General features: G+C 59.7%; 47 protein-coding genes and 1 pseudogene (1 of these 48 running past the window's edge). 28 read left to right on the top strand and 20 right to left on the bottom strand.

Annotated features, from left to right (window positions below; translation table 11 throughout):
• The 6 genes from MLD24_RS18465 to MLD24_RS18440 form a co-directional block, all read right to left on the bottom strand.
• Window positions 1–783 carry the 5' portion of a citrate synthase family protein gene (locus tag MLD24_RS18465; protein ID WP_248168589.1) on the bottom strand. 48 nt of this gene lie to the left of the window's left edge, so the window shows 783 of its 831 coding nt (coding positions 1–783); its start codon is at window positions 781–783; its stop codon lies beyond the left edge, outside the window.
• 44 nt (window positions 784–827) lie between these two features.
• The gene (locus MLD24_RS18460; RefSeq protein WP_248168588.1) at window positions 828–2,555 is read right to left on the bottom strand and encodes a thiamine pyrophosphate-binding protein; all 1,728 of its coding nucleotides are present in this window, start codon (window positions 2,553–2,555) and stop codon (window positions 828–830) included.
• 38 nt (window positions 2,556–2,593) lie between these two features.
• A complete protein-coding gene (locus tag MLD24_RS18455) occupies window positions 2,594–4,300 on the bottom strand; it encodes a two-component system response regulator (RefSeq protein WP_248168587.1) in 1,707 nt (568 codons plus the stop codon).
• Window positions 4,293–4,769 (bottom strand): response regulator, encoded by a 477-nt coding sequence (locus MLD24_RS18450; protein WP_248168586.1) that lies wholly within the window; start codon window positions 4,767–4,769, stop codon window positions 4,293–4,295. Before MLD24_RS18450 ends, MLD24_RS18455 begins: the two co-directional genes overlap by 8 nt.
• 62 nt (window positions 4,770–4,831) lie before the next feature.
• Complete coding sequence (locus MLD24_RS18445) at window positions 4,832–6,286, bottom strand: ATP-binding protein (RefSeq protein WP_248168585.1); 1,455 nt, start codon at window positions 6,284–6,286, stop codon at window positions 4,832–4,834.
• Complete coding sequence (locus MLD24_RS18440; protein ID WP_248168584.1) at window positions 6,283–6,834, bottom strand: YfiR family protein; 552 nt, start codon at window positions 6,832–6,834, stop codon at window positions 6,283–6,285. Before MLD24_RS18440 ends, MLD24_RS18445 begins: the two co-directional genes overlap by 4 nt.
• Window positions 6,835–7,050: 216 nt before the next feature.
• Between MLD24_RS18440 and MLD24_RS18435 the strand changes: the two genes are divergently transcribed.
• Together MLD24_RS18435 and MLD24_RS18430 are read left to right on the top strand one after the other, a co-directional pair.
• Window positions 7,051–7,974 (top strand): DUF2914 domain-containing protein, encoded by a 924-nt coding sequence (locus MLD24_RS18435; protein ID WP_248168583.1) that lies wholly within the window; start codon window positions 7,051–7,053, stop codon window positions 7,972–7,974.
• A 262-nt stretch (window positions 7,975–8,236) separates the two neighbouring features.
• Complete coding sequence (locus tag MLD24_RS18430) at window positions 8,237–10,042, top strand: diguanylate cyclase (protein ID WP_248168582.1); 1,806 nt, start codon at window positions 8,237–8,239, stop codon at window positions 10,040–10,042.
• Here the strand turns inward: MLD24_RS18430 and MLD24_RS18425 are convergent.
• Window positions 10,008–10,598, bottom strand: coding sequence for an acyl carrier protein phosphodiesterase (locus MLD24_RS18425; RefSeq protein ID WP_248168581.1), 591 nt, complete (start codon window positions 10,596–10,598; stop codon window positions 10,008–10,010). The two genes, MLD24_RS18430 and MLD24_RS18425, sit on opposite strands and share 35 nt — an antisense overlap.
• Before the next feature lie 147 nt (window positions 10,599–10,745).
• Here MLD24_RS18425 and MLD24_RS18420 point away from each other — a divergent pair, with 147 nt between their 5' ends.
• Window positions 10,746–12,161, top strand: coding sequence for a TrkH family potassium uptake protein (locus MLD24_RS18420; RefSeq protein ID WP_227176095.1), 1,416 nt, complete (start codon window positions 10,746–10,748; stop codon window positions 12,159–12,161).
• Between the two features lie 26 nt (window positions 12,162–12,187).
• Here the strand turns inward: MLD24_RS18420 and MLD24_RS18415 are convergent, their stop codons facing one another.
• The 3 genes from MLD24_RS18415 to MLD24_RS18405 form a co-directional block, all read right to left on the bottom strand.
• The gene (locus MLD24_RS18415) at window positions 12,188–12,553 is read right to left on the bottom strand and encodes a PilZ domain-containing protein (RefSeq protein ID WP_248168580.1); all 366 of its coding nucleotides are present in this window, start codon (window positions 12,551–12,553) and stop codon (window positions 12,188–12,190) included.
• A 195-nt stretch (window positions 12,554–12,748) separates the two neighbouring features.
• Window positions 12,749–13,411 (bottom strand): alpha/beta hydrolase, encoded by a 663-nt coding sequence (locus MLD24_RS18410; RefSeq protein WP_248168579.1) that lies wholly within the window; start codon window positions 13,409–13,411, stop codon window positions 12,749–12,751.
• Window positions 13,412–13,423: 12 nt separating this feature from the next.
• Entirely contained in the window at window positions 13,424–14,632 is a 1,209-nt protein-coding gene (locus MLD24_RS18405; RefSeq protein ID WP_248168578.1) for a 1-acyl-sn-glycerol-3-phosphate acyltransferase, read from the bottom strand.
• A 243-nt stretch (window positions 14,633–14,875) separates the two neighbouring features.
• Here MLD24_RS18405 and recQ point away from each other — a divergent pair, with 243 nt between their 5' ends.
• Window positions 14,876–16,726 (top strand): DNA helicase RecQ, encoded by a 1,851-nt coding sequence (gene recQ / locus MLD24_RS18400; protein WP_248168577.1) that lies wholly within the window; start codon window positions 14,876–14,878, stop codon window positions 16,724–16,726.
• Between the two features lies 1 nt (window position 16,727).
• Here recQ and MLD24_RS18395 read toward each other — a convergent pair whose 3' ends face one another.
• Window positions 16,728–17,273, bottom strand: a complete 546-nt coding sequence (locus tag MLD24_RS18395) for a YiiD C-terminal domain-containing protein (RefSeq protein WP_248168576.1) — start codon at window positions 17,271–17,273, stop codon at window positions 16,728–16,730.
• 117 nt (window positions 17,274–17,390) lie between these two features.
• On the opposite strand from MLD24_RS18395, the gene MLD24_RS18390 reads away from it, so the two are divergent.
• Window positions 17,391–18,377, top strand: coding sequence for a transporter substrate-binding domain-containing protein (locus MLD24_RS18390; RefSeq protein ID WP_248168575.1), 987 nt, complete (start codon window positions 17,391–17,393; stop codon window positions 18,375–18,377).
• Here MLD24_RS18390 and MLD24_RS18385 read toward each other — a convergent pair.
• Window positions 18,374–20,263 carry a methyl-accepting chemotaxis protein gene (locus MLD24_RS18385; RefSeq protein WP_248168574.1) on the bottom strand — a complete coding sequence of 630 codons (1,890 nt, stop codon included), beginning with the start codon at window positions 20,261–20,263 and terminating at the stop codon, window positions 18,374–18,376. The genes MLD24_RS18390 and MLD24_RS18385 overlap by 4 nt on opposite strands.
• 218 nt (window positions 20,264–20,481) lie before the next feature.
• Here MLD24_RS18385 and MLD24_RS18380 point away from each other — a divergent pair, with 218 nt between their 5' ends.
• The 8 genes from MLD24_RS18380 to MLD24_RS18345 all read left to right on the top strand — a co-directional run bounded on the left by MLD24_RS18380 (window position 20,482) and on the right by MLD24_RS18345 (window position 29,559).
• Complete coding sequence (locus MLD24_RS18380; RefSeq protein ID WP_248168573.1) at window positions 20,482–22,002, top strand: bifunctional GNAT family N-acetyltransferase/carbon-nitrogen hydrolase family protein; 1,521 nt, start codon at window positions 20,482–20,484, stop codon at window positions 22,000–22,002.
• Between the two features lie 168 nt (window positions 22,003–22,170).
• Window positions 22,171–22,569, top strand: a complete 399-nt coding sequence (locus MLD24_RS18375; protein WP_227175902.1) for a hypothetical protein — start codon at window positions 22,171–22,173, stop codon at window positions 22,567–22,569.
• 108 nt (window positions 22,570–22,677) lie between these two features.
• A complete protein-coding gene (locus tag MLD24_RS18370; protein ID WP_248168572.1) occupies window positions 22,678–23,370 on the top strand; it encodes a helix-hairpin-helix domain-containing protein in 693 nt (230 codons plus the stop codon).
• Entirely contained in the window at window positions 23,370–25,646 is a 2,277-nt protein-coding gene (gene selD / locus MLD24_RS18365) for a selenide, water dikinase SelD (RefSeq protein WP_248168571.1), read from the top strand. Before MLD24_RS18370 ends, selD begins: the two co-directional genes overlap by 1 nt.
• A 162-nt stretch (window positions 25,647–25,808) precedes the next feature.
• Window positions 25,809–26,636 (top strand): putative selenate ABC transporter substrate-binding protein, encoded by an 828-nt coding sequence (locus MLD24_RS18360; RefSeq protein WP_425562290.1) that lies wholly within the window; start codon window positions 25,809–25,811, stop codon window positions 26,634–26,636.
• Complete coding sequence (locus tag MLD24_RS18355) at window positions 26,636–27,286, top strand: ATP-binding cassette domain-containing protein (protein ID WP_248168569.1); 651 nt, start codon at window positions 26,636–26,638, stop codon at window positions 27,284–27,286. The genes MLD24_RS18360 and MLD24_RS18355 overlap by 1 nt, the downstream gene beginning before the upstream one ends.
• Before the next feature lie 3 nt (window positions 27,287–27,289).
• Entirely contained in the window at window positions 27,290–28,756 is a 1,467-nt protein-coding gene (locus MLD24_RS18350) for a PhnE/PtxC family ABC transporter permease (RefSeq protein WP_248168568.1), read from the top strand.
• Window positions 28,757–28,953: 197 nt separating this feature from the next.
• The gene (locus MLD24_RS18345; RefSeq protein ID WP_248168567.1) at window positions 28,954–29,559 is read left to right on the top strand and encodes a hypothetical protein; all 606 of its coding nucleotides are present in this window, start codon (window positions 28,954–28,956) and stop codon (window positions 29,557–29,559) included.
• A 105-nt stretch (window positions 29,560–29,664) separates the two neighbouring features.
• Here MLD24_RS18345 and MLD24_RS18340 read toward each other — a convergent pair whose 3' ends face one another.
• Window positions 29,665–29,961 (bottom strand): hypothetical protein, encoded by a 297-nt coding sequence (locus MLD24_RS18340; protein WP_248168565.1) that lies wholly within the window; start codon window positions 29,959–29,961, stop codon window positions 29,665–29,667.
• 62 nt (window positions 29,962–30,023) lie between these two features.
• Window positions 30,024–30,491, bottom strand: a complete 468-nt coding sequence (locus tag MLD24_RS18335; protein ID WP_248168563.1) for a hypothetical protein — start codon at window positions 30,489–30,491, stop codon at window positions 30,024–30,026.
• 178 nt (window positions 30,492–30,669) lie between these two features.
• On the opposite strand from MLD24_RS18335, the gene MLD24_RS18330 reads away from it, so the two are divergent.
• From MLD24_RS18330 to MLD24_RS18320, 3 genes are read left to right on the top strand one after another with little or no spacing between them, the layout of a single operon-like run.
• Window positions 30,670–31,590 carry an ABC transporter ATP-binding protein gene (locus MLD24_RS18330; RefSeq protein ID WP_248168561.1) on the top strand — a complete coding sequence of 307 codons (921 nt, stop codon included), beginning with the start codon at window positions 30,670–30,672 and terminating at the stop codon, window positions 31,588–31,590.
• A 26-nt stretch (window positions 31,591–31,616) separates the two neighbouring features.
• Window positions 31,617–32,378: an ABC transporter permease gene (locus MLD24_RS18325; protein ID WP_227175911.1), complete on the top strand. Its 762-nt coding sequence runs from the start codon at window positions 31,617–31,619 to the stop codon at window positions 32,376–32,378.
• A complete protein-coding gene (locus MLD24_RS18320) occupies window positions 32,342–32,959 on the top strand; it encodes a DUF192 domain-containing protein (protein WP_248168559.1) in 618 nt (205 codons plus the stop codon). Before MLD24_RS18325 ends, MLD24_RS18320 begins: the two co-directional genes overlap by 37 nt.
• 62 nt (window positions 32,960–33,021) lie before the next feature.
• Here the strand turns inward: MLD24_RS18320 and MLD24_RS18315 are convergent, their stop codons facing one another.
• Window positions 33,022–33,846 carry a DUF2059 domain-containing protein gene (locus MLD24_RS18315; RefSeq protein ID WP_248168557.1) on the bottom strand — a complete coding sequence of 275 codons (825 nt, stop codon included), beginning with the start codon at window positions 33,844–33,846 and terminating at the stop codon, window positions 33,022–33,024.
• Window positions 33,847–34,087: 241 nt separating this feature from the next.
• Between MLD24_RS18315 and MLD24_RS18310 the strand changes: the two genes are divergently transcribed.
• Together MLD24_RS18310 and MLD24_RS18305 are read left to right on the top strand one after the other, a co-directional pair.
• A complete protein-coding gene (locus MLD24_RS18310; protein ID WP_248168556.1) occupies window positions 34,088–36,058 on the top strand; it encodes a PA14 domain-containing protein in 1,971 nt (656 codons plus the stop codon).
• Window positions 36,059–36,518: 460 nt separating this feature from the next.
• The gene (locus tag MLD24_RS18305; RefSeq protein WP_248168554.1) at window positions 36,519–41,096 is read left to right on the top strand and encodes a Kelch repeat-containing protein; all 4,578 of its coding nucleotides are present in this window, start codon (window positions 36,519–36,521) and stop codon (window positions 41,094–41,096) included.
• Between the two features lie 159 nt (window positions 41,097–41,255).
• Here the strand turns inward: MLD24_RS18305 and MLD24_RS18300 are convergent, their stop codons facing one another.
• The 3 genes from MLD24_RS18300 to MLD24_RS21755 form a co-directional block, all read right to left on the bottom strand.
• The gene (locus MLD24_RS18300) at window positions 41,256–42,155 is read right to left on the bottom strand and encodes an alpha/beta fold hydrolase (RefSeq protein WP_248168552.1); all 900 of its coding nucleotides are present in this window, start codon (window positions 42,153–42,155) and stop codon (window positions 41,256–41,258) included.
• Between the two features lie 306 nt (window positions 42,156–42,461).
• Window positions 42,462–42,761, bottom strand: a complete 300-nt coding sequence (locus tag MLD24_RS18295; protein WP_248168550.1) for a hypothetical protein — start codon at window positions 42,759–42,761, stop codon at window positions 42,462–42,464.
• A gap of 41 nt (window positions 42,762–42,802) precedes the next feature.
• Window positions 42,803–43,063: a DUF2442 domain-containing protein gene (locus MLD24_RS21755; protein ID WP_227175918.1), complete on the bottom strand. Its 261-nt coding sequence runs from the start codon at window positions 43,061–43,063 to the stop codon at window positions 42,803–42,805.
• A gap of 263 nt (window positions 43,064–43,326) precedes the next feature.
• Between MLD24_RS21755 and MLD24_RS18290 the strand changes: the two genes are divergently transcribed.
• Window positions 43,327–44,295 carry a replication endonuclease gene (locus MLD24_RS18290; RefSeq protein WP_248168548.1) on the top strand — a complete coding sequence of 323 codons (969 nt, stop codon included), beginning with the start codon at window positions 43,327–43,329 and terminating at the stop codon, window positions 44,293–44,295.
• 265 nt (window positions 44,296–44,560) lie between these two features.
• Here the strand turns inward: MLD24_RS18290 and MLD24_RS18285 are convergent, their stop codons facing one another.
• Window positions 44,561–45,454: a LysR substrate-binding domain-containing protein gene (locus tag MLD24_RS18285; RefSeq protein WP_248168546.1), complete on the bottom strand. Its 894-nt coding sequence runs from the start codon at window positions 45,452–45,454 to the stop codon at window positions 44,561–44,563.
• Between the two features lie 230 nt (window positions 45,455–45,684).
• On the opposite strand from MLD24_RS18285, the gene MLD24_RS18280 reads away from it, so the two are divergent.
• The 9 genes from MLD24_RS18280 (at window position 45,685) to MLD24_RS18240 (ending at window position 56,977) form a co-directional block, all read left to right on the top strand.
• Complete coding sequence (locus MLD24_RS18280; RefSeq protein ID WP_248168544.1) at window positions 45,685–46,842, top strand: CaiB/BaiF CoA transferase family protein; 1,158 nt, start codon at window positions 45,685–45,687, stop codon at window positions 46,840–46,842.
• Window positions 46,835–47,680 (top strand): HTD2 family dehydratase, encoded by an 846-nt coding sequence (locus tag MLD24_RS18275; protein ID WP_248168542.1) that lies wholly within the window; start codon window positions 46,835–46,837, stop codon window positions 47,678–47,680. The genes MLD24_RS18280 and MLD24_RS18275 overlap by 8 nt, the downstream gene beginning before the upstream one ends.
• A gap of 9 nt (window positions 47,681–47,689) precedes the next feature.
• Entirely contained in the window at window positions 47,690–49,087 is a 1,398-nt protein-coding gene (locus tag MLD24_RS18270) for an MmgE/PrpD family protein (protein ID WP_248168540.1), read from the top strand.
• Window positions 49,084–49,947, top strand: coding sequence for an HpcH/HpaI aldolase/citrate lyase family protein (locus tag MLD24_RS18265; RefSeq protein WP_248168538.1), 864 nt, complete (start codon window positions 49,084–49,086; stop codon window positions 49,945–49,947). Before MLD24_RS18270 ends, MLD24_RS18265 begins: the two co-directional genes overlap by 4 nt.
• Before the next feature lie 135 nt (window positions 49,948–50,082).
• The gene (locus MLD24_RS18260) at window positions 50,083–51,030 is read left to right on the top strand and encodes a PDR/VanB family oxidoreductase (RefSeq protein ID WP_248168536.1); all 948 of its coding nucleotides are present in this window, start codon (window positions 50,083–50,085) and stop codon (window positions 51,028–51,030) included.
• A gap of 24 nt (window positions 51,031–51,054) precedes the next feature.
• Entirely contained in the window at window positions 51,055–52,161 is a 1,107-nt protein-coding gene (locus MLD24_RS18255; protein WP_248168534.1) for a mandelate racemase/muconate lactonizing enzyme family protein, read from the top strand.
• 102 nt (window positions 52,162–52,263) lie between these two features.
• The gene (locus MLD24_RS18250) at window positions 52,264–53,940 is read left to right on the top strand and encodes a BCCT family transporter (RefSeq protein ID WP_248168532.1); all 1,677 of its coding nucleotides are present in this window, start codon (window positions 52,264–52,266) and stop codon (window positions 53,938–53,940) included.
• Between the two features lie 483 nt (window positions 53,941–54,423).
• Window positions 54,424–55,518 (top strand): aromatic ring-hydroxylating oxygenase subunit alpha, encoded by a 1,095-nt coding sequence (locus MLD24_RS18245; RefSeq protein WP_248168531.1) that lies wholly within the window; start codon window positions 54,424–54,426, stop codon window positions 55,516–55,518.
• On the top strand, window positions 55,511–56,977 hold the full coding sequence (locus MLD24_RS18240) for an aldehyde dehydrogenase family protein (protein ID WP_248168529.1): 1,467 nt from the start codon (window positions 55,511–55,513) through the stop codon (window positions 56,975–56,977). Before MLD24_RS18245 ends, MLD24_RS18240 begins: the two co-directional genes overlap by 8 nt.
• A gap of 79 nt (window positions 56,978–57,056) precedes the next feature.
• On the opposite strand, the pseudogene MLD24_RS21705 reads toward MLD24_RS18240, so the two are convergent.
• Window positions 57,057–57,143: pseudogene (locus tag MLD24_RS21705) on the bottom strand (VOC family protein); the annotation flags it as partial.
• Window positions 57,144–57,671: the final 528 nt, after the last annotated feature.

The raw sequence follows: 57,671 nt of genomic DNA, 5'->3' as shown, positions 1-57,671 counted from the left end.
CAGTAGCTGGATGGCGGGGCCGTAGTACGGAAACAGCTTCCAGCCGAGTCGCTTCTGCTCCAGGGCATGGACCGCCGCCCCGGGCAGACGCAGGATCAGGTACAGCATGGTGGCCTGGTCCGGCTCTAGCCCAAGATCCGCCAGGGCGGCAGACGCTACACCGACCATCGCCAGGGGGTAACCGGTTGCCTGTTCAAGGGCCTGGTATTCATTAGAGAGCCACGTCACGGCACCCTGGGCGGGGGCCTGGGTGGCAAGCGCGTCCAGGGCCTGGCAGACCGGTGTCGGTGTGCTGTCGCCATTGGGGTCAAAGCCCGGGCAGTGCTCCATTGGCAACCAGATATCAGGAATCTCCTCCACCTCCGGGTTGGCGATGCGCGCCTGCCAGGCCGGCAGATCTGCACCCAGAGCCTGCCACCACTGTAGCCAGACGGTCACTTCCTGGCCCCCGCCATACTGGCCGGAACCCGCCGCCAGGGCTGCGATCAGGGCGGAACTCGGCGTAGTGCCGGATACGCCTGCGTTCATCGCTGCCCGCACGCTGGCGTCCCGGGGACCGGGGTTGGCAAGCACCTTGGCGAGGGTTTCCAGTAACCGGCACTGCTCAGGACTCGGTCGCTGGCCCTGAAACAGCAGCAGCAAGTATTCAAACCACCCCGCCCGGGTGATCACCTGGCCATAGACATCGTAGCCATGGCAGTAGCAGTGGCGGGCGGCAAAGGGGTTGTCCAGCTCGGGTTCTTCCAGCCAGAAATGGGAATGGTAGACAAACTCCGAGGTCATCGGTGGGCCTCCCTCTCGCAACGTTTGATTTCCGGGCGGATGGCTTACGGTGTTGCTCCAGTGAGCACTTTCATGCGGGAGCCCATCGGTGGCAACTCATCCCGGTCGATACGGATATCCAGCAGACAGGGTCCAGGGCGAGTGAAGATGGCCATCAGGTCGAGGGCCAGCAGTTGCTCTGTCGATTCCACCCGATAGGACTCAATGCCCATCGCCTCGGCGATCCGGGCGTAGTTGATGTCAGGCAGATCGTGGGCAATGGACTCCCCGCCGCTGAGGGACTGGCCATGGCGCACCATACCGAGTGACGAGTCGTTCAACACGATCATCAGCAGGTTCAGGTTTTCCTGCAGTGCGGTTGTGATCTCCTGCCCGGCCATCAGGTAGGAACCGTCTCCGGTGACGCACACCACAGGTTGCTCCGGATTGGCCGCGGCAATACCAACGGAGGCGCCAACGGCCCAGCCCATGGTGGCAAAGCCGATCCCCAGGTGGACCAGGCAGGCGGAGGCCGGGAGGTTGCGGGGGCGGGAGACGTTCCAGTAGTGGATGCCCCAGAGAAAACTGGTGCCGCTGTCCAGCGCAACCCGGGTGCCAGCCGGGCAACTGCGGGCAAGGTGTGTCACCAGGGCCTGGGGTTTGATGGCGCCGGGTTGCATGTCGCATTTGCCGCGGTCGTCGTAGCTGACATCCGCTGGCAAGCCGTCATCCTCTATATGGGCGACTGAGGGCGTACGCTGGGGATCGTTGGCCAGCATTTCGGCAAACGGCTTGAGCATAAGTTCCGGTGATCCCAGGATGACCAGCCGGGCCATGTTGGATCGGGTCAGGTGTTCGGGATTGGGAGACAGATGAATCAACCGGTCGGAGAGGATGGCCGTTGGGTCCCAGCCGGCGGTGGAGACCTCGTCCAGCCCGGTGCCAACGGCAATGACCCGCTCAGCCTGATTGACCTTGAGGGCCTCGGCGGCGCTTTCATGGCCAGCGAAGCCGAAGATGCCGCGAAACAGCGGATGGAAATGGTCCACCAGGCCTTTGGCACGAGGTGTGGCCACGAACTTCCAATGGCGCGCTTCTATCAGCGCCATCAACTCTGACAAAGCACTGGCGGCTCCCTCACCGATCACCACGGTGACCCGGTCGGTTTCCGCCACTTCCTTGAGCAGTGCCTGCAGGCAGGTTTGACTCGGCGCCACGCTGTGGTTGGTGAACGCGCGAAGATTACCGGTATCGAGGCTTTCCGGGACCGGCAGCCGCATCACGTCGATGGGAATGCTCAGGTGGACCGGCCCCGGAGTATTGCTGAAGCTCTGGCTGATGGCCTGCAGCAGTTTTGGCTCCAGCTGTGCCGAATGGGACACCAGGGTGTTGTAGCGGGTACAGCGGGCGAACATTTCAACGGTGTTGATGCCGGTGCAGGAGGTTTCCTGCAGCGAGCCCTGACCGAACTTTTCCAGCGATGTCTGGGCGGTAATGACCAGCATGGGGATGCCGTCAGCGTAGGCGGAGGCCACGCCGGTAATCAGATTGGTGGCACCGGGACCCGCGGTGGCGCAGCACACCCCGAGGGTTCCGGTCTCGCGGGCATAGCCCTCGGCCATCAGGGCGGCTCCGGTCTCGTGGCGGGCGGTGACAGCGTGGATGCCTCCGCGCCGCTGGCTCCTGGCCAGAGCGTTGTAGAACGGTTCAATACTGCCGCCGGGGACACCGAAAACGCAGCGTACTCCCAAACGTTCCAGGTAGCGGAGGATGAGGTCTCCGTTCTCGAACATGACGCACTCCTTGTGCCCCGACAGGCTTGCGCCTGGGGCTATTCCAGCATTTTAGGCTTGGCGATGCCGAATCCCTGGGCGTAGTCCAGCCCCAACTCCTTGAGGCGTTGTTTTATGTCGTCGTTCTCCACGAACTCGGCGATGGTTTTCAGGCCCGCCGCATGCCCTACCCGGTTACAGGCATCCACGATGCCAAGGTCGATGGGGTCTTCCAGCAGGTTGCGCACGAAACTGCCGTCCACCTTGAGATAGTCCACGGGCAGGGTTTTGAGGTAGGAAAATGAGCTCATGCCACAACCAAAATCGTCCAGCGCGAACTGGAACCCGTCCTGACGGGTCTGCTGGATGAAGCCCAACGTGAGGTTCAGGTGGGCAATGGCTGCGGTTTCTGTGATCTCGAAGCAGATCCTCGGTGGCAGAATGTTGTACTGGCGTACCAGGGCGCGAATGTAATCGAACAGGTCCGCCTCGCCGAGGGAGTTGCCGGACAGATTGATGAAATAGGTGCCGGTCGGTTCCCGACCCAGGCCGGTCTGGTCCAGGTAGCGGAACGCCATTTCAATAACTTGCCGGTCAATCTTCGGCATCAGGTTGAAGCGCTCGGCGGCCGGAATGAAGGCGCCGGGCGGGATGATGTCATTGCCCTGCCTCAGTCGAACCAGGAACTCGGTACGGAAACCGTCGGCGTTCTCCGGTTGCAGTGCCACCATTTCCTGGTGGCAGAGGCAGAAACTCCGGCTGTGCAGCGCCTGCTGGATGCGACTGGTCCACTGCATGTCGGTCTGGCGTTGCTGCATGTCCTTGTCGTTGGACTTGTAGACCTGCACGTTGTTGCGGCCACGATCCTTGGCGGCATAGCACGCCAGGTCGGCGTGGCTGAGCAGTTCGGCGGTGGTGTCGTAATCCCGGTTGATCACCACCATGCCGACGCTGAGGGAAACCGAGAAGGGTTTGTTCTGCCACACAAAGCGGTACTCGCGCACCTCCTCACACAGTGCCTCGGCCACTTTGGCGGCATGCACCGCATCGCAGCCCCGCAGCAGCACACCGAATTCATCGCCGCCCAACCGCGCCAGGGTATCGTCAGAGCGGATGTGTTGTGCCAGTCGCCCTGAGACCTGTTTGAGCAGTTCGTCGCCGGCAATGTGGCCGCAGGTGTCGTTGATGATCTTGAACTGGTCCAGGTCGAGATAGAGCAGCACGTGCTGGCGCCCGGTCTCGCGGGCATCTTCCAGCGCCGTGGCCAGCCGCCGCTCAAACTCCCGTCGGTTGGCCAGGTCGGTCAGGCTGTCATGGAAGGCCATGTGCTCCAGGGTGGATTCGGCCTTGCGCTTGGCTTTGCGGACATAGCTCTCACGGACCTCCCGGTCGATGGCCGGGATCAGCCGCGACAGGTTGTCCTTCATGATGTAGTCCTGCGCCCCGGCTTTCATGGCGCTGACCGCCACCCCTTCGCCGATGGTGCCGGAGACGATGATCACCGGCAGATCGTCGGAAAAGCGGCGAGTCACTTCCAATGCCTGGAAGGATGAAAATCCGGGCATGTTGTGATCGGTGATCACGATGTCCCAGGGTTGCTCCTTGAGGGCGTCGGCCAGATCGAGTTCGTTATCCACCAGCTTGTAGTCTGGCTTCAGCCCTCCCTTACGAAGTTCCCGCAACAACAGCAGAGCATCGTCTTCCGAATCATCGACCAGCAACAGTTTCAGATATTCCTGATTCCGGTGTTCTTGAATCTCAGCCACTGAAGATACCTTTCGTTTGTGGCGTTTTCGGCACCAGTTCCGGTGGTGGCAGGCGATTCACCTGCAGCCAGTAGCTGGCCAGAATCCGCATGTGGTTGGTGAACTCCGAAAAATCAACGGGTTTTCTGACGTAGCTGTTGGCGCCGAGACGGTAGGCCTCAATCTGCTCCCCGGGTTCGTCCGACGACGTCACCATAACCACGGGCAGCCAGTTGGTTGTGGGCTCGGCACGGATGGTGCGCAGGACTTCAAGGCCGTTGACCCGTGGCAGCTTGATGTCCATTAAAACCACGCCAAGCCTGAGCACAGCGTCTGGGTCGCTGTTGGGACCAAAAAGGAAGTCGATGGCCTGTTGGCCATCCTCAAGAACGATGATCTCGCTGCCGTTGCTGGCCTGTTTCAGGGCCCGTACGGTCAGAACCTGATCATCGGGATTGTCTTCTACCACCAGGATCGAGTATTCATCCATGCCCGAGAGTGTCCTTATCTGGCTAGAGAGACGACGTACTCACCTCTTCGAGCATAGTTCGCCTAAGCCGGGAGTGGCAAATTGACATGGAACGTGGCGCTCTCTCCCAGCACAGAATGCGCCGAAACGTTGCCATGATGGCGCCGGATGACCCGATACACCGTGGCCAGACCAATACCGGTGCCGGCAAACTCCGCCGGGCTATGTAGCCGGTTGAAGGCCGTGAAGAGTTTCTCGGCGTACTTCATGTCGAAGCCAGCGCCGTTATCACGGATGGAAATGGTAATGGCATGCTGGCCGGGTTCGGCGGTGATCTCGATGCGTCGCTCCGGCTTCTTGGCAGAGTACTTCCAGGCGTTCTCCAGCAGGTTCTGGAACGCAATCCTGAGCAGACGGCTGTCTCCCCCAACCCGGATGTCCGGCTGGATATCGATTCTGGTCGGCGGATCTCCATTCATTTCAACAAGTTCCCGGCAGATTTCGGACGTCATCGCACTGATGTCCACGGTCTCATAGTTCAGTGGTTGGCGGCTGACCCGGGAGAGGATCAGCAGGCCGTCGATCAGATGCCCCATTCTGACGGCGGCCGAGCGGACCCGGCTGAGGTAGTCCCGGGCGGTCTGGTCCAGTTGGCCCGCGCAGTCCTCCTGCATGGCCTGGGAGAAACCGTCGATTGCCCGCAGCGGCTGGCGCAGGTCGTGGGAAACGGAGTAGCTGAAGGCCTCCAGTTCACGGTTGGCCAGGCTCAGCTCGGCGGTCCGTTCTTCTACGGTGCGCTCCAGTTCCCGCTGGCTGTTGAGGATACGGCGGTTCTGGCTTTCAATGGTGCCAATCATCTCATTGAACACCTTGCCGAGCTGGCCCAGTTCGTCGTTGCCGGCGACCGGCGCCCGCAGCGAGTAGTCGTGGGCCTGGGTGATCTGGCCGGCCGTGTCCGACAGCGCGAGAATCGGCTGGGCAATCACCCGCTGCAGGCGAATGGCAACAATGGCAACGAACACCAGAATGACCAGACCGATGCCCAGTGCCGCCAGGGCGAAGGTGCGGATGTGGTGATCCAGAACCTCCAGGTGGCACTTCAGGAACAGCTGGCCGATGGTGTCATCGTCCACGGTGATGGGGGCCAGCAGCTGGTAGTGATCGTCAGTAAAGCCAAGGCGCTGCGGCATGGCGAGATCGGGACAGGAACCGGCGTTGCTGGTCTGCGCCAACTCGCTGAGCAGATTGCCCGCGGTGTCGTAGATACAGCCCAGCTGAATGGTGTCGATGCGCTGCAGACTCTTGAGAATGTTGTTGAGCTGTCCCCGGTCCTCGAACAGCACCGCAGCGGCGGATTGTTCGGCGAGAATGGAGGCGATGGTATCCAGCTCCGAGGCCATCTGGTTGCGATAGTTGCGGCTTTCCAGCGTTGCCAGGCTGAAACAGACAAGCGCAATGCCCAGGGCGCTGGTGGAGAGCGTCAGGAACAGCAGTTTTGCCTTCAATGGCCAGTCGCGCCAATGCCAGCTGAGACTCATTGGATTACTCTCACAGCCAGTTCCAGCAGTCGGGAATCGACGGTCAGATTCGATGCCTCGGCAGCCCGAAGGTTGATTTCGAAACGGATGACGTTGCCTTGCTGAACGTAGCCGATAACGCCACCCTGGCGCGCGAAATCCGGTATATCGCTCACCGTGAGCTGATCACTTTCGCCTGCTGCGGTTATCAACTGGGGCAGTCTTCGAGCCTCAGACTGGCTGACAAAAACAACGCTACAGTCATTCATATCAACAAGTTGGGATGGGTATTTGAGGTAAATTGTGCGACCCTGAGCGGAGCGTCCCTCGATCGGGGCGAGCAATTCCCCGAACGGATCGTCGCCAAACACACAGAGGTTCAGGTCCGTCTCCGCATCATCAGGGCTCAGTTGCCAGCTGACGAAGCGGGTGAAGTTGTAGAGGAACGCCGCCTTGAGCTCATATTCCGAGCGTACGGAAGCCTGCGCGTGGGTCTGAAAAACCACCGCTAACGCACTGACCAGCAGGAGCAGGCTGGCGGGTTGCCAAAGGGGGAGATGTTTAATCAATCGCTCTTCCCTGACCAAGCGCCTGTGCCAGACATGAAAAGCGCAGGCTCGACAAAAGATTAGCACTCAACCCCTTGCCGTCAATGTTCAGCCGTTACGGCCATTTCAGCGCGCCGGATTCCCAAAGCGTTAACGGCGGCACTGAGCCGCTGGTGGTACATATGTTCTAATCCTCACCCAATCATGATCCAACGAGACTCAGGACCCAATCCCCCAATGACACGGCAAGACGAAGCCCAGACTCAACCGCAACCTCGCCATTCTGGCAGCGCAACGATCCGTTCCAGCAAGTCCGGCTCCAACGCCCAGGACTATGTGGTCTATCACTGGGAGCGAATACTCGGAGCAATCGCTCTGCTGGTTGTGGTGGTTGCCCTTGTGACCTGGGGGATCATGCACCTGATCTATCCAGCACCGGCCCGGCCAGGCAAAAGCGAGAGCACCCCGGCCCCGGTGGCGCAGGCTGAACCAGAACCGGTTGCTGTGGCAGCGCCGCCGGAAACGCCGAAACCGGCGGCGGAACGGCCAGTTGCGGCCGCGGCACCCCCGTCCGAGCCGGACTCTGAAGAGGCAGTGACTGAAGAAGCAGTGGCTGAAGGTACAGCGACTGAAAAAACAGTGACGCCGCCACTGGTGGAACACGACTCCCTGGATGACAATGCGTCCGAAGCCGAAGCCGAAGCCGAAGCCGAAGCCGAAGCCGAAGCCGAAGCCGAAGCCGAAGCCGAAGCTCAGTCCGCCGTGGCGACGGCGCCGGAGATTGGCCGGAACGACCAGGCACCTTCCACGGTTACTCTGCTGTCGGACCATATTGTCCGGGCCCGCCTGACCTTGGCTCTGGACAACAAGGAGCCGACCGAGGCGATACCGGCGGTGCTGCCGATGAACGCCGACGGCCTGATGCGGGTTTATCTGTTCACCGAGACCCGCAACCTGAATGGTCAGCTGCATTTCCATGACTGGTATCGAGAGGGCGACCGGGTCGCCCGCGTGCGGATCATGCCTTTCTCCGATGCGATGCGTGCCTCCTCGGGCAAGTTCATCAACCGTGACATGACCGGGCAATGGCGAGTTGAAGTGGTCACGGAAGCCGGGGACGTCCTCGCCGAGGCGGAGTTCGAGGTGAAGAGCTCCAGGTGAAGAATTCAAGGTGAAGAATTCAAGGTGAAGGGCTCGAAGTGAGAAGATGGGCCTTCGGAGACGGTTCTGTTTGCTACAAAATACCTCCAAAGGTGGCTAGACTGATCCGTTTAGGGCACGCTCTGAGGGCTGCATCTGCGGCGTTACGGCCCTTGCCAGAGGCGATTCGGAGTCAATCAGAGGCTCCGTAAGTAACAACAATCAAAACTCGGGTGCGGCTTTCTGGCGGCATCGGTTCCAGAAGGGATACGGCAGAGACGAGATGGACGCGGATCAACGACACAACAACCGATCCGACCGCCAATGGCCGCTGAGTACGGCATTGACGATGCTATTGATGATGCTGGCTTCGATGGTGGTGGCGGATGACGTCACCACAGAGCCCCATACACCTGGGGCCCCGGTGGTTATCGAGGATCAGCAACGGATTGATCTGGCATCGGCCTTATCGCTACTGGAAGACCCGGAACGCCGGTACACCTTTGAGCAGGTGCGGCTGGGCCGGACGCTGGACAGCTTCTCGCCCCTGGGTGAGCGCTCGGCCAACTTCGGGTTTACGGAAGCTGCCTGGTGGGTCAAGTTCACCCTTGCCAATCCCAGTGATCAACCCAAGCGTCTGTTCATCCGCCAGGATTACCCACTGATTGACCATTTGGACTTCTGGGCGCCGGCCTCGGACAAACACTGGCAACTGGTGTCTACCGGCGATATGCGCCCGTTTCACCTGCGGCCGGTGGAACACCGTCTGTTCCTGTTTCCGGTCACCCTGCCCCCTCAAAGTGAGTCCACCTACTATCTGAGGTTCGAGTCTCAGGGCTCAATGAACATCGGCTTGTTCGCCCACAGCCAGGTTGATCTCATGAATCTGGTCACCAAGGAATATCTGGCCCTTGGGGTGTACTACGGTGGCTTCATCGTGTTGCTGTTCTACAACCTGTTCATGTTCCTGACGGTGCGGGAACGGGCGTTTGCCTATTATCTGGTGTACCTGACCAGCTACGGCCTCTACATGTCGCTGCACAACGGCCTCTCCTTTCAGTTGCTGCTGCCGGACCTGCCGCTGGTTGCCAACAAAAGTCTGCTGGTCTTGCTGTCGATCTCCCTGTTCGGCGGTGTGCTCTTTACCCGAACCATCCTCAATACCCGTGCCCAGTCGATCCGGGCGGACCAGTTCGCCGTGGTGCTCCAGTGGGCGTCGGCGCTGATGATGCTGATCTCACTGTTGCTGAGTTATCGCTGGGTGATTGTGCCGTTGGCGGTGCTGACCGTCATCGCGTGCGTGCATATGTTTGTGTTGGGGCTGATGGCGTTGGCCCGGGGCACAGGCACCGCCCGCTACTACATGATTGCGTTCTCTGCGTTATTGATCGGCGTCTACATCTACATGGCCAAGACATTTGGGCTGCTACCCCACAACGCGTTTACCCAGAACGCCTTCCAGATCGGTTCGCTGCTGGAGATGGTGCTGCTCAGTCTGGCCGTCGCCAGCCGGCTCAATGAGCTCAAGACCGAGTCGTTCACCGACGCCCTGACCCAGTTGAAGAACCGCCGCTTCTTCAACGAGCAGATTGCCCAGGAGTACGCCCGCGCTGGCCAGACCGATGCCCCCCTGACCCTGGCGGTGATCGACATTGACCACTTCAAGGCGTTCAACGACAGCCGTGGCCATTCCCGCGGTGATGCCGCCCTGAAGATGGTGGCCAGTCTGCTCAAGGACCGCGTACGCAAGCCCAACACTGTGTGCCGCTACGGTGGCGAGGAGTTTGTGCTGATTCTGCCGGATACTTCCGACCAGGAGGCGGCGGTGCTGACCGAGCGGGTTCGCGCCACGATTGAGAAAGAAACAGCGTTTGGATTCAGCCTGACCGTGAGTATTGGCTTTGCTACCATGCATCCCGGCGAGTTTGAAGACACTGACTGCCTGTTTGTGGCCGCGGACTACGCCCTCTATACCGCCAAGGCCAGTGGCCGGAACCGGGTGGTGAACTATCGCGAGTGCGATCTGAAGCGGGCGCTGGACAATGCCCACCGGCTTACCGGAAACCTGATGGCTCAGCCGTCTGACTGAACGCCAGCAGTTGGGGAAAGAATGCCAGGAAATGGGCTTCCAGAGTGGCGTCCAGGGGGCGTAGTTCCTCGATCATTCCCTCAAAACGGTTGCTGAAGCGAATACGCTGGGCAATCCGGTCCAGTGCCAGGCCCACCTGGTCAAGGTCCCGGTAGGCATTGAACCAGTCCTGCTGGACCATGCGGGCGGTGGTCCGGGCCATGGTGTCCGGCATCAGGTAGCGGCCCCGTTCCAGGTCCCGGTAGACCTCATGGATAAAAACTTCGGAGGGCGTGTCGCAGAACCTGTCCCAGTGCCGCAGCAGGTAATGATCGAACAGCACATCCAAGGCGATGCCGGCAAAGCGGCGGCGCTGGGCCGAGAAACAGCGCTTGCAGGCCAGCACCTCCGGGTGGCGATCGGTAAAGGCATCCACCGCCAGGTGGTGTTGCCAGCCAAGACGGACCTGTGCAGGCAGTGTGTCCGGGTCAACGCCACGGGCAAAATCGCCCAACAGGTTACCGATGCGGGCCTGCTGGTCGGGCGGAGACAGGAACAGGTGAGCTAGGTGGTTCAACTATGTCCTCCTGGAGCGCTGTGTTTCCGGGGCTCGCGAGTGATTGCAGAAGGGTAGCGCCAAGGGTATTCTGGCGCACGTCTTAAAGCTGGCCAATTAGGGCATCCCTTGAGAAACCTCTATCCCGTCATATTCATCATCAGCGTGATGTTTGTGCTGCTGAGCATTTTCATGACGTTGCCTCCCCTGCTGCTGTTCGGTAACGATGCCCCCAACGCCGTCGCCTTCGCGGAATCGGCTGGTTTGGTGTTTGCGCTCGGCGTGCTGGGTATTTTGCTTGCGTATGGCAAGCCAAGGGATCTCAAGCCCCGCTACATGTTTGTACTGACGGTCAGCAGTTGGCTCATTATCTCACTGATCTCCTCCTTGCCCTTCTATCTCAGTGACAATGCCGGTATTTCCCTGACCGATGCCATTTTCGAGTCGACGTCGGGTATCACCACCACTGGTGCCACGGTGCTCACCGGGCTGGATACCATGGATCAGGATCTGCTGCTCTGGCGCTCAATCCTGCAGTGGATTGGGGGGATCGGTATCATCGGCATGTTCGTGGCGGTGTTGCCGTTCCTGCGAGTGGGCGGCATGCGGCTGTTTGCCACCGAATCCTCCGAGTGGACCGACAAGGCGCTGCCGCGGATGAAAACCCTGAGCCGCGGGCTGTTGCTGGTGTACGTGGTGTTCTCCATCCTGGCGGTGCTGACGTATTGGGCCTCGGGGATGAGCCTGTTTGACGCCTTTAACCATGGCCTGACCAGCATTGCGACGGGGGGCTACTCCACCTCTGACCTGTCGATGGGCAAGTTCAATTCCGACCTGATTCTGCTGGAAGCGACCTTCTTCATGATGATTGGCGGCATGCCGTTCTTCCTGTTTGTACGTGAGATGCATGGCCAGCATGGCGTGTTATGGCGGGATCAGCAGGTACGTCTGTTTGTTGCCATCCTGCTGTTGGTGCCCCTGTTCCTTACCCTGTATCGCTGGTACATCAACGACGACTTTGATCTGGCGTCCGGCTACATTTCGACCCTGTTCAATGTGACTTCGGTGGTGACCACCACGGGCTATGCCTCGGAGGATTATGCGGCCTGGGGATCGTTCTCGTTCGTGCTGTTCTTCTTCCTGATGTTTATCGGCGGCTGCTCCGGCTCCACTTCCGGTGGCATGAAAATCTTCCGTTTCCAGCTGTCGCTGATTGTACTGCGGGAGCAGTTGATGCGGTTGCTGCACCCGCGGGCGGTGCTGACGCGCAACTTCAATGGTCGGGCCGTCAGTGATGAAATCATCGCCTCAATGATCGCCTACACCTTCATTTTCCTGCTTTGCTTCATGCTGATCACCCTGGCGCTGGCGAGTCTGCACCTGGACTTCACCACCAGTCTCTCCGGCGCGCTCACCTCGCTGACCAATGTGGGGCCGGGCCTGGGCAGTGTGATTGGACCGGCCGGGAACTTCGCGTCCATACCGGACGCGGCCAAGTGGATACTGTGCGGCGGGATGCTGCTGGGCCGGCTGGAGATTCTGAGTGTGGTGGTGGTGCTGTCACCCGCCTTCTGGCGAAGCTGAACCGAACCGGTAACCGTCAGCCGCCGTTACTTGAAGGCGGCGTGCCGGCTCAGGCCCGTCGGGATCAGGAAGTTGGTTTCCCGTACCCAGCGCAGCAGGGAGCGTAGCTCAGGGCCAGGGTTATCGCCCTGCTCCTTGAATTCGACACCCAGACCATTAGGGCTGCAGCGGACCAGCGTGGCGTCCACGCGCTGATAGCCCCGGACGTCCGGATCATGAAGGTGGAACTCGATCTCGACGTCCTGATTCAGGTCGAGATTGGGGTTCCGGGTCGAGATGAACAGGCCCTGTCTGCTGATGTTTCTCAGCATGCCTGAGGCGACGAGTCGGCCCTTGCGGTAGATGAGCAGTGTCAGCCTGCCGGGAAACCGTTTGCTCTGACGTAACTCCATCGAATCCCCCCTGCCCGTCTGCCTTTCTACTTTTTATAGTTCGATCAAATCTGCGGGCATATGATTCAGGTCAAATATTGTACAGTTGACTTGGGGGAAAGGAAAAGCACTTCGCCAGGTTGTTGAAGCGGCTGGGGAAAACCGGCCGCCGCGTAGGTGCGGCCAGTCGGGGGCAAGGGACGTCTTAGGCTGGCGCTATAGCGACAGGCGCTCACCAAAGAACCGGCCAATCTCGATGATCTCTTCCAGGCACACGCTGTGATCCATCGGGAAGGTGCCGTACTCGACGGCATAGCCAAGCTGGCTCAGCTGCTCGGCGCTGCGTCGACCAAGTTGCTCCGGCACCACTGGATCGAACTGGCCGTGGTAAATGCGGATGGGAGTTTGACGATTGGCTTCGGATGGTGTCAGGGTGCCGGCGGTAGCGAAATAGGTCGACAGTCCCAGCACACCGGCAAGCGGTTTGGCGTAGCTCAGGCCGAGCTGGTAGGCAACCGCCCCGCCCTGTGAGAAGCCAGCGACGATGATGCGCTCGCTGGCAATTCCGCATTCGATCTCCCGGTCAATCAGCCGGCCGACGGCATCTGACGACGCACAAAGTTGCTCGGTATCGACCACCCGGTCAATGTCCATTGCCTTGATGTCGTACCAGGCCGGCATGGCAACGCCGCCATTGATGGTCACCGGCATCACCGGAGCATGGGGGAAGATGAAGCGGATGGCCGCGTCGTCGGGCAGCCCCAGTTCCGGGATCACCGGCTCGAAGTCGTGGCCGCTGGCGCCCAGGCCGTGCAGCCAGATGACGGCGGCGTCGGGATTGGCTCGGGTTTCCCGTTCAATGACCTCAAGTTCCAACATCGATTTCTCCTGTTAATCCTGTGTCGCCGGACCAGTGGCTGATTCCGGTTCGCGAGTATTCAGCGCACTGGTGACCGGGTTGGCGTACATGTCCAGCAGATAGCTGTGGAAGGGTTCGTCACAGCTGTTCAGGCGGCGGCTCAGTTCCTGCTCAGCAGCGTCCAGCTCGGCGGGGCTCCAGGTTTCCGCCGTTACCAGCGCGTCGGTGGTCTCCCGCAGACTGTTGTGGGAATCCGGGTGCTGGCTGCGCAGCTCATAAGCGGCAAGATTGGAGGCATGCAGGTGATAGTTGGCGTGCATGTCGGTGTCGATACGGGCAGCCAGCTCCCTGGGGGTTTCCGGGGCGTCCTTGATGGGATCGCTGAAATGCACATGAACGTGGCCCTTGAAACCGGTGAGCCCCTTGATGATCTGGTCAGTATCTTCGCCGGGCTGCTTGGTGTAATCGCCCGTGCGGGCACGGGTTTCCAGTTCCCGGGCCTTGTCAGTATCGCAGGGGTCATATTCATAGGCGATGGACACCGGCACGATGCGCAGCCGGTCCATGGCGTCATTGAACGCCAGGCCCTGCTTCTTCAGGCTCATATAGAACATCTTGATGATGGCCGGATCGGTCAGGTCCAAGCCGTCTTTGGCGCGCCCTTCCCGCTGGGCAATCCAGACGCTGTGGCCAGTTTCAATGCTGTGACTGATGAACGACGACAGCGTCAGAAAGGTGTCCCGCATTTCCCGGGGGCTTGAGACATTGCGGCGCACTACAAAGCTCTTGTTCATCCGCATCAACTCGGCGAACACCCGGTTCTGCAGCAGATTGTCGCCGATGGCAATGCGGGTGGTGGCAAAGCCGTGGCGGAACAGCAGGTAGTTGACCACCAGCGGGTCGAAAACAATGTCCCGATGGTTGGACAGGAACAGGTATGGGGTGTTCGGGTCCAGCTTGTCCAGCCCGGTGTGGGTCACCCGTGTGGTGGTGTGGTCAACCAGTTGCTCTACGTGCTCGTAGAGCCGGGCCTGGATGTCATCAATACGGGTCAGCCCGCCAAAGGTGTCGCGCAGCCAGTTGCGCACCCGGCCGCGGATCAGGCCGGGCAGCCAGCGACTCAGGGTGGGCGATTTGAATCGGGCGATCAGGTCGAGAAACTCGGCGTCCCCCAGCAGACGTTGAATGGCTTCCTCGGTTTCCTCATCCGAGTAGGGGCGTATCGCGTCAAATTCCTGCATGGATATCCTGTAGTTGGGTTGTGCTCTTTATCGCGCTGATCCGTAACTGGTTGTGGTGTGGATCAGCGGCTGGCGGCAAGCCGTTGCGGCCAGCAAAATGCCGCTATTGTAGCCGGTTACCTATCGCAATACCTCAATTGCCTCACCCTTTTCTGATATGATAACGCCGCTTCTGGCCGGTCGCTTTCCGGTTGCCTGGAAGCCGCGCCTTTCCACCCATCGTTCAACGAAGCACAGCGCCGCATGGATTTTCAGCAACTCTCCCCCAGCCGGCCCGACTCGGCCCAGCAGTCTCCGGAACAGGTTCTTCACCAGGTCTTCGGTTACGAGCAGTTCCGTCCCTTGCAGGGGGATGTGGTGGCCGAAGTCGTGGCGGGGCGCAACGCCCTGGTGCTGATGCCCACCGGTGGCGGCAAGTCGCTGTGTTACCAGGTGCCGGCGTTGGTTCGGCCAGGCACCGCGGTGGTGATATCGCCGCTGATCGCGTTGATGCAGGACCAGGTCGCAGCCCTGCAACAGCTTGGCGTGCGGGCGGCGTTTCTCAATTCCACCATGGATTTCCACGAGGCCCGGGCCACCGAAAATGCCCTGATGACCGGTGAACTGGACCTGCTTTACTGTGCGCCGGAGCGGCTATTGCAGCCCCGCACCCTGGAGTTGTTGCACCAGGCTTCCCTGGCATTGTTCGCAATTGACGAGGCGCACTGCGTGTCCCAGTGGGGCCATGATTTCCGGGCCGATTACCTGGGCCTGACGATGCTGGCCGAGCAGTTTCCGAACGTTCCCCGCATTGCCCTGACGGCCACCGCCGATGAGCGTACCCGCCAGGAGATCGCCGAGCGCCTGTCGCTCACCGAGGCCCGGCATTTCATCAGCGGCTTTGATCGCCCCAACATCCAGTACCGCATCACTCCAAAAGTTAACGCAAACAAGCAACTAGTGGATTTTATTAAATCAGAACATCAGGGTGATGCCGGCATCGTCTACTGCCTGTCACGGAACAAGGTGGAAGCCACCGCGAAGATGCTGGCGGACAAAGGCTACACGGCCCTGCCCTATCATGCGGGTCTGCCGGCGGAAGACCGGGCCCGACACCAGGAACGTTTCCTGCGGGAAGATGGCGTTATTGTAGTGGCCACCATCGCTTTCGGCATGGGGATCGACAAGCCGGATGTCCGCTTTGTCGCGCACCTCGACCTGCCGAAAAGCCTGGAGGCGTATTACCAGGAAACCGGTCGTGCCGGCCGGGATGGCAACCCGTCAACGGCGTGGATGGTGTACGGCCTGCAGGATGTCATCAAACTGCGCCAGATGCTGGAGGGCTCCCAGGGCAGCGACCAGTTCAAGCGCATCGAGCGCCAGAAAATGGATGCGATGCTGGGGCTTTGCGAAGTCACCGGCTGTCGCCGTCAGGTTTTGCTGCGCTATTTCGGAGACGAACTGGAGCAGCCGTGCAACAACTGCGATACCTGCCTGACCCCTCCGGAAACCTGGGATGGCGCCCTGGCGGTGCAGAAGGCCCTGTCCTGCGTCTATCGGACCGGACAGCGGTTTGGCGTAACCTACCTGATTGACGTGCTGAGGGGCAGCGAGAACGACCGTATCCGGCAGTCCGGCCACCACAAGGTGTCAACGTTCGGCATCGGCGAGGAGCTCAGCGCCAACGAATGGAAGTCGGTGTTCCGGCAACTGGTGGCCAACGGCTACCTGCGGGCGGACCCGGAGGGCTATGGCGCACTCCAGCTCACCGAGGCCTGCCGCCCACTGCTGCGCGGGGAACAGCCCATCCGGCTGCGCAAGGACCCGGTGGCCAAGCGCACCCGCGGTGCCGGTGGCTCAGGCTCCAACAAAACCACCCACCACGTTACCGACCCGGAAGGCTGGGAGGCGTTACGGGCCTGTCGCAAGACCCTGGCCGAACAGCAGGGTGTGCCTCCCTACGTCATTTTTCATGACACCACATTGCTGGAGATCCTCGAGCGACGACCGGCAACCATGGCAGAACTGGCCGAGGTTAACGGCGTCGGCGCCGCCAAGCTGGAAAAATACGGCGAGACCTTCCTGGCCGAATTGGCAAGACTTGGCGCCGCCTGAATCAGCGGTGCCCTTTCTTGCGGACCCGATAGTGGGCGATGGAGGTGGCAACTTCCTCTCCCCTGTCGTCCCGCATTACCCCCTCCAGAGTGAAGGCGGTCTTGCCGTCACGATCGGCCTCGGCCTGCAGACGTTCAATCTGTTCCCTCGATAGCTCAAATTCTACCGTCACATCGGAGTTTGCCGGTTGCTTGAAGCTCAGGGTCATCTCCTTGAGGATTGGCACATACGCAGGCCCCAGGTCGAACAGGGTCAGTACCCCGCCGGGGATCTCAGCAACCAGAAAATAAGCGCCGGCGTACAGACTGCCAAAATGGTTTCGATTGCCCTTCAGGGTGATGCGGGCCCGTACATAGCCTGGGCGCAGCTCCTCCACCCGAAACCCGTTGCGGCGGGTGAACGGGATTGCACTGGCAATGATCCGATTGATGGCGGCGTAGCCGGAAGTTTTCCGTAACCAGGCTGTCGGGCGGGTGATGGGCGCTTTCGGATCGCTGCCGGCAACCCAGTGGCCGGCAGCGTCGATCAGTTGGTCAATCAGAGCCATACGATGTCCTTTTTAGCTGATTTGTCATTGTTTTATGGTTTTTTTACACAACTGCACTGACTTTGTCACCGAAAGCTCTAGACTGGTCTTTGCACGTGGAGACAGGATGACGGTGGAATGAGGGCAAGACGCCAGGAGCGACGACGGGGTTGGCAGAGCTGGCAGGGTTGGCACGCTTACCTGGGTGGCTTCCTTGCGCTGCTGATCACCTGCACTCCCATCCAGGCCCGCCCTCTCACGCCGCAGGGATTGTCGCCCGCCGATGAACGCACCATCACCCTCTGGTACCGCAATTACGACAGCCCGGCCATTCGCGCCCTGGTGGCGCTGGCGTTGTCGAAGACTCCCGAATACGGCCGTTTCCGGCTGACCCGCAGTATTGAAATGGTTCAGGGTCGGGCCCTGCTTGAGTTGACCCGGGACCACCCCCGGGTTCTGGATCTCGCTGCGGTGGCAACATCCGTGGAACGGGAAAAGGATCTGTTGGCCATTCCGGTGCCAATCGACGGCGGGCTGCTGGGATTCCGGGTCTGCGTGGTGATGGAAGATGCGCTGAGCCGGTTCGAGGGTGTCGCCTCCCTCGACGATCTTCGTGACCGCGGGCTGCGCATTGGCCAGGGCCTGCACTGGCCGGATGCCACTATCCTGCAGGTGAACGGTGTTCAGGTGGTGACCCATTCCCGTTACGAAACCCTGTTCAAGATGCTGCGGAACGACCGGTTTGACTGTTTTGCCCGGGGCGTCAGCGAAGTGCTGTTTGATCTGGAGCTGGAACAGGACCCGGAGCTGGTGATTGAACCGTCCCTACTGATTGCCTACCCCATGCTGTCCTATTTCTTTGTCGGCCCAGAAGACCATGTTCTGGCTCAGCGACTGCAGCTGGGAATGGATCGAGCGATCCAGGATGGCAGCTTCTCCCGTTATCTCAATCGATACTACGGCGAAGCCCTTGAGGTGCTGGCGCTGGACCGTCGCCAGGTTCTTCTGCTGAACAACCCCTATCTGGGGCGGGAGTCCAGTGAGATCGGGCGCAGGGCACTGGAAACGCTGCGGGTCCGGATGGGCCAGCAGCGCTCCAGCGTAACGCCGGTTAAGACGCGCTAAACCTTAAAACGCTCCACATTGTGATGCAGGGTCTGGCCAACCGTTTCGATCTGGCCGCTGTAGACATCGTTCTCGCTGGCCGCAGCTGCCGCTTCCTGGCCCTGGTCGGCAATGCGGGTGATGGAAGCATTGAGCTCTTCGGTCACCGATGTCTGTTCCTCGGACGCGGTGGCGATCTGCGTGGTCATCTGGCTGATGGAGGTAATCGCCTCGGCAATGCGGTTGAGGGTTTCCATTGCATCCTGGGCTTTCTCCATGCTGACGTTGGATACAGCCGTGGAGGCCTGCATCACGTCGACCGCGTCATTGGCCCCTTTCTGCAGCCGTTCGATCATATTGTTGATCTCCTCGGTGCTGTCCTGGGTGCGCTTCGCCAGGTTACGGACCTCATCCGCCACCACCGCAAAGCCACGACCGGCGTCCCCGGCCCGGGCCGCCTCAATGGCGGCGTTGAGCGCCAGCAGGTTGGTCTGTTCGGCAATGCCCTGAATCACCTCCAGCACGGTGGTGATTTCAGACACGTCCTTACCCAGGGTATCGATGACATTCGCCGCCGAGGTGATCTCCTCGGACAGTCGCTGCACCGCATCCCGTGAGGCGGCCACCGTCTCCAGTGAAGCCCGGGAGTCTTCGTCGGCGTTGTTGGCGGCATCGGCGGTCTGCTGGGCGTTCTGGGCAATCTCGCCGGCGGCGGCAGACATCTCGTTGATCGCGGTGGCGATCATGTCGATCTCGGCCTGCTGGCTTTCCACGCTGTGGCGGCTGGCGCTGGCGGTCTGACGCAGCGAGCCGACGCTGCCTCCCAGTTCCTGGGTTCCCTTCTGGACGTCCCGCACCACTTCCTGAATGTTGGAGACAAAGCTGTTGAAGTTGTCGGCAAGCTTGCCGATTTCATCGTTGCTGCTGACTTCCAGACGCTTGGTGAGGTCGGCATCGCCGCTGGCAATGTCCGCCATGGCATCGCCCAGGTTGCGGACCGGCTTCATCAGCACCCGAATGCCGATGTTGAGAAGAATCAGCGTCACCACCAGGGACACGATTGCCACGATAATGCCGGTAACCCGGGCATCGTAAAGCGGACCGTTGATCAGGTCCTCATTGGCGAAGGTGCCGAGATACCATTCCACGGCCCGGGCGTCCTTGATGCGATGGAAGCTGGCCAACCAACTGGTGCCATCAATATCATAGGCCACCTGGTCACCGCTGAGGTCCGGGTCCTCGCCCAGCAGCTCGCGGATGTGCTTGCCCACCAGTTCCCGCTGCGGGTGGTACAGCACCGTACCGTCTTTGGCGATCAGGGTGGCGTAACCGGTGTCGGCAAGGGTAACGGTGGACAGCATGGCATCAATGCTCTCCAGGGTGACGTCGCCGCCGACCACGCCAGCGAAGTCGCCGCGGGGGGCCGGCGCCAGGGACGAAATGATCACCTGGCTGGTACCGGCGTCAATGTAGGGTGCGGTGAACGACGCCCGGCCCAGGCTCTTGGCGAGCTTGTACCAGGGGCGCTGGCGTGGATCGTAGTCATCCGGCAGGTCTGCGGAGACTTCGTCGTTGCGCATCAGCATCACGCCGTTATCCTGGCCGATGTAAACGTCCTTGAATCCGACCCCTGCCGTGGCAGACTGCAGGATCGCTCTCACCTGTTGCTGGTTCCTGGCCGTGGCCAGGGCATCCGCAACCGCTTCCGTGGTGCTCAGGCGAGTGTTGAGCCAGTCGGCAATGCTTGCCGTACTCTGGGCAACGGTATCTTCAATCAGCGCGTTGACATAGGTATCTGTCGTGTCCTCGAGGCGCGAGTCGCTGATCAGGGCGTAGGCGCCGATGACCAGCACCAGCAGGACGCCGAAAGACGTTAACAGTTTTTGGCCAAAGGAAAGGCGATTCATGGAGGTTCTCTCTTGTTCAGGAACGGACTTCTTTATGAACGCTGCGTTCATATTTCCAAGCTAGACTATTTTTTTACGTCCGGTTTGAATTACGACGTCTGGCGGGAAATCTTTACCGGATTCCTGGAAAAAAGTTGTAAAACCTACACAAAGTGACAGTTCGTCACTTTTCTCGACCGTTTTAGCCCGATATTTGAACAATCACGGAGTTTGCATCGATGGCTCATGAAGAACTGCACCTCAACCTGCGCAACCTGACTGTGGGGGACTACGGCCAGTTGCAGACGCTGATGGATCAGATTTACGACGACATCGGCGGGGCCTGGCCTGAGGAGACCATCGAAACCCTGGTGAAACAGTTCCCCGAGGGCCAGATCTGTATTGAGGACAACGGCCAGCTGGTTGCCGTGGCGCTCACGGTGTGCGTGAAGTACGACCGTTTCAGTAACCCCCACACCTACGACGATCTGATCCTCCGCAACGAGAAAATCCTCCACAACGCCAAGGGGGATTCGCTGTACGGGCTGGATGTGTTTATTCATCCGGATTACCGGGGCTATCGACTGGGACGGCGGTTGTACGAGGCCCGCAAGGAACTGTGCCGGTCGATGAACCTGCGGGCGATCCTCGCCGGCGGTCGCATTCCCGCCTATTACCGGTACGCGGACCAGTACACCCCGGAGGAGTACATTCAGCGGGTGGACCGGCGTGAGATCTACGACCCGATTCTGACGTTTCAGTTGGCCAACGACTTCCAGGTCACCCGGCTGATGCACAAGTACCTCCCCGAGGACGAAAAGTCCCAGGGCTATGCCACCCTGCTGGAGTGGCGGAACATTCTGTACACGCCGCCGTCAACGGTGATCAACACCCGCAAAACCCAGGTGCGGATGGGGGCGGTCCAGTGGCAGATGCGGGAGTTCACCTCGGTGGAGGAAGTGCTGCGGCAGGTGGAGTACTTTGTGGACGCTTTGTCGGACTACAAAAGTGACTTTGCCCTGTTCCCGGAGTTCTTCAATGCCCCTCTGATGGGGTTGACCGATCAGGTGGACCAGACCCGCGCGATCCGCTTTCTGGCCGGTTTTACCGAACAGTTCCGGGATGAGATGTCGGAAATGGCGGTCAGCTACAACATCAACATCATCACTGGCTCCATGCCGTTGCTGGAAGATGACCGAGTCTACAACGTGTCCTACCTCTGCCACCGGGATGGTCGGGTGGATGAACAGCGCAAGATCCACATCACGCCCCACGAACGTCGAGACTGGGTCATCGAGGGCGGTAACCAGTTCGAGGTTTTCGACACCGACGCCGGGCGCGTTGCCATCATGATCTGTTATGATATCGAGTTTCCCGAGTTGGGGCGGATGGCCGCTGCGGCCGACGTCGATATCATCTGTGTGCCGTTCTGGACCGATACCAAGAACGGCTACCTGAGGGTCAGGCACTGTGCTCAGGCCAGAGCCATCGAGAACGAATGCTATGTGGTCATCACCGGCAGTGTCGGTAACCTGCCCAAGGTGGAAAACCTGGATGTGCAGTACGCCCAGTCCTCGGTATTCTCGCCCTCGGATTTCGCCTTCCCCCACGATGCCGTCATGGCGGAGACGACACCCAACACCGAGATGATCATGTTCTCCGACATGGACCTGGAGAAGCTCAAGCTGGTCAGGAACGAGGGCTCGGTCACCAACCTGAAGGACCGCCGCCCCGACCTGTACCGCTTCGAAACCTCCTGATGGAGGCCGGTGCTGGCACAAGATGAGTTCCCGCTTGAAGCGCGAACGCTATAGGATTGACCGCGTTGCAAAATGTGGACGTGCTGTTTATTGTTTACACAGCTGTGGCAGGGCTGACAGAACGGTTTACCGTCTGACCTGCCTTCAAGGACTTTGGATGTTGATTCGATGAAAGAAGCCATACCTGACCTGATTGCCCGATTCCGAATCAAGCACGGGCTCTTCCGCAAGGAGCTGGTGGAAGCGCAGGTCTTTGATCTTGATCAGTTCGGATGTGTCCTCAAAACCGATAAAATCTTCAATCCGGGCGATACGCTGCCGTTGGATCTGGTGATGACCATGCCGTTCGACAACATCCGCGCCAAAGGGGTCAGCGGTCTGGTGACCGAACGCAGAAAGCATTGCAGCAATTTCTTCTACTCCGTTGATTTCAATATCAGTGAGTCTCCCCAGCCAGCCCTGCTGGCGGAGCAGTTGGAACGAATTCGCGAGGTGGTGGGCAAGAAGCAGTCGCTGCGCTCCCGTCGGTCCGGCGGACCGGGCCGGCGCTCAAGTCCCGCGACCTGAAGACCGCGATGGGCGGCTGGCGGGATCTGGCATTCAGTTCCGCAAATCACGAAGAAAGCCGATGCACAACGGCTCAAAAACACGGATAGACCAAGGGGAACCCTAGTTATGGCGAAAAAAGAGTCAAAGAAGGACAAGGCAGGCGTCGACAAGGTCGTCAAAAAGGTGAACAAGGAGATCGAGAAAACCTCCTCACAAATCGAGAAGCTGATCAACGACGCCCTCAAGCAGTTCGACACCCTGCAGAACCAGATCCAGGAACCGGTGCGGAAACTGCTGCGGGAAGTGGACGACCTGCGTGAGCGGGAAATGCGCCGATTCCACGAAGAAATGGACCGTCGCCTGGGTGAGCTGCATGATCTGCAAAACACCGTGATGGAGCGACTTGGCCTGGCCACCAACGAAGGCGAGAGCGCTGCCAAAAAGGTCTCCAAAGACGCTGCCAAGGCCGCCAAGACCATCGAGAAAGCCGCTGAAAAGACCGCTGAGAAGACGGCCGCGCCGGCCAAGAAAAAGCCGGCTGCTGCCAAGGCCAAGCCGAAAGCCAAGCCTGCCTCCAAGGGCAATGGCAAAGCGGCACCCAAGGCCGCTGCAACCAAGGCGCCGAAAGCCGTGAACAAGAACGACCTGACTCTGGTCAAGGGCATTGGGCCGGCGACCGCCAAGAAAATGCAGGATGCCGGCATTACCAGCATTGAACAGATTGCCAACCCTTCCGCCGCCGAGCAGGAGAAACTGCAGGCCTTCGCCAAAATGAAAGGCTTCAGTGACTGGTCAAGTGAGGCCAAGAAACTGCTCTGATGCGAACGACCGAACAACCTGTTTTACAGGATATAGTCCTGGTTGGTGGCGGTCACAGCCATGTCGGGGTTCTTCGGCGATTCGCCATGAACCCCGTTCCCGGAGTGCGTCTGACACTGATCTGCCGGGATACCCACACCCCCTACTCTGGCATGCTGCCCGGCTACGTTGCCGGGCATTATTCGTTTGATGACGTCCATATTGATCTGAGTCGCCTGGCGGAGTTCGCCGGTGCCCGCTTCTACCGGGACGAGGTGACCCTCATCGATCGGGCGAACAGTCAGGTCCAGTGTCGGAGTCGGCCGCCGGTCCGCTACGATCTGCTGTCCATCAACATCGGCTCCACCCCCAGTGTCGCCCATATCCCTGGTGCCCTGGACCGCGCCGTTCCCGTTAAGCCGATCCACCGGTTTGATCGCCACTGGCAGGCACTGCTGAACCGCGTGCAACAGAATCAGGCACCGCAAGCGATTGCCGTGGTAGGCGCCGGCGCCGGCGGTGTCGAGCTGGTGCTGGCCATGCAGTACCGGTTGCAGCGGGCGCTGGCGAAGCTGGGACGGGGCCCCGATGCGCTCCGCTTTCTGCTGCTGGATGCGGCTGACAGCGTGCTGCCAACCCACAACGACAAGGTCCGGCAGCGATTCACCTCGGTACTGGCGGAGCGGGGAATCGAGGTTCACCTCAACACCCGTGTGGTGGCCGTGGACGCCGGAGCGCTGGTGACCGAGGCCGGTCAGCGCATTGCCACGGACGAAGTGTTGTGGGTGACCAGTGCCGGCGGACCGGCCTGGCTGGCCGACAGTGGTCTTGCCGTGGACGAGCGGGGCTTTGTCCGGGTTCGGGATACCCTGCAGACCGAAACCGATGAGCGCATTTTTGCCGCTGGTGACATCGCTCACATGATCAATCATCCCCGGGAGAAGGCCGGGGTGTTTGCCGTGCGCCAGGGACCGCCGCTGGCGGACAACCTCCGGCGCCTGGCGTTGGCACAGGCACCCCGGCCGTATCGCCCCCAGCGCAGCTGGCTGGCGCTGATCAGCACCGGGGATCGCTATGCAGTCGCGTCCAGGGGCGGCTGGTCGGCCAGCGGCCGATGGCTTTGGCGCTGGAAGGATTGGATTGACCGTCGCTTCATGGCGCGTTTCAACGAACTGGAACCGATGGCGATGGATTCGGCAGCGGCGGATACCCGTGCAGCCCGCTCCGAAGCCGATGCCCAGCAGGCAATCTCGGCGCTCGCCATGCGCTGCGGTGGTTGTGGCGCCAAGGTAGGTGGCACCGTGCTTTCCCGGGCCCTGGCGCAACTGCAACCGGTGGAACGGGACGATGTGCTAATCGGCCTCCATGCACCGGATGATGCCGCCGTACTGACGGTGCCGCCGGGCAAGGCAACGGTGCACACCGTTGATTTCTTCCGGGCATTTATCGATGACCCCTATCTGCTTGGTCGCATCGCCGCCAACCACAGCCTGGGAGACATCTTTGCCATGGGGGCCGAGGCCCAGAGTGCCACCGCCATTGCCACGATTCCCCAGGGTATCGAATCGAAAGTCGAAGACGTGGTGTTCCAGATGATGTCCGGCGCAGTTGAGGTGCTCAATGAGGCCAACTGCGCCTTGGTGGGTGGCCATACCGGCGAGGGCCAGGAGCTCGCTCTGGGGTTTGCCATCAATGGCCTGATTGACCCGCAGCAAGTGATGAGCAAGGCCGGTCTGGCCGTGGGCGACAGCCTCATCCTGACCAAGCCCCTGGGCACCGGAACACTGTTTGCCGCCCATGCCCAGTTGGCCGCCCGTGGTCGCTGGATCGATGGTGCCCTGGCGTCCATGGACCAGTCCTCCCAGGCGGCAGCCCAGTGCCTCCGGGCCCACGGTGCCCGGGCCTGCACCGACATCACCGGTTTTGGCCTGCTGGGCCACCTGGTGGAAATGGTGAAACCGTCAGACGTGGATGTTGAGCTTGAGATTGATCGCCTTCCCCTGCTTGAAGGTGCCGAGGAAACTGTTGCCGCAGGCATCCTCAGCTCGCTGCAGCCCGCCAATACCCGGTTGCGCCGGGCCATTCGCGATCAGCAGGTCTGGCTTGCCCATCCCCGTTACCCACTGTTGTTTGATCCCCAGACTGCAGGCGGCCTGCTTGCCGGGGTACCGTCTGAACACGCCGAGGCCTGTGTGACGGAACTCCGCCGGCTGGGCTATCAGCAGGCCACCGTTGTTGGTCAGGTTGTCGCCCGGTCTGGCGAACCGGAGCCGGTGACGCTGCTCTCTCGTACCTGACGGCCGGGCCGGCTGTACCTGTCATCGGCGATTCCGTGTATCCTTTGCGCACTTGAGCCCATCCCCGGAAGCGGACCCGAGGACCCTGTCCCGGGCCCAAAAAGAACAAGGAATCTTTCCATGCTGATTCGACATCTCCGCCGGTTCGCCTGCGCGCTGGCCATGACCGCCCTGCCCCTGAGCGCCGCCCAGGCTGACACCTTCGTCTTCACCGCCATCCCGGACGAAGATGAAACCAAGCTGATTGAGCGTTTTCAGGGAGTTGCCGACTACCTGGCGGAGGAACTTGATGTCGAGGTCCGCTACGTACCGGTAAAGTCCTACGCCGCTGCGGTCACCGCCTTCCGTAACAACCAGGTGCAACTGGCCTGGTTTGGTGGCCTGTCCGGGGTTCAGGCCCGCCGTCTGGTATCGGGCTCCGAAGCGCTGGCCCAGGGCGCTGAGGACGAGAGCTTCCAGACCTATTTCATCGCCCACAGCAGCACCGGTCTGGAAGCGTCCGACGAACTGCCGGCAGCGATCAGGGATCGTACCTTCACCTTTGGTTCCAAGGGCTCCACCTCCGGCCGACTGATGCCCGAATTCTTCCTGCGGGAAAGCTTTGGTGAGGCACCTGAAGACATCTTTGCCCGCGTTGGCTACAGCGGTAACCACACTCGCACCCTGCGACTGGTGGAAGCGGGCACCTACGAAGTGGGTGCGCTCAACTTCGCGGTGTGGGAGAAGGAACTGGCCGATGGCAACATCGATACCAATGCCGTCAAGGTCATCTGGCGTACCCCCGGCTACCCGGATTACCAGTGGACCGTGCGTGGTGATGTCGATGAACGGTTTGGCGAGGGCTTCAAGGACCGGGTCCGCACCGCCCTGCTGGAACTGGATGATCCGGAACTGCTGGCAAGCTTCCCCCGCGAGGCCTTTATTCCCGCCGACAATGACGACTATGAACCGATCCGCAAGGTAGCTGAAGAGATCGGTATCCTGCAGTAATGTCTGGCCTGGAACTGTCCAATCTCACGGCCGTCTTTGACGGCCGTGCTGTCTTGGGGCCGATCTCCCTGAAGGTAGCCGAGGGTGACCGTGTCGCCCTGGTTGGCAAGAGCGGTGCAGGCAAGTCCACGCTGCTGAAGCTGGCGTTCCAGCACGGTGCCCGGCATGCCGCCCTGGTGCCCCAGGATCTGGGGTTGGTCCAGCCGTTGCCGGTGTTCCATAACGTGTTCATGGGGCGCCTGGATGAACGCTCGCTGTGGTACAACACCGCAACCCTGTTCCGGCCTTTCCGCAGGGACCGGCAGGAGATTGGCGATCTCCTCGATCAGGTGGCGATGGGCGACAAGCTGTGGCAGCCCGTTGCGGCGCTGTCTGGCGGCCAACGTCAGCGCACCGCCCTTGCCCGGGCACTCTACCACCGGTCCCGTACTCTGCTGGCGGATGAGCCGGTATCGGCTCTGGACGGCCCCATGGCTGCGCGAGTGATGGAGCTGCTGCGTGCCCGCTTTCCCACCAGCCTGATCGCCCTTCACGACATCGATCTGGCGCTGGCTTATTGCAACCGCATTGTCGGTATCCAGGATGGTCACATCGCGCTCGATCGGCGGGCCGATGAACTGTCCGAGTCTGACCTGCTGGCGCTGTACTGACCCATGACCCTGGCGCCCACGCTTCGTACCAGCCTGATCTTCCTGGCCATTGCCCTGGCCGGCCTGATGGTGGCCGACATATCGATCACTGCCGTAAACCCCTGGCGGGATCTGGGGCGCTTCTTCCTGGGCATGGTGACCCCGGATTTCTTCTCCTACCAGGGGCTGGCAACCGCATTGCTGCGAACCGTGGCCTTTGCCTTTGTCGGCGTCAGCCTGGGGGCGACCTTTGGTTTTCTGCTGGCGTTGGCGTTCCGCTGGCGTGCCGTGCGAATGGGCTGTGCGTTTGTGCGGGCCATCCATGAGCTGTTCTGGGCGCTGATCTTCCTGCAGTTCTTCGGTTTTCACCCGTTGACCGGGGTATTGGCCATTGCCATTCCCTACACCGGCATCTTCGCCAAGGTGTATTCCGAGATGCTGGACGAGACCGACCCTGAGCCAGGCCGGACCCTGCCGCCAGCCATCGGCGCCTGGCTGACCTTCCTCTACACCCGGGTGCCCCAGTGCTGGCAGCAGCTGTGCAGTTACACTGCCTATCGGCTGGAGTGCGGTCTGCGGTCCAGCGCTATCCTCGGCTTTGTCGGCCTGCCGACCCTGGGGTTCTATCTGGAAGCCTCGTTTTCTCAGGGACTGTACTCAGAAGCCGGCGCAATGCTGATCCTGTTCTACGTGCTGATCGCCACCATACCGCTGTGGTTACGGCGACCGCTGTTGCCCGCCTACATCGTGGCGGCGCCGTTCTTCCTGGGAGACGGTTTTCCGATTGTCTGGGGCAACGTCACCCGGTTCTTTACCTCCGACATCGTGCCGGCACCGTTGCGTCATGGTGAGGGAATGGATGGACTGCTGGTCTGGCTGGCGGATGTGGCAGTCAGCGATGCCCTGCCCGGGCTCTGGCACACCCTGGTGCTGACTCAGGTGGCGCTGGTGCTGTCCGGCATCATCGCGCTGGTCTGTTTTCCGCTGATATCAAAACACTTCACCGGGCCGGTGCGACGGACCGGGGGGCATGTGATGCTGGTTATCCTGCGCTCCACACCGGAATACGTGCTGGCCTACATTCTGTTGCAGCTGTGGGGGCCGTCGATGCTGCCGGCCATTGTCGCTCTGGCGCTGCACAACGGCGGTATCATCGCCCACCTGGTCGGTCGCCAGTCCAGTACCCTGCAGTTGCGGCCCGATGCGCCCCGGGGCTTTGGCCGCTACAGCTACGAACTGGTACCGCGACTGTACCGCTCGTTCCTGGCACTGCTGTTCTATCGCTGGGAGATCATCATGCGGGAGACCGCCATTCTCGGCATACTGGGAATCTACACCCTCGGCTTCTACGTCGACAGTGCCATCCAGAACATCCAGTTCGATCGGGCGCTGTTGCTGATTGTCTTTACCGCCCTGCTGAACCTGGTGATCGACAAACTCTCCCGAACCATTCGGGCACGGCTGGCGCTGCAGACCCTGCCAACGTGCTAGCGCCTGTTGGTTGATACGTTGACTTAGCTGCGCCACTCGCCGGCTCAGCAGTGGCGTCACGTTCTATCTGCTACCTGGTTCACAGTTCCGCGCATGAGGGCGAATTCCTGCCCCAAATGGCCCCTTCGTTCGCTTGGCTGAAGGTTACGCATTGTTACAATGCAGGCAACTAATGTTACGCGGTGGGTTTAAGAGCAATGGTCGATTATCTGGCAGTGGCCATGGAACTGGGACTGGCGACCCTGCTGGGGGTACTGGCATTCAGGATGACAACCCTGGCCAGAACCGAGGGGCCGGCTTTTGGCCGTGCGGTGGCATTGGACAACGCCGGCGTCATGTCGATGCCTTCCGCGCCCTCCTATCCGACCGCTCCCGCCAGCCAGCCCCCGACGCGCACCGCGCGCCGCCTCGGCGTGGACCGCACGGACCTGCTGACCCAGCTGCACATCCTTCTTGGCCTCCAGGATCGGGTCTGTCGTGAACAGGGAGTGGATCTGGGCGATGCCCCCGAGGCCTTGCAGGGCTATGCCCTGGCCTGGCTGTACGGCGCGGCCGTGGCGTTGTGTGCGCCCCAGGATCGTCACAGCGAGGCCATCGCCGGCCTTACGGTCCAGTTGATCCATCGCAAGACTGGCCTGGCGCCGGTGAGCGCCCACCAGGCTCTGGCCACCCTCACCGATTCCTCAGTCATGTTGGCCTGCTTCCGACATGGCCTGGACGGCGCCAGCCACTGGCGTGACCACCATTTTGTCCCTTCCGATGACGCCCTGATGACCGCCATCACCAGCTACGCCTTTGTCTGAGGGCGTGACCGGTTACGTTGCGGTTTGAACGGCGGTTAAGGTGATCTGCGTACGCGGGCCAGACGGGCTCTGGCGGTATTGGCGGTTGCCGGGCCGGGCTGAAGGCTATTCGGCGGCAACCAGGGTCCACTGATCGCCCAGTGGTTGCGGCGGGGTCTGGGCCGGCTCGCCCCTGGGGATGCCTGACAGAGTGGGCCGGGTGTAGCTGCCGTCGGGCTGGTGCTTCATGCTGTCAACGTCGACCGTGGTGACCTGAAAGACCTGATCGCCAATCCGTACTTCCGAACGATGGGTCAGACCAAACACGAATCGGCAGTAGTCGAGCTTCAGTTGCAGCAGGTCCTGTTCCGCTTTCTGGATCTTGCGCAGCAGGACGCCTTGGAGGCTGGATGCATATTCCATTCGGGTCTTCCATGAGCCATAGGTCGTAGGATGGGCCGATTCTACACCGATTTGGCCGCCTGTCACTGCCCACTGGCTTCAAAAATCAGCCGAAAAGGGACGTTCTTGAGGGGGCCGTTGCGGTTTTCCAGGTCTATCCGCCAAACCATGGTGTCCTGTACCGTGCACAGCGGCGCGGTGAAACGGGTTTCCCAGCGGCCAGCCTCGCCCGTGGCGCTCAGGGGGACCGGGTACTCGCCCAGGTACATGGATTCGCCTCTCAGCACACCGTGCAGCCGCTCCGGGTTGGCAGTGGTGGTCAGCTCAATGTGGTAGTGGTGCTGACCGTTCACGAAAGCCAGCTCCTTCAGAGCAAGCTGCCACTGGTCGCCGTCACTCTGCCACTGACAGTCTTCGGTGATCAGATTGCAACTGGACTCGGGCCCTTGACCGGTATCTTCCGGTGTCTGCCGCATGAGCCAGCGGGGGCCCAGTACAGCCGCAGCCAGAATGGCGATGATCAGCGCAGCGATTGCGATACCTCTGAGCAACGTGTGTCTCCTCTACCCCGACCAACAGTGGAAAGCGGGGCATTATGGAGGTTTTGGGGCGAACTTCCTAGGGAGCCTGCCCTTGCCGCGGCCCTGTAACGCCTGGCGCCTCTTCCGCAACCACACGAAACCATGAGAAACTTTCGCCTTTTGATCGACCCAATACAGGGGTGTAACCGTGCAGCCGGATATTTCCGTCAAGAATCTGAACAAGGTCTACGCCGGAGGGTTTCAGGCCCTAAAAAACGTCAACCTGGACATTGAGCGCGGTGAGATCTTTGCCCTGCTCGGCCCCAACGGCGCGGGCAAGACCACGCTGATCAGCATCATCTGTGGCATCGTCAACCTGTCCAGCGGCACCGTCGAAGCTGCCGGCCATGACATCGTCCGCGATTACCGCGCCGCCCGCAGCAGCATTGGCCTGGTCCCCCAGGAACTGAATACCGACGCCTTCGAAACGGTCTGGGACGCGGTCTCCTTCTCCCGCGGGCTGTTCGGCAAGGCGCCGAACCCGGCCCACATCGAGAAGGTGCTCAAGGACCTGTCGCTGTGGGACAAACGTGATAACCGCATCATGGCGCTGTCCGGTGGCATGAAGCGCCGGGTAATGATCGCCAAGGCGCTGTCCCACGAACCCCGCATCCTGTTCCTGGACGAACCCACCGCCGGCGTGGACGTGGAACTGCGACGGGACATGTGGGAGATGGTGCGGGGCCTGCGAAACAATGGCGTGACCATCATCCTCACCACGCACTACATCGAAGAGGCCGAAGAAATGGCGGATCGCATTGGGGTGATTCGCCAGGGCGAGATCATCCTGGTGGAAGACAAGGACCAGTTGATGGCCAAGCTCGGCAAGAAAGAGCTGCGGTTGCTGCTGCAACAGCCCCTGGAGAGCCTGCCGGGCGAACTGGCGCTGGAGCCGCTGGCGCTGTCGGAGGATGGCTACGAGCTGATCTACACCTTCGATGCCCAGCAGGAGCAGGCCGGCGTGGCACGTCTGCTGCGGCAGCTGGGGGATCTGGGCATCGAATACCGGGATCTGCAGACCCGGGAAAGCTCGCTGGAAGACATTTTTGTGGGACTGGTGCACGAGTAGCGTGCGCGTACGGGCAGGAGACTGACATGAATCTACACGGCGTTCGCGCAATCTACCGATTTGAAATGGCCCGCATGTGGCGCACCCTGATGCAGAGTGTGGCCTCGCCGGTGATTTCCACCTCACTCTATTTCGTGGTGTTTGGCTCCGCCATCGGTTCACGGATGGGGGATATCGATGGTATCAGTTATGGCGCCTTCATCATTCCCGGCCTGGTGATGCTGTCGCTGCTGATGCAGAGCATTTCCAACGCCTCGTTCGGCATCTACATGCCGAAGTTCTCCGGCACCATCTACGAGGTGCTGTCGGCGCCGGTGTCCTACGTTGAGGTGGTGCTGGGCTATGTGGGGGCGGCAGCCACCAAGTCCGTCATCCTCGGTGCCATCATTCTGCTTACCGCCCGGCTGTTCGTGGACTACCACGTACTCCACCCGGTATGGATGGTGGCCTTCCTGGTGCTTACCTCGATCACTTTCAGCCTGTTCGGGTTCATCATCGGCATCTGGGCCGACGGCTTCGAGAAGCTCCAGATCGTGCCGTTGATGATTGTGACGCCACTGGTGTTCCTGGGCGGCACTTTCTACTCCATCGACATGCTGCCGGAGATCTGGCAGACCGTGACCCTGTTCAATCCGGTGGTCTACCTGATCAGTGGTTTCCGCTGGGCCTTCTACGGTGTTTCAGACATCCATGTGGGCATCAGCGTGGGCATGACTCTGGTGTTCATGATGGCCTGTCTCACCGCGATCTGGTGGATCTTCAAGACCGGCTACCGTCTGCGCACCTGACCATGGGTCAGCGGCGGCATTGGCAGTGGCAATACCTCAAGGCAAGCCTGGCCCTTTCGGTCAGCGGATTGCTTTTTGCAACGCTGGCCGGCTGCCGGCCGCCCCAGGCCGATTCGGTCGAAGAGCCCCACCAGACCCGGCCGCTTGAACGGACTCAGCTCGAACTGGTGTCCCGGGATGGCCAGCGCGCGACGCTCTCGGTTGAAATTGCGGCATCCCCCGCCCAGCGCCAGAAGGGGCTGATGGGACGAGAGACTCTGGCGGCGGATGCCGGCATGCTGTTTCTCTACCCGGCCCCGAGAGCGGCTGACTTCGGCTTCTGGATGTATCACACCCTGATTCCCCTGGATATCGCGTATCTCAAGGCCAGCGGTGAGATCGTGGCCATCCGCGCCATGGCACCCTGCCCCAGTGGCGACGATTGCCCCACCTACCCGGCGGGCGCCTCGTTCTCGGTAGCCCTGGAGGTAAACCAGGGTTACTTCAAGCGGCACGGTTTAGCGGTGGGTGATCGGGTGATCCTGCCGCCTGGGCTTCTCGACCGGCCATCAGCAGGTGCGCCTTCTGGCGCGTCTGATTGACTCTGGTTTAACTCTGGTTCAACTCTGACTTAGCGTTTGATCAACCCTTGATCAACCGTTGATCAACTACGTCGCAGATCCCCGGACAGCAGCTTCGCCAGGTGACGGGCGAAGTCGGTAATGCCGGCCTGAAGAGCCTGGTTCAGGCTGTCGGCCACGGTGTCGTTGAAGCGGCGAGTGGCCGGCCGTTCCAGAAACGACTGGTACTTCTCCAGTTTGGCCATGTCCAGGTTCTGGTAGGCGTACAGGAACGACAGCACAATGCCCTGTTCCACCAGCGGCCGGGAGGCCTCAATCTCTTTCAGGATCTGCTGCTGCACCGCCTGGATGTCCACCTCGTGGTTCGGCGTTTCGCCCAGCGTCAGTGCCGAGAACACCGCCGTGCCGGTGTAGGCCTGCAGCCCGATCACCATATCCGAAGCCTGGAACAGGTTGTCCAGCTGCCTGGCAAAGGCGACCCGTTGCTGGTCCCGGTACAGGCTGGGCGCGGTGGCGAACATCTCGGCCTGGGCCTGCTCCGAAGCCACCCGCTTTTCCGCCGCAATGATTTCCCGTCCCAGATCCGACTGGTACCAGGCCAGCAGCGTCTCGATCTCCGATTCGCTCAGCGCCTGGGCCAGGGACTGTTCAACCGCCGCCAGAATGTCGTGGGCGACGATGGTGCGACGGGCGCTGCTGATCATGGCATCAAACGTGGCTTCCGGCAGCGGATCACCCAGGCGCTGGGCGTGAACCAGGCCGGCCCGGACGGAGGCCGGTATCCGCTGTACCTGCTCCGCCAGACCTGAACGCTCCATCAGGGCAGTCACCGATGCGGTGCCGCCGTAACTGCACGGACTGAAGGCCAGCAGCAGCCAGAAACAGGCGGTGAACCTCAAAGCGGTCATGGCGGAACCTCCCGACGGTTGGGCTTGGAGTGAGTGGCCAGCGCTTCTCCAAGCATAGGCAGGAATATCGACGTTCGCCGTCAATTGGCCGCATCAGCACGCCTGATCCGTGCCTGACTGAGAATTTTCCGATCTAAGGCTCAACTCCAAATACCAAAAAAATCCTACTTTCGACTGGCAGCGATTACAGCCTGAAACAATACTTAACAGGCGGTTCACAATACCAATCAGCGGGTGGATTATGTCTATTGCAAAGATTTCTCTACTGAGTGGCGCGGTGATACTGATCAGCGGGTGCCAGAGCTGGCATACCCGCAATATCGAAGATCTGCCACCAACCGCCGCGATTCCCGAGACCAGCGAACCTGGCAAGGTTCAGGTCTACTTTTTTAACACCATCGACGGCGGTGACGTCATTGACATGACCAGCCAGCCCCAGTACCCCGATAACCCGGACGAAATCGGCGAACTCACCCAGCTGGATCTGCCCAAGGACCGTGGGGGACGCTACGGCGCCCTCGTTCGAGGCTATATCCAGCCACCCGTTTCCGGGGACTACACCTTTTACGTATCCGGTGACGATGAAACCCAGCTGTACCTGAGCAGCTCGAACTCGCCGGGCGGCGCGGCGGAAATTGCGTCGGTGCCCAGCTACAGCGGCCAGTACGAGTTCGATAAGTTCAGCTCACAAACGTCGGGCCCCCAGAGGCTGGATGCCAACAGCAAGTACTACTTTGAGGTTCGCTTCAAGGAAGGCGGTGGCTCTGACCACTTTACCGTTGCCTGGGAAGGACCCGGCTTTACCCGCCAGATCATCGATGGCTCTTACCTGCACACTTACGCCAAAACCACCACGGTTGATGACTCCCCGGTATCGGATGAAGGAGCTTACTCGCTAGGCTACCGCGTTGGTTTCCTGGATGGTCGTGAAGGCCTGGCCTTCAGGCAGGAGTTCCCTCCCCTGGATCAGGATCAGGACGGGCTCTATGACAACTGGGAGGTGGTCAACGGCCTCAATCCCAACGACGCCAGTGACGCAACGTCAGATCCGGACGGTGATTTCCTGGCGGCAGCGGATGAGTTTCTCATCGGCACCTCCGAAGGCAATCCGGACAGCGATAACGACGGCATCCCCGACGGTGCCGAGTTCGCCTTTGAGATGAACCCTCTCGATGCCACCGATGCCGCCCTCGATGCCGATAGCGATGGCTACTCAAATCTGGATGAATACCTCGCTGGCACCTCCCCCAACAGCGCCGAGGAAGTCCCGGTGGTTGAGGATGTGATGGTGGCCGGATTTACCGGGCAGTACTACAACGGTCGCGAGTTCGACCAGTTCTTCGCAACCCGCGAAGACGGCGTTATCGATTTCGACTGGGATAAAGGCTCCCCGATGAACGGCATGCCTTCGGATGAGTTCAGCGTCCGCTGGAGCGGTTCGTTCACACCGCCCCATACCAGTGGTGCGGTTCGCTACAAGTTCATTGTCCGGACCAACGACGGTGCCCGCCTTTACGTTAATGGCGAGCGCGTAGTGGACGACTGGCGAGATGCCCGTGAGCGGGAGAACCACTACTACACCGATCTCAATGCCGGCGAGCCGGTTACCGTGGTCATGGAGAACTACGAAGGTTCGGGGAGCGCCTTTGCCCGGCTGACCATTGAAGATACCACCACTGATCAGCAGGTGGATCTGATGAACACCGTGCAGTCCCCCGATCCGGCATCGACAAGTACCCAGGATACCGATTCCGACGGTATTCCCGACAGCTGGGAGCTGCGTTATGGCCTGAGTGCCTATGTCGCCGATGCCAGTCTGGTCAACAACACCAGCGGTATCTCCAATCTGGAGGCTTACCAGTCCGGGCTTGATCCCTACACCCTTGAGGACGTGGGAGGTGGTTCGATCATCGTTGATCCGGATCCGGACCCGGTTCCGCCACCCGATGCCAAAACCGTTACCGTCAGCTGGACAGCACCAGGCACCAGAACCGATGGTCAGGGCCTCTCCCTCAGTGAGATCAAGTCCTACAAGATCTACTACGGTCAGTCCGCCGGCAACTTGACCAGTTCGGTGCCCGCTTCCAGCGATCTCACGGAGAAAACCATTGAGGTCTCTGAAACCGGTACCTGGTATTTTGCGGTCTCGGTGGTTGATACCGAAAACAATGAGAGTGATAAATCAGATGTGGTGTCTGCAGACGTGAAATAATCCTGCAGCACCCGCCTGACACTGAAAGCCGCCCACATCAGGGCGGCTTTTTTATTATCTGTTTTTATGAAGCCTCTGATTAACACGCTTAACCGGAATTTCGATTATCCCTTTCAAGAATAAGCAGATCGCCATAATTACGTTTCATTGCTTTTCCCTCCCCCTTCGGGTGACTGATATTCGGTTATGTTTACGAATTGTTTTCTGTCTTGTCAGAGAATCTTACATATTCGACGAGCAGGTTTTTAAATGCCCTCCATATTTGTTGGTATTTCCATAATTAAGCAGTCTCTGGCACCAAATATGCGTAGGCATCAGTGAACGAATACGTACTGCGGTTATTTATATTATTACCTGTTTTTTATTATAAGCGGGTACGAGCTTGACGCTGTCGGGGAAGTGAAGGCTAGGCTCGGCTCCTTTTGCCACGGTGCTGCTGCGCCGGTGAGGAGATGTTCCGATGAATTACAACAAACACAACGATCTCAACGGCAGGCATTTGCGGATGTCGACCGTATTTCGGATGCTTTGGCTCGGCATGATTCAACCAGGGCCCGGGTTGTTCGCCCGGGCCCGATACGGGGTGGCACTGGCCCTGATGCTTCTGGCGACGCTGCCTGCACTTGCCCTGGCGGCGCCCACCCTGCAGGTCAGCTACCTGCCTGACCGCTCTGCCTCGTTTGCGTTGAACGGCAGTGAAGTGGCGGGCGACCTGTACATTCACGCCAGTCCAGCGTCTGGCGTCAAGCGGGTGCGCTTCTATCTGGATGCCCCGCCCCCGGCAGGTGCCTGGAAAACCGAGAACCTGGCGCCGTACGACTTCAACGGCACGGTAGGCAATGGCAACGGCAATGCCTTCGATTCAACCCAGTTGGCGGACGGCCAGCATGCGGTGTACGCCGAGGTGACCTACACCGACAACAGCCTCGAAACCCTGTCTGCAGCGTTCACCGTCAATAACGCCAATCCGTCCCTGACCTTCAGCAACAGCAGTGCCTCTTTCACGACGCTGGAAAGCGACAACAGTACCCAGACCACGTCGGTCACGGTGGATGCGACCTCGGCCTTTGCGGACACGGTGTTCCTGTCAGACGACGCCAGTTGGCTGACCGTTGACCCCACCTCCGGTACGGTTCCCCTATCGGTCACCCTGACCATGGACCCGGCTGGCCTCGCCCCGGGCAACTACACCGCCACCGTGACAGCCACCGGCAGCGGAGCAAATAGCGGCTCCATGCAGGTTCAGCTGGAGGTGATTCCGGATCAACCCAGCCAGTTTGAGCTGATGCTCAGTCCGTCTCCGGACCGCAGCAATCCGATGGCACTCAACGGCGCAACGGTCGTGGGCGACATCTATGTGTTTGTACCGGACCTGGGCAACGTCTCCCAGGTGCGTTTCTACCTGGACAATCCCCAGGCAACCGGCACACCCACCCAGACCGAGAACCTGGCGCCCTACGATCTTGCCGGTGGCTCCAGTACCCAGGCCCAGCCGTTTGATACCACCACACTGGCTGATGGCAGCCATACCCTGACCGCGGAGGTGGTCACCACGGACAACGGCACCCACGTGCTGTCGGATTTCTTCAGCGTCGCCAATGACACCCCAACGCTGTCGTTCAGTCAGGGCAGTCTCGCCGACTCCCGCCACGTGGACAACGCCACGGTGGCGGAGCACACCGTGCAGCTGACCAGTTCCGATGGCAGCAGCCCCACCTTCACCCTGAGCTCGGACGCACCCTGGTTGAGTGCCACCGGCGACTCCGGCACCACCCCGGCCACCATCACCGTGATCGCCGATCCCGCCGGCCTGACCGCCGGCACCTACAATGGCACGGTGACTGCCGAGGCAGCCGGACTGAATCCGGCCTCGCTGGCCTTCACCTTTACCATCACCGAAGGCAACCACGGCATTCTGGTGGCGCCCACCAGCCTCACCTTCACCGGCGCGCCGGATGCCGCCATCGCCAGCCAGACTCTTGACGTCAGCCATTCCCAGAGCAGCAACGAGCCGTTCACCATGAGCACCAATATGCCATGGCTCTCGGCCACGCCCACGTCCGGTACCACGCCGGAGCTGGTGGAGGTCAGCGTGGACAGCACCGGCCAGGCCTCAGGCAGCTACAGCGCAATCCTGACCATCACCCCGGCATCGGGCCCTTCGGTTGATGTGCCGGTCACCATGTCGCTGTCCAGCAGCGGCAAGTGCGCCCCGGTTCAGTGTTCAGACGTGCGGGTGGATCTGCCCTACCAGCTCACCTTCACCGAGGGCCAGGGCTACTTTGCCGACAAGAATGGCTGGGGCACCGGCTTTACCTGGCTGGACAAGCCCTCCAACGGCAGCGGCTACCTACCCGGCAACCTGGAGATGAAGTTCCTTGAGGGGGTACTGGAATTCACCACCACCGAGGGCATTCAGTACCGCACCGAGAACGATCTGGATAATGCGCTCGGGGTGGGGTTTGCCGCTCCCAACCAGATCACCCTGATCACCGCCCAGATGCTGGATGTGCCGGTCGGTACCGGCAACTACGAGCAGGCCGGGCTGTGGTTTGGCAACGACGAGGATCACTACATCAAGCTGGTGGTGATGTCGACGCCCCGGGGGCTGATCCTGCACTATCTGATGGAGCTGGGCGGTGTCACCGAGGCCACCAAGAACATTCGCGTTGACGGCCTCACCGACGCCGACATCACCCTGTTCATGGAGGTGAACCCCTACCAGCGCAACGTCGATCTGGGGTACAAGATCGAGGACGGCAGCGCCATCCAGGTGGGCACACTGTCGCCCCCGGATGAGTTCTTCAGCTTCGACGCCGCCGGTATCGATCCGGAAATCGGCACCCGCAGCTTCACCGGCATCTTTGCCACCCATCGCAAGGCGCCACAGCCTGCGGTGTACCGGTTCGACGAGTTCACCCTGCAGGTGGGCGGTACCACGCTGTCGCCCAACTCGGTGGTGGACTTCATCCGCCGCAACTACAACGTCAGCTTCCCCACCTCGATGGTGTGGGGCCCGGACGACCGGCTGTACGTGACCGAACTGTTTGGCACCATCCACGCGCTCACGTTTGATACCAACATGAACGTGGTGGACGACGAAGTTATCGATACCCTGGTCAACAGTGTCGGTAACCGCCTTACCCTCGGCATCACCGTCTCGCCCTTCTCCACCGCCTCGAACGTGGAACTCTGGGTGGCCCACTCCAGCCCCTCCGTCAACAACGGCGAGGCCAACTCGGGCATGGTCACCACCCTGGGCGGAGCCGGGTTTGCCGATGTGAACCATGTCATCACCGGCCTGCCCCGGGCGATTGCCAACCATTCCATCAACTCCATTCACTTCGGCCCGGACGACAACCAGCTATACATCGCCATGGGCGGCAACACCGGCGCCGGGGCGCCCAACAACTCCAACTCGGAGTTTGGCGATCGCGCCGAGCAGCCGCTGAGCGCGGCGATCCTGGTGGCCAACGTGTTCTCGCCTTCGTTCGATGGCAGCTGTGCCAACACGTCCGACATCTATGGGCCGCCGCCGTGTGATGTGGTGACCTACGCCACCGGCCTGCGCAACAGCTATGACTTCGTGTTCCACACCAACGGCAACATGTACGCCACCGACAACGGCCTGGGTGTGACCGGTACCTATCCGCCCACCCCGCAGCCTCAGTGCCTCGGGTTTGGCGATACCGCAAGCTACCTGGATGGCGGCCACAACCCCGGTACCCAGCCCGATCTGCTGCTACTGATCGAGCAGGACCAATACTACGGCCACCCCAACCCCTACCGAGATGAGTGCGTGTTCAAAGACGGCTCCTACCAGCAGGTAGCGCCACTGCCCAACTACGTGCCGCCGCTGTTCAACCTGGGAGATCACAAGTCGTCCAACGCCATTGTCGAGTTCCAGGGTGGCACCGGCTGCGTGGGCGAGTATCTCAACGGCCAGTTGCTGATCACCAACTATTCGGTGGGTGACGATGTGTTCCGCGTCGAGTTGGGACAGGCCGGTACGGTGGCCGTGGACGGCAGCCCCCTGATCACCGGCTTCAACGATCCACTGCCAATGACGGTGGGCCCGGGTGGCACCCTGTTTGTGGGTGAATTCGGCGGCAACAAGCTCACCACCCTGGTGCCCGTGAGCCTGGGTTGCTGGAGCACCGTGGCCAATACGCCAGTGCCGCTGCTGGACGCCTCAGGCGCCGCCATTGGCGACCGGGTCTACGCGGTGGGCGGCAAGAACAACACCGGCCATCTCAACAGCCTGTGGATCTACGACACCGGCACTGACAGTTGGAGCCAGGGTGCGGACCTGCCCGGCGTTGGCGTTGAGAACCCGGCGGTGGTCGCCCATAACGGCCAGTTGTACGTCTTTGGCGGCTCCACCGGCCCGTTCTCCGGTGCAGTGACCAACGCCGCAGTATACAACCCCGGCAGCAACAGCTGGACCTCATTGCCGCCGATGGCGGTGGGTCGCTCCGGCCCCACCGCCCAAGTGCTCAATGGCGAGATCTACGTGGTTGGTGGCATGGACGACAACGGCGCGTCCCTGGCCTCGGTGGAGGTCTATGACCCCGGCAGCCAGAGCTGGAGCAGCGTTGCGCCCATGCAGACCCGTCGCGACAATCCGGGCTCTGCGGCCGTGGATGGCAAGCTGTACGTCTTCGGTGGCCGTACCCGTGATGCCGGTGGCGCCACCGCTGATCCCACGCTGACCTCGGTGGAGATATTTAACCCCGGTACCGGCAACTGGAGCGCGGGCGCACCCATGCCCACCGGTCGCCGGGCGATGAGCGTCGGCACCCTGGACAACAAGGTGCAGGTAATCGGTGGTGAGCAGGACCCGAACACCGCCTCCGGCGTGTTTGAGGAAGCCGAGGAATACGATCCGGCCACCAACAGCTGGCGCAGCCTGACCAAATCGCCGGCACCCAAGCACGGTGCCGCCACCGCCACCCTGGGGGATCGGCTCTACATTGTTGGCGGTGGCATCTCCTCGGGCACTTCCTTCTCCCAGACCGTAGAGGTGATGCAGTACTGATCAGGCGTGGAGATAAAACGTGATGCACGGAGCGCATCACAACAAGCAGGGGCAAGCGAGTGGCGTCCCCGACCCGGTGGGCCAATGGTCCGGATGGCCGGGTCGGGAAAGACATTCAGTGCCCCGTCTGGTTGGAGCACCTCGGATCAGTTCGCTGAGCTACTGACAAAACGGCTGCAGTGACCGGAACATGCGGCGCTGCACCTCCGGCGCCATGGGCATCAGATGGCCGTACTCGTCAGCCAGTGTGAGCTGCGCCCGCGGCAGGGCGCCCACCATGTGTTCGGCAAACGGCCAGGGAACAAAGGTGTCGGCCCGACCCTGAAACAGCTGCACCGGTACCTCCACCTCACGCAGGCTGAACGGCCATGGCTGCCACTGCATCTCCAGATCCAGCATGGCGCCTTCCACACCCTGGTGCAGCGCTTCCTGCTGAATGCGGATGAACAGGTCGGCGCGGGCATCGTCCTCCAGCTGCTGACGGTCGCTGGGGGCCATCTCTCTCCTGGCCAGCTTGAGGTAGAAGTTAGGCAGTTCCAGATCCGTCCAGCGCACCACAGACAGCACTCGGTTTGCCAACGTTGGGCGATCTTCAAGCCACACCAGACCACGCAGCTGGAAGTCGTCCAGCAACTCCTTGCCTTCCGGCCAGTCGCCAAAATTGGTGTAGCTGGCGACCACTGCGACTGCCCGCACCCGTTCCGGCAGAGCGTGAGCGGCTGCCAGTACCATTGGCCCACCACTGGACCAGCCCATCAACGCAAAACCGGCGAGCCCAAGCTCGTCAGCCAGTCGCTCGGTGTCGGCGGCAAAGCGGGTGAGATCGTAGGGCTGAACCAGCGAAGAGCCGCCAAGACCGGGCCGGTCCATGGTGATCAGCCGAAAGCCATGGGCCTTGGCTGACAGGTGCAAAAACTCAATCTCCAGCCGACAGCCGGGATTGCCGTGGGCGTAAATCAGCGGAAAACCACCGGGGTCCCCTGCCTCCATCCAGGTGACGGTGCGCCTCGCGCCCGCAGGTGTCTGCCAGTGCAGGGTCTTCGTTGGTATCGGGTCCATCCGTACTCCTTGTATCGGCGCCAGACGGAACACCCGACTGGCGAAAGGTCCCTGGCGGGACCAAAACCGACATTGAAGCAGGTGTTGATTACGCCGTGAAGTCCTGTGCAGGTTGAATAGGTTGCTTGTCACACTTGTTGCGGCAGGAAGGCCGGGGTTCTTGACTCTAACGAGCCCATTGCCGAGTATCCGGCTGGAGCGTGCCTTTGCTCCCCTCCTACCGCAATTGGAGCGGATGGACCTGGGAGCGGAGGTGCGCTCTACCGTTTCAGTCTTCAGCCTGGTCGATCTTGATTGGCCTGCAGTTCATCGACCAAGCAGCGCCAGCCAATCGTCCGGGTTGGCGACAATGAACTGATACGCGCTCCCGTCCTCCAGCGTCAGCTCGATACCATCGGAGGTGACCGGAAGGATTCCACCCCCCTTGCCCCAGCATTTTTTAACCTCTACCACCGCGTTCCGGTCCAGTTTGTATGGACCAAGCCCAAATTCCTTGTTGTAAGGCTCAAAATGGATACTGCTTGTAGTGACTGAGAACTTGCCGTCGGCTTTTGCCACGCCATTCTGCACTGTTGCGGTGGCGGATTTGATGTAACCGTCATCCATGTCTTGATCTCCTGAAACCGGTTGCCACCCGACTAAGGCGTTTATTCCGGGAGTCGGATGATTCGATTCTGATAAAGGTCAGCTACTGGAAATATCATCGTATAGTCATCCCAGTTTAAGTTGCCATCCACAATGTCGAAGTTCAGGAACGTTTCAATCGACTGGTAAGGCTCATAGTCTGGATGTTTGGAAGAGAATATGAATGGTTCAAAATCAACAACCGAAGAATAACCATCGTTAAACTTTATCTCCAATACATGGCCAATTATATGTCTTGCAGATGTAATCAAAAGCTCTGACATTGACCACCTCTTAATCGCTTAGGAAGCGATACGATTTATACCAAGAAGTCGGAGAAAATCTATACGGCATGACTCGATGTGGCAAGAGTGAACGCGCAGCGACCGCGAAGGCTCAGGAAAACTGCGAGGATGTCGAGGACTGGTATGGAATCCTGACCAAAGACGTTGCCGCCCGTATTCGTGCCTGGGCCAAAGTCTATGGAATCCGTCAGTTTTAACAGGTCGGCGGACCACCCTTAACCGTCTGGCGTGAGTTGCGCCGCTTGGAGCATGCCGATGATGAGGTTGTAGAGAAGGCCCGACAAGCAGTGGATAAAAGCGATTGGGCTGGCTTTATTGAGGCGATGAATGACCCCTGTGCCAAACGGGCGGACCAGCCTATCAAAACCGCCAACTGGACAACTGGGTTGAAAATCGCCGCAACTAGGCTGACAGAGGGGGCTCGCGTACGTGCGGCTCTGCAACGAAAAGGTATTGATTGGTACGGAATCAGAACGGTAGAGCCCCACCACGACGGCACACCTCACTGGCACCTGCTCATGTTCATGGATAAGGAAGCTATTCCAGTAGCAAATCAGGTATTCCGCGAGCACGCACTCCAGGAGGATGGAGAAGAACATGGCGCCGCCGAGAACCGATTTGTGATAGAGGAAATTGACCCGGAAAAAGGTCGAGCCACGGGCTACGTAACGAAATATATCTCCAAATCGATCGACGGCTATGAGGTAGGCGAAGATTCCTACGGCAATGACGCTGTTGAATCGGCTGCCCGAATCAGAGCCTGGGCTAGTATCTGGGGTATTCGCCAGTTCCAGTTCATGGGTGCTCCAAGCGTAACGGTATATCGCGAACTCCGGCGCCTAAGGAATACGGAGCAGCTAAAGGAAGGGCTACTCGCAGATTTGGAACAGGCCGCCGACAACGGAGAATGGAAACGCTACGTAGAGTTGATGGGCGGTGTTTGCCTTCCTCAGAAGGACATGCCTTTACGAGCTCTTATGATCCCGAGGCCCAGCGAGACCAAATATTATGAAGTCGCGCAAAAGCTCCACGGCTTGATTGGTTCTGCTGGGAGAGTAGTTACCAGAATCTATGAGTGGACAATCAGTCGCAACACTCAGTCTGAGGACCGCGACCAGGCTATCGAGCTTGGGGGAGTTGCAGTAAGAGGCGCGAACGCGCCTCCTTGGAGTTCTGTCAATAACTGTACGCTGCACAAGCAACCTGCGTGAACCAGTCTTCGATCACTATGGTCGCAAAGCGAACATTCAGGTCCGAGCCACTGATTTGAGGCTAAGGTGTGTCACACGCATCGGCGCAAGTCCAATGGACTCGTGGTTCGGGTAGTGAATGCGCGGGGACCGGAGGAAAATCCAACAGCCGATTGTCGCCAAAGTGGCTAGGTCTCGAACTGCGTTCATCCAGACCAAGCTGAGAGGGTGACTCCAGTGTGCATGGTTTGTGTGTTGAATGGCGCCCTTTTCTGTTCTGCTAGCGTCAAATGGAGGTTTCAACCGCCAGTTCCTGCTCCAGCCAGTCGACGAAGGTTGCCACCCGCGCCCAGCGTTCTTTGTGCGGCGGGATACTTAGGAAGTAACGTGGCAGTGGCGGCAACTGGGTTTCGTCGATTTCGAACGGCACGCACAACTCACCGCTTTCCAGCATACCCTCGGCATTGATGCGGTTGCCGAGGGCAACCCCAAGGCCTTGAGCCGCAGCCTCAAAGGCGTGAAGGGAATAGCCCACCGACAGAAACGGTTGGTCCTTGACCCAGGGGAAATCCGCTAGGATCGACTTCCAGGAATTCAGCCGGCGCTCGGTCTCGATCAGGGTCAGGCCACGCAAGTCCTCGATGGATCTCAGGTCGTGTTTATGGGCGTACTCGTGACTCGTCAGCGCCACTACTTCGTCATTCAGTAACAGGCGCGTGGTGAAGTGCGGGTCCTCTTCGAAGCGGTATTCAATCGCGATGTCTATGCCCTTCTCTTCCGGCGCCAAAATCATTCGGTCGAGCAGCCGGACATCGTACTGGGGGAAAGCCTCGGAAAACCGTGCCAAACGCGGAATCAGCCATTTGGTGGTGAGCGATGGCGGAGCCGCAACCGTGAGGGTCTCCCGGTTTTTCTTTTGCGACGCGATGGCGGTGGCGCGGCCGATAGCCAGCAGACTGGGACGAATTTCGGTCAGGTAATCGCGGGCCACTTCGGTGAGCAGCAAGGTACGTCCCTTGCGGATAAACAAGGGTGATTCCAGATATTCCTCCAGCTTGGCTAGCTGATGACTGACGGCAGGGGGCGTTACGCACAGCTCCTGGGCCGCCATTCTGACCCCGCCCAATCGAGCCACGGCTTCGAAGACGCGCAAGGCGTACAGGGGTGGAAATTTGTACATAGTCCTCACCTTCAGTCGATGTTCGAGCAGCCATCACCTCAGAAAGCCGCGCCCGCGCGGGCCGGTCAGCGATCAGCTGCCTAGCCTTACGATCGATCGAACTGTAAAAAAAATATTTACTAGCAGCAAATAAAAAGTAAATTTTTTTTCGTCGGAGAAGTTTTTATAGTCCAGAGGTAGACCAAAAGTCATCCAATTCTGGATCTCTTAAACATTCGGCGGAGGTAAACATGCGGCCACTGGAAGGATTGCTGGTTGTATCCATTGAGCAGGCTCTTGCGGCCCCATTGTGCACGGCCAGACTGGTGGAGGCTGGCGCCAGGGTTATTAAGGTTGAGCGGGCAGAGGGTGATTTTGCCCGGGACTATGACCGGGCCGCCAACGGCTCCAGCTCATACTTCACTTGGACCAACCAGGGCAAAGAGTCGGTTGTACTGAACTTTCGGGAGCATGACGACGCCGAGCTGCTTGAGCAGTTGCTGTCCAAGGCCGATGTCTTCGTACAGAACCTGGCGCCGGGTGCCATCGCCCGGGCCGGCTTCGGCTCCGAGCGCCTACGCCGCGATTACCCCCGCCTGATTACCCTCGACATCACCGGCTACGGGGAAAGCGATGCGGTGAGTCATCTCAAGGCTTACGACTTTCTGATCCAGGCGGAATCCGGACTGACCGGAATCAGTGGCGGTGTCAACGAAATGGGCCGGATCGGGGTGTCCATTTGCGATATTGGAGCCGGCATGACCTCCCACGCCGCCGTCCTCGAAGCGCTGCTCAAACGTGAGCGCACCGGCCAGGGATCGGCCCTGGCGGTGTCCCTGTTCGACGTGGCTGCCGACTGGATGAGCGTGCCCTTGATGCACGAGGAATACGGCAAGGGCGCGCCGAAGCGTGTAGGGCTGAAACATCCAAGCATGGCTCCCTACGGTGCCTTTGAAACCAACGACGGCGAGCTGACCCTAATTTCGATCCAGAACAACCGAGAGTGGCCACGCTTTTGCGACATCGTGCTGAGCGATCCAGCTCTGGCCGACGATGCCCGTTTTCAGTCCAACAACGACCGGGTTGTCCATCGAGATGAGCTGGAGCAGCTGATTACATCAGTAACCCGCACTATCAGCCAGAACGAATTCAAGGCCCGGCTCAGTAAAGCCGGCATCGCCTTCGGGGCAGTCAACAGCGTGGCCGCCCTGGGCCAGCACCCGGCACTGCGGCGCCGGAATGTCGGCACGGATTCAGGTTCCATGGTCAGCATTCCGGCGCAGCCCATTCGCTGGCTGGATGCAGGTGGGGAAGCCACAACGGCGGCTGCCCCGGCCACCGGGTCTGATACCGAACGGGTTCGCCAGGAATTTTCCAAGCAGCAGTTAGAGGAAACTTCAAATGTCTGACACCAACGTGATGAACTGGCTGGGTCGCAGTGAAACCTTCGATGACGAACTGCGCCTGCAGCCCGTTCGGTTCATGGAAGCAACATTGGATCGGGACGCCGTGCTGAAAAAAGGCGACGAACTGCCGCCTCTGTGGCACTGGCTGTATTTTCTGGAGGCCAAGCCGGCCTCGTTACTGGGCCGGGACGGCCATCCGAGAAAAGGTGGGTTCCTGCCCCCGGTGGATCTGCCTCGTAGGATGTGGGCGGGTGGCCGTTTCGAATTCATCGCGCCGCTGCGCCTCGGCGAGCCAGTGCGGAAGGTGTCCACCATTCGCAACATCTCCCATAAAGAAGGCCGCACTGGCGTCCTGTGCTTTGTCACCGTGTTGCACGAAATTTATTCCGGAAGCCATCTGGCCTTTACTGAAGAGCAGGACATCGTGTACCGCGAAGATCCCGCCGCCGACGCACCCCAGCCTGCTCCTAAGCTGGCGCCGGACAATGCGGAAGTGGTGGAAGAGGTATCGCCCACCGAAGTGATGCTGTATCGCTATTCGGCTCTCACTTTTAATGGCCATCGCATTCATTACGACGTCGACTATGCCCGCGACGTGGAAGGCTACGAGGGCCTGGTATTCCATGGACCGTTGACCGCTACCTTGCTGGTGGACCTGGCTGCACGAACCATGGGGCGCAATCCCGACAGCTTTAATTTCAGGGGGCTGGCACCAATCACCGCCAACCACCCGTTCCGGATTGAAGGCCGGCGCGAAGGCGATGTCATGAAACTATGGGCCCGCCGTCACGACGATGCGCTTGCCATGCAGGCAGAAGCCGTGTTCCAGGATCAGGAGTGAGGTGACGCTATGAGCCAATCCGTTTTTTCCAAGCAGTTCTGCACCTGGGCCACCACGCCGGAGCTGGCCCTGTGCGAGGAGGCGCAGTCGGTTGCCCGGTTCAGTTTGGTCGATACGCTGGCTTGCATGTTCCTCGGCCGTGACATGCATCAGCCCAAGGCAGTGGCTGCGGCCCTCGACGAGGACGGCGACGGCGGTGCGGTGGTGTCCGTGGGTGGTGGTCGCGCCCACAGCTTGAGCGCCGCCGCGCTGCTCAACGGCGCCCGTGTGCACGCACTGGATTTCGACGATTACGAATTGTCCGGTTCCAGCCACGCCAGCGGCCCTCTGTTCAGCGCCTTGTTTAGCTTAGCGGTGGCCCGGAACTTGACGCTCAGGGAAGTGTGTGACGCCTGGTTGGTTGGCCACGAAGCCGTGGTTCAAATGGGGCAGGCCTTGGGGTACGGCCATTACGACAAAGGCTGGCATTCGACGCTGACTTTAGGCCCCGTCGGTGTTGCTGCCGGGGTCAGCCGTGCGCTGAACCTCACCAGCCAGCAAATGGCCAACGCCATGGCTTTGGCGTCCAGCTCCTCAGCCGGCACCCTGCGACAGACCGGCTCCCATGCGAAAGCCATCCACGAAGGCCTAGCTGCCCAGGCAGGCCTGCGGGCGGCACTGATGGCCAAGGCCGGCGCGACGGCCAATACCGACTTGTGGGACATTCCCTCGGGCTTTATCCACCTATACGGCACCAACAGTTCGCCGGGATTCGATCAGGCCATGGCCCGCGCGCAGCTTGGCCAGGGCGTTCGCCTTTTCCCCGTCATCCGTAAACTCTGGCCGAGCTGCGCCTATACCCAGCGACCGATACAGAGTGGCGAAAACCTTTCTCGTCAGCTGGTGCCGGGTGACGCCATTGTCCGCATTCAGTACCGGATCCCGCGGCCTTTTTATCAGGTGGCCCGTTTTGGTTTGCCCGAAAACGATGCCGAGGCGCGGTTCTCAGTGCCCTATTGCGTGGCGGCGGGCCTGCTTCGGGGTCATGTAACCCCGGCTGATTTCGAAGAGCAGGCGTTTCGTGATGACCGCCTACGTACCCTGGCCGCGATGGTGGAGTTGGATCTCTACGAATTGCCGGAAGGCCACTCCGGTGATATTGGGCCCAGCAGCCCGGAGACCTTGGTGGTCACCTTGGCAAGTGGCACCCAGCTCACCGCCCAGGGATTGGCGGTGCCGGGTGGCGCCGAACGGCCTATGACCGAGGACCAGTTGTTGCAGAAAGTGTGTGACTGCGGACTGCCAGCCGAACAGGCCAGAGCCCTGCTTCAGGATCAGGAAAGCACAGTTCTGGCGGCCACCGATCTGTTCAAAACAGCACAGCAGACAACGGTATCCGGACTGGCTCCCGTGGAGGAAATATCATGAAAACCCCAGGAATCATGCGCTCACTTCTGTACGTGCCAGGCCAAAACGACAAGCTGGTTTCCAAAGCTGTCGTCGGTGCCGCAGATGTCATCGTGCTCGATCTGGAAGATGCAGTGCCGGCGAGCAGTAAACCGGAGGCCCGTCAGGCTCTCGCAGGCCACTGCGAGCGGATACGCGCGGCCGGCAAGCAGTCCGCGGTGCGGGTCAACGCGCCCGATGAGCTGCTGGCACTGGACCTGCCAGCCGTAATCGATGCTGGCTGCGACCTGTTGGTCTTGCCGAAGGTGGAATCTGCCAAACAAGTGCAGCATGTCGCTGCGACACTGGCCGACACAGAGATCGGCATTATCGGGCTGGTAGAAAGCCCGGCCGGTCTGCTCAACGCGCCGGAAATCGCTTCTGCCGATGCCCGTCTGCTGGCACTGAGCATCGGTACCGAAGACCTGTCGTTCGATATGGGCATGACTCCCTGCTGGGACAGCCTGCTGGTACCCACCATGCAGGTGAACATCGCATGTAAGGCTGCGGGCATTGAGCTGCTCGGTTACGTCGGCAGCATAGCCGAGTTTCGCGATATTGATGCTTTTGAGGCCAGCGTCAGCCGTTCGCTGACCTTGGGCATTGTTGGTGGCTTTGCCATTCACCCGGCTCAGATCGAGGTGCTTAACCGTCTGTTCTCGCCGGATGCTGCTGACGTGGCGCAGGCCCAGCGCATCGTGGCTGCCTTCGAGCAGGCGAAGCGGGATCATCTTGGAGTAGCAGCGGTAGACGGCAAGATGATTGACCTGCCGGTGGCCCTGCGGGCGGAGCGGCTACTGGCCCGGCAGGCGCTGGTAACCGGAAAACAGGACAAGCCGTAGGCCATAAAGCCAGACATATCTGGCGAAAAATAAAGCCACTCGCTTCGGGTGGCAACCAGTGGTGCAGAATCATCCGGTTTATCGGTGAAGGATGGCTGTAATCCATAACGTTGGTTAGGTAAGAGGATCGACATCATGGCTAATACAATTCGCTCCCGTTTGACAAAAAAAATCGATCTGAGCGATGAAATCAGCAGCTTCACCTTTGAGGCCATAGACGGCGTTTTCGACGCGTTCGATGCAGGATGTCATGTCGATGTGGTGCTGGGCCCCGACCTGGTTCGAAACTATTCGGTCTGGGAGTGGCAGCAGGACCGGAAATCGTTCTCCGTCGCGGTGAAACGCGAAGACAACGGCCGCGGCGGCTCACTGGCCATGCACCATTTGCAGGAAGGTGCGGAACTTGAGATTGCCGGTCCTCGCAATAACTTCCCGCTACAGAGTGACGATCAGCCTGTCGTATTGATAGGCGGTGGCATTGGCGTGACCCCAATCTACGCTATGGCCAGCGAACTAAAGAAAGCCGGCCGTGAATTCCGTGTCTATTACCTGGTGCGTAGCAAAGAGCACGCAGCCTTTCACGGGTTATTCAAGGACTTGGATCTGGGCGCGAATTACCAACTCCACTGTGATGACACTGACGGCTATCTGGACTTACAGGCGTTCGTCCAGAGCTACCCGGAGAACACCCACTACTACATCTGTGGCCCGGAAGTGCTGCTCAAACGCCTTCAGGATGTCAGCGGCGAGCAGGTACGTGGAATTGTGTTTTTTGAACGATTCTCCGCTCCCATCTCTTCGGCAGAAGTGGACAACACCGCTTTCACGGTGGTGATCAATTCAACCGGCGAGCACATCGCCATTCCTTCCGACGAAAGCATTCTTTCGGTGCTCAATAGCAAGGGCTTCGATGTTCACTATGGCTGCTCTTCGGGGCTTTGCGGTTCCTGTATTACCGATGTTCTGGAAGGCGAAATAGACCATAGGGATAGCGTGCTCGATGACGAAGAACGGGCCGAAGGCGATTGCATGTGTGTATGTGTGTCACGTGCAAAATCTGAGGTTTTGGTACTCGATATGTAAGTTCAACCCATAGGGACAAACATCATGACCAGCATTACAAAAATAAGTATTTGGAAAATCGATCTCATTAGCCATGTTCCCTACTACATGGCCGGTGGCAAAACCTGCCTGTCGGTGCCCTCTATCATCTTAAGAATCGACACGGATGCCGGTATAAGTGGCTGGGGTGAGGTTTGTCCGATTCCCCATTACCTGCCGGCATACGCCGATGGTGTCATCCCCGCCATTTCCGAGATGGCCGAAGTGCTGATCGGTGCCGACCCGATTGGCCCGGAAGCTTTGATGAAAAAGCTGGACAGGCACCTGATCGGGCATGTGTACGCTAAATCAGCCATCGACATTGCGCTCTGGGACCTGACCGCCAAGGCCGCCGGCCTGCCGCTGTATAGTCTGTTGGGTGGTCTGCAAACCGAAAAGCTGCCGCTGTATAAATCCATTACCTGCACCGACCCCGACAAGATGGCAGCGATTGCTGAAGAGGGTTACCGGGAAGGTATACGTCAATTCCAGGTTAAGCTCGGCAGCGATAACGATTGGCGTCGGGACGTTGGGCGCATGGAAGCAGTAAGAAACGCAGTGGGCAATGGACCGCTGGTATTTGGTGACTGGAACTGCGGTTTTAGTCAGTTGGATGCCATTCGGGCCGGTCGCGCGCTGTCGTCGCTGGACGTGATGCTGGAGCAGCCTTGCGCGACTATTGAAAGCTGCAGCGTGGTGCGCCATGCCACTGGGTTACCTATGAAGCTGGATGAGAGCGCGCACGACATTCACAGCTTGCTTCATGGCCACCAATTGGGTTGCATGGACGCGGCCGCGCTGAAACTGTCGAAATTCGGTGGCATCAGTGCCACCCGCAGAGCCCGTGATCTGTGCCTGGAACTTGGCACCAAGATGGTGATTGAAGACACCTGGGGCAGTGACATCACCACCAGCGCGCTGATGCATCTGGCCAGCGCCACCGACCGGTCAGCCATCATGAACGTCTGCAATCTGGCGGACTATGTTGGCCCCAAGTTGTCCAGCGAAGCCTACTTCGTCAAGGACGGTTTTGCGTCGGTCAGCCAGGCACCGGGACTCGGTGTTGCCCCTGACCTGTCGGTCCTAGGCGAGCCTGCAATCGCGTTCTCCTGATCTTTCCGCTCCAGTCTACAAGCACCCGTCGTTGCCGACCTGCTGGTATACAGGAGCGCCACGGTTATTGGGAAAAATTCCAAATATAAAGGAGTATTTTCAATGTCTGATAAAGAGCAAGTGATCTTGCCGGAAGGCCGGGCAAACCGCATCGATACCGACTATGAATTGGGCCAAGACAACATAGAATCCCGCATTGGCCCGATCTTTTTTGACGTCCACAACCGAGTATTCATTGTCGCGGGCATTATCGTTCTTTCTATCGCGTTTTTCGCGATAGCTTTTCAGGACGCTGCCGAAGTGATTTTTGTCGCCATGCGTGATTGGCTGACGGTAGAGCTGAGCAGTTTCTTCATCATGGTGTCCAATATCTTTCTGGTGATCTGCGTTTTGGTGGCCTTCAGCCGCCTGGGGAACGTCAGGTTGGGTGGAACCGATGCCAAACCGGACTATGGGTATCTCGGTTGGTTCTCTATGCTGTTCGCAGCGGGCATGGGGACAAGCCTCATCTTCTTCGGTGTTTCTGAACCTCTGACCCACGCACTTGACTCCTACAACGGCGCCGTGGTGGGCGATAATGGGGTGCGGACGGACTGGAGTCCGCTGGCTGGAACCGCTGGAGATCAGGAATCCGCCGGCAGTGTCGGTATGGCGGCCTCGGCTTACCACTGGGCACTTCATGCCTGGGGTATTTACGCCTTCATGGCTCTTGCCCTCGCTTTGTTTGCCTTCAATAAAGGATTGCCGTTGACCATGCGCTCGATGTTCTATCCGATTTTGGGCGAGCGTATCTGGGGTTGGCCGGGCCATGTCATTGATGTAATGGCGATTGTGGCGACTATTTTCGGCATTGCTCCCACGCTGTCGTTCGGCTCCGCTCAAACCGCGTCCGGTCTGAACTACCTGTTTGGTCTCCCCGACGGCGACCTAGCACAGATCATCATTGCCATATTGATCACCGGTGGTGCCCTGGTCTCGGTCTTGTTGGGTATCAAGGCTGGCATTAAGAGGCTGTCTGAGTTCAATATGATCTTGGCGGCCATTCTGCTGCTAATCGTTGTGACGGTGGGGCCGACACTGCAGATTCTGGCTGGCATCAGCGACTCTTTCATGGCTTACCTGCGTTACCTGCCAGAGCTTTCCAATCCAATTGGTCGTGAAGACCAGAACTTCGCAGCTGGCTGGAGCGCCTTCTACTGGGCTTGGTGGGTGGCCTGGAGCCCATTTGTCGGCATGTTCATCGCCCGTATCTCCCGAGGACGCACGGTTCGAGAGTTCATGATTGCGGTGCTGCTGTTGCCCTCATCGGTATGCATCCTGTGGTTCAGTGTATTTGGTGGTCTGGGCCTGGATATGTACTTCAACGAAAGCTACAACGCGCTCAAGGAAGCGGACCTGCCTCTGAAGTTGTTCGTGATGCTGGATCGCCTGCCATTGGCGGAAATCACCTCCTTCATCACCATGATGCTGATCGTGATTTTCTTCATCACCTCCGCTGACTCCGGCGCGCTGGTGCTAGATTCCATGGCTGCCGGCGGCAAGATGGACACTCCGACACCCCAGAAGATTTTCTGGTGCATGAGCTCCGGCGTGGTTGTGGTTGCCCTGATCCTTGGTGGTGGCATGAGCGCATTGCAGGCAATGACCGTCTCAACTGGATTGCCGTTTGCTATCGTGCTGCTGATCGCCTGTTACTCGGTGATCAAAGGCTTGAGAGACGAGCCAATTTCGTCAACCGGCAATGAGAAGGCTGAGCCGGCCTACCTGCGCAACAAGTAGGATCGTTTCGACCGAACGACCCCGGGGCCTGTGCTTGCAGCTCCCCCCGGGGTCGACTTCTGCTCAAAGAGCAGCTCACAGCCCCCCTCCGGTATACGTTCGCCGTGCCCCTGACCGCCTCCTCCGACCGCTGCGTTTTCGCCGAGTTTTCGTCAGGTCATTAAGGCCAATCCCCGCCATGGTAATCCGCCACGCTCACATCTCCCAGCGTTGCTTGTTCTGCTGACGGTCTGCCGTCATGTTTTCTTGCCTGCAAAAGGGCCCTTGGTCGACTGACAATAGCAGAAAACACAGGCTACCCGGCGCGTTACTCTCGCCGAAACATCTGGTCAATAAAAGTAAATGACTTGTAAGCTAAAAATAAATTTTTTTATTGATAGTCCTGGCGTATCGTCAGAAATGTGCATGGATGCAGTTCGATTCGTGCGATCAAAAACGTCGTTAGTAATGACTTAAGTGCCTATTTTTAGTGAGATATTAGCAATGAGAGATCACAACAATTTAATCTACGCTCTCGAACCTAAGTACTATACCGATCCTGCCATTTACGAGAAGGAGAGGCAGACACTGCTGGCGACTACTTGGCAGTTCGCGGGGCACGTATCGCAGATCCCCAACAAGGGGGATTACTTCCGCCTGGAAGTGGCCGGCGAAAGCCTGTTTTGCGTGCGCGACCGCAAAGACGAGGTGCGCACGTTCTACAACGTGTGTCAGCACCGCGGTCATGAAATCGTGCAAAACGAGTCGGGTAACACCCGTATGCTGGTTTGCCCCTACCACACCTGGGGCTATGACCTGACCGGCCAGCTGCGTAACGGCCCTAATTTGGATTCGGTCAACGGGTTTGACAAAAGCAAGATCTGCTTACCTCAGGTTATCACCGAAATTTTCTGCGGCTTCATTTTCGTGAATCTCGACCCCAACGCCAAACCCATGGATGAAGTCTTCCCTGGCGTGCGTGAAGAGCTGCGTGAATTCGTGCCACAAATCGACGATCTGCAACCGCTTGAGTTCATTGAGATTTCAGAGGACTGCAACTGGAAGGTGTCGGTGGAGAACTACTCCGAGTGCTACCACTGCAGCGCCAACCACAAAACCTTCGTTGACGGCGTGATCAAGCCGGAAACCTACAACGTGAAGCACGTAGGCTATACGCTGCAGCACACCACCGAGTGTCAGAATCTCGAGAGTATGACTTATATGATTGATCCGGAGGCCAACGCCTATGCCACCCGCTATAAATCGTGGTTCCTGTGGCCTGGATTCTCCTTCCAAGTCTATCCGGGTAATGTGCTCAACACTTATCACTGGGTGCCCGCCGGTGTAGACAAGGTGAAGGTCTATCGCGGCTGGTACACAGTAGGCGGTGAAGAATCCGATGCGATTCGCCAACTGGCCAAGCAGGATTTCGACACTACCGTCGCCGAAGATCTGGTGCTGGTTGAGTCGGTTCAGCGTGGCCTTAAAAGCCGCGGTTACACAGGTGGTCCTTTGGTGGTCGATCCCGCCGAAGGCGTGATGTCTGAACATTCACTAATGACCATTCACAACTGGGTACGGGAGGCTCTCGATGACTGAACAATCCACTTTGCCGCGCGAACGCTGGCCGAATTTCGTCAACGGTGCCTGGGTCAACGGCAGCGCCAGCCCCATATCGGTGCTGGACCCCGCTACCGATCAGGAAATTGCCAGGCAGGAGTGCGCATCAGCGGAGGATGTGGATCTAGCGGTCCAGGCGGCCAAACGCTGTCATCAAAAGGGCGAGTTCCGACATTTGCGGCCGGTGGAACGCGGTCGGCTGGTCCAGCGTATGGGTCAGTACCTGCTCGATAACATTGACGAGATTGCTAGTGTCCTATGCCTGGATGCGGGTAAGCCCCTTTGGGAGGCCAGGCTGGAAATTGAAAGCGCGGCACGTTATTTCGAGTACTACGGAAACCAGGCCGAAACCTTGGAAGGGCGTTCGATACCCCTCGGTGGCCAGTACTATGATTTCACCGTGTACGAGCCCTACGGGGTGACCGCCCACATCATTCCATGGAACTACCCACTGGAGATGAGCGCGCGTTCGATATCGGCAGCCCTGGCTACCGGCAATACCTGCGTCGTGAAGACGCCGGAGCTAGACCCCCTTTCGGTTCGGTACATCGCCGAGGCTGGCGAGCATGTCGGTCTGCCGGCCGGCGCCCTGAACATTCTGTGCGGCTACGGTAAGGAGGCTGGGGCAGCGCTCTCCGGGCACGCGGAAATCAATCAGCTGGTGTTCACCGGTTCGGTGCCCACCGGCATCGCCATCGCCGAAGCGGCCGCCAGAAACGTGGTGCCCTGCGTGCTGGAACTGGGCGGCAAATCCGCTGCCCTAGTTTTCGAGGATGCCGATATCGACGCACTGGTAGAGGATGTCCGCTGGGGTATCTTCTTCAATGCCGGCCAGGTTTGCTCCGCCCTGTCGCGACTGATCGTGCACGAATCGATCTACGATCAGGTGGTCAGTCGCGTGGCGGAGATGGCGAACAGTCTGACCGTCGGGGCCGGCAGCCAGTTTCCGGAGTTCGGGCGCAACATGGGTGCGATGATTTCCCGGCAGCAGCGGGACAAGGCGGAAGCCATGTGTGGCAGGGCCCGGGAGGCCGGCGCCATAATTGCCGCGGGTGGTCAGCGCCTGGAAGGCAACGGTTATTTTCTGGCACCCACGGTGGTGGCCGAGGTCACTCCCGAAATGGAAATTGCCCGGGATGAGGTCTTTGGTCCGGTGGTAGCGGTTCTAAAGTTCCGCACTGAGGCTGAGGCACTGGCCATCGCCAACGGCACCGATTACGGCCTGGTAGGTGGGGTATACTCCGCCAATGTGCATAAAGCCATGCGAGTTGCCAGGGACATGAGAGCCGGTCAGATTTTCGTCAACGAATGGTATGCCGGCGGTGTTGAAACGCCGTTTGGAGGTTACGGCAAATCCGGCTACGGTCGCGAAAAAGGTCGCGAAGCTCTTTTTAACTACGTGCAGACCAAGAATATTGGTATCGCCATCAAGGAGTAGGACAGTCGGCCGCCGACGGGCCGATCTGCAAGCCTGTGTTCCCCTTCAAGCCTCGCCTGTTCGAGGCTTTTTTGGATTGGCCGAAGTGGAGAAACGCCAGTTTCTTGCCGTCTGGGTCTTTCACATCGGCGCCGTAGAACTGGTTGGGAATGCGCTGACCCGGTTCTGAGAGGACAGGCATGGAAATCGTCCGACTACGACCTGATCCTTACTCTATTCTGGAGCGGCCAGCGGTGGAGCTATCCGGCTGTCGAAATGGATTTGTATGCCCGGCGCGTTGTTGGTTGGGCGATGTAATCCAGCCCCAAAGCCGATTTGGTTGTCAAAGCTCTGAACCATGCCTGTTTGCAATTGGGAATTAGTTTAACGTTGTTTTGGCTCCTTTACGAAGCGCGAGGATCATCCAGCAGAATCGATGAAGTGCACCCCCGTTTCGCTCGGGTAATGCGCACATAAAAAGCCGGCGCGCCTCAGTCAGTTGAGCTTGAGAATTGAAGGCGCCCCTAATCCATGCCAAAGATGAAGACCAGTCCAAACCTTTGCCTTGGGCACTAAAAAGAGTCGTTAACGTCCTGATGTCAGACAATAACCGCAGCACTTTGAGATAACGAGGTAGAGGAAGGAGGGTCGCTGCCGGTACCCTCATTCGCTTTACCGACCAAAGTGAAGCAGTGATGGGATACCGACAACTGAC

Source organism: Marinobacter xestospongiae, from assembly GCF_023156385.1.
GTDB lineage: Bacteria > Pseudomonadota > Gammaproteobacteria > Pseudomonadales > Oleiphilaceae > Marinobacter > Marinobacter xestospongiae.
Note: the sequence above shows the minus strand (reverse complement) of the source record. Positions and strands in the feature narration are given on the sequence as shown.

Coding starts and splice junctions, on each gene's coding strand:
- MLD24_RS18380 (WP_248168573.1), top strand. CDS start 20,482: ATGGCTCATGAAGAACTGCACCTCAACCTGCGCAACCTGACTGTGGGG.
- MLD24_RS18445 (WP_248168585.1), bottom strand. CDS start 6,286: ATGAGTCTCAGCTGGCATTGGCGCGACTGGCCATTGAAGGCAAAACTG.
- MLD24_RS18430 (WP_248168582.1), top strand. CDS start 8,237: ATGGACGCGGATCAACGACACAACAACCGATCCGACCGCCAATGGCCG.
- MLD24_RS18240 (WP_248168529.1), top strand. CDS start 55,511: ATGACTGAACAATCCACTTTGCCGCGCGAACGCTGGCCGAATTTCGTC.
- MLD24_RS18420 (WP_227176095.1), top strand. CDS start 10,746: ATGTTTGTGCTGCTGAGCATTTTCATGACGTTGCCTCCCCTGCTGCTG.
- MLD24_RS18435 (WP_248168583.1), top strand. CDS start 7,051: ATGACACGGCAAGACGAAGCCCAGACTCAACCGCAACCTCGCCATTCT.
- MLD24_RS18350 (WP_248168568.1), top strand. CDS start 27,290: ATGACCCTGGCGCCCACGCTTCGTACCAGCCTGATCTTCCTGGCCATT.
- MLD24_RS18385 (WP_248168574.1), bottom strand. CDS start 20,263: ATGAATCGCCTTTCCTTTGGCCAAAAACTGTTAACGTCTTTCGGCGTC.
- recQ (WP_248168577.1), top strand. CDS start 14,876: ATGGATTTTCAGCAACTCTCCCCCAGCCGGCCCGACTCGGCCCAGCAG.
- MLD24_RS18355 (WP_248168569.1), top strand. CDS start 26,636: ATGTCTGGCCTGGAACTGTCCAATCTCACGGCCGTCTTTGACGGCCGT.
- MLD24_RS18390 (WP_248168575.1), top strand. CDS start 17,391: ATGAGGGCAAGACGCCAGGAGCGACGACGGGGTTGGCAGAGCTGGCAG.
- MLD24_RS18250 (WP_248168532.1), top strand. CDS start 52,264: ATGTCTGATAAAGAGCAAGTGATCTTGCCGGAAGGCCGGGCAAACCGC.
- MLD24_RS18395 (WP_248168576.1), bottom strand. CDS start 17,273: ATGGCTCTGATTGACCAACTGATCGACGCTGCCGGCCACTGGGTTGCC.
- MLD24_RS18345 (WP_248168567.1), top strand. CDS start 28,954: ATGGTCGATTATCTGGCAGTGGCCATGGAACTGGGACTGGCGACCCTG.
- MLD24_RS18340 (WP_248168565.1), bottom strand. CDS start 29,961: ATGGAATATGCATCCAGCCTCCAAGGCGTCCTGCTGCGCAAGATCCAG.
- MLD24_RS18275 (WP_248168542.1), top strand. CDS start 46,835: ATGTCTGACACCAACGTGATGAACTGGCTGGGTCGCAGTGAAACCTTC.
- MLD24_RS18245 (WP_248168531.1), top strand. CDS start 54,424: ATGAGAGATCACAACAATTTAATCTACGCTCTCGAACCTAAGTACTAT.
- MLD24_RS21755 (WP_227175918.1), bottom strand. CDS start 43,063: ATGTCAGAGCTTTTGATTACATCTGCAAGACATATAATTGGCCATGTA.
- MLD24_RS18265 (WP_248168538.1), top strand. CDS start 49,084: ATGAAAACCCCAGGAATCATGCGCTCACTTCTGTACGTGCCAGGCCAA.
- MLD24_RS18415 (WP_248168580.1), bottom strand. CDS start 12,553: ATGGAGTTACGTCAGAGCAAACGGTTTCCCGGCAGGCTGACACTGCTC.
- MLD24_RS18370 (WP_248168572.1), top strand. CDS start 22,678: ATGGCGAAAAAAGAGTCAAAGAAGGACAAGGCAGGCGTCGACAAGGTC.
- MLD24_RS18270 (WP_248168540.1), top strand. CDS start 47,690: ATGAGCCAATCCGTTTTTTCCAAGCAGTTCTGCACCTGGGCCACCACG.
- MLD24_RS18305 (WP_248168554.1), top strand. CDS start 36,519: ATGAATTACAACAAACACAACGATCTCAACGGCAGGCATTTGCGGATG.
- selD (WP_248168571.1), top strand. CDS start 23,370: ATGCGAACGACCGAACAACCTGTTTTACAGGATATAGTCCTGGTTGGT.
- MLD24_RS18450 (WP_248168586.1), bottom strand. CDS start 4,769: ATGGATGAATACTCGATCCTGGTGGTAGAAGACAATCCCGATGATCAG.
- MLD24_RS18315 (WP_248168557.1), bottom strand. CDS start 33,846: ATGACCGCTTTGAGGTTCACCGCCTGTTTCTGGCTGCTGCTGGCCTTC.
- MLD24_RS18460 (WP_248168588.1), bottom strand. CDS start 2,555: ATGTTCGAGAACGGAGACCTCATCCTCCGCTACCTGGAACGTTTGGGA.
- MLD24_RS18285 (WP_248168546.1), bottom strand. CDS start 45,454: ATGTACAAATTTCCACCCCTGTACGCCTTGCGCGTCTTCGAAGCCGTG.
- MLD24_RS18405 (WP_248168578.1), bottom strand. CDS start 14,632: ATGCAGGAATTTGACGCGATACGCCCCTACTCGGATGAGGAAACCGAG.
- MLD24_RS18260 (WP_248168536.1), top strand. CDS start 50,083: ATGGCTAATACAATTCGCTCCCGTTTGACAAAAAAAATCGATCTGAGC.
- MLD24_RS18325 (WP_227175911.1), top strand. CDS start 31,617: ATGAATCTACACGGCGTTCGCGCAATCTACCGATTTGAAATGGCCCGC.
- MLD24_RS18300 (WP_248168552.1), bottom strand. CDS start 42,155: ATGGACCCGATACCAACGAAGACCCTGCACTGGCAGACACCTGCGGGC.
- MLD24_RS18360 (WP_425562290.1), top strand. CDS start 25,809: ATGACCGCCCTGCCCCTGAGCGCCGCCCAGGCTGACACCTTCGTCTTC.
- MLD24_RS18410 (WP_248168579.1), bottom strand. CDS start 13,411: ATGTTGGAACTTGAGGTCATTGAACGGGAAACCCGAGCCAATCCCGAC.
- MLD24_RS18255 (WP_248168534.1), top strand. CDS start 51,055: ATGACCAGCATTACAAAAATAAGTATTTGGAAAATCGATCTCATTAGC.
- MLD24_RS18280 (WP_248168544.1), top strand. CDS start 45,685: ATGCGGCCACTGGAAGGATTGCTGGTTGTATCCATTGAGCAGGCTCTT.
- MLD24_RS18295 (WP_248168550.1), bottom strand. CDS start 42,761: ATGGATGACGGTTACATCAAATCCGCCACCGCAACAGTGCAGAATGGC.
- MLD24_RS18310 (WP_248168556.1), top strand. CDS start 34,088: ATGTCTATTGCAAAGATTTCTCTACTGAGTGGCGCGGTGATACTGATC.
- MLD24_RS18375 (WP_227175902.1), top strand. CDS start 22,171: ATGAAAGAAGCCATACCTGACCTGATTGCCCGATTCCGAATCAAGCAC.